The sequence below is a fragment of the Actinoplanes sp. NPDC049316 genome (assembly GCF_040677315.1).
Lineage (GTDB): Bacteria > Actinomycetota > Actinomycetes > Mycobacteriales > Micromonosporaceae > Actinoplanes.
The window spans coordinates 54,798-112,468 of record NZ_JBFAQM010000021.1 but is presented as its reverse complement, the minus strand read 5'-3'; the positions used below and the strand labels follow the sequence as shown (position 1 = coordinate 112,468).

The window sequence follows — 57,671 nt, the reverse complement described above, 5'->3', positions numbered from 1 at the left end:
CTTCGCCGACATACCGGGGATGCTGGCGCGCCGGACCGGGATGAGCGGGGAGCGGCTCGCCGTCACCGCGTACCCGTCGGTCGTGGTCGCGGAGCGCACCCGCGAGCTCGCCGCCGAGCTGTTGGCCCGCACGGACCTCTCGGCGATCCTGCGCCGGGTGGTCACGGACGGCGACGACGACCTCCGCCGGGCGCTGACCGCCCGCGGATAGACGATTTCGCCTCTTGCTCCCGGTTCGAGCGGATAGCCTCGATGGACGGGGGTGAGCGGTGGAGTGGTCCGAGGAGCTGTCCGGTGGTCTGCTGCAGGCCGCCCCGGATGCGATCGTCGTCATGGACGAGGGACGGATCGTCCTGCTCAACGACCGGGCCGAGGAGATCTTCGGATGGCCTCGCGGCGAGCTGCTGGGCAAGCACGCCCACGTGCTGCTCAGCGACGCCGCCCGCGAGGCCTTCCCGGAGCGGGCCAAGCGCTCCGGCCGGGGGATGGGCGCCGGGCCGGTGGGGATGGTGTCGCTGCACGTGCTCCGGCGCGACGGCACGGAATTCCCCGCCGAGGCGTCGCTCGCCGTCGTCTCCACCCCGCACGGCGAGGTCACCGTGGCGGTGGTCCGGGACGTCACCGAGCGGCGCCGGCTGGAGGCGGCGGCGCAGGGCAACCGCAGCCAGCGGCTGGAGGCGCTCGGGCAGCTGGCCGGCGGCATCGCGCACGACTTCAACAACCTCCTCGGCGTGATCGTGAACTACGCGCACTTCGTGATCGAGGAGGCGGAGTCGCCCACGCCGGACGTCGCCACCATCGCGGCCGACGCCCGGCAGGTGGTCAAGGCCGGTGAGCGAGGCACCGGCCTCACCCACCAGCTGCTCAAGTTCGCCCGCCGGGAGGTGATCCGGCCGCAGGTGCTGGACCTGAACGAGGTGCTCGGCGACGTCGAGGAGCTGCTGCGCCGCACGCTCGGCGAGCACATCGGGCTGGTCACGAATCCCGCCGCGGCGCTGCCCCCGGTGACCTGCGATCCGGGCCAGATCGAGCAGCTGCTGGTCAACCTCGCGGTGAACGCCCGGGACGCGATGCCCGGCGGTGGCAGCCTCGTCATCGACACGGCGGCCGCGCACCTGGCGCCCGGCGAGCACCCGGAGCTGGCCCCCGGCGACTACGTCCGGCTGCGCGTCTGTGACGCCGGCCGCGGCATGACGCCGGACGTCGTGGAGCGGGCGTTCGAGCCGTTCTTCACGACCAAGCCCAACCACGAGGCGGCCGGGCTGGGCCTGGCCACGGTCTACGGCATCGCCACCCAGGCCGGCGGCAGCGTCGCCATCGCCTCGGAGCCGGGTGTGGGCACCACCGTCACCGTGCTGCTCCCGGCCTCCCAGGAAGGAGCACCGCAGGAGGCTCCCGAGCCCGAGCCGGCCGCCACGCTCGGGCACGGTGAGACGCTGCTCGTGGTCGAGGACGAGGCGGCGCTGCGGGACGTGGCCGGACGCATCCTGTCCGGGGCCGGCTACCACGTGCTGTCGGCCGACGGAGGGGCGCGCGCGCTCGAGGTGGCGGCGCTGCACGAGGGGGCGATCGACCTGCTGGTCAGCGACGTCGTGATGCCCGGCATGCTCGGCAAGGAGCTGGCCGAACGGCTCACCGGCGTACGGCCCGAGACGCGGGTGCTCTACATGTCCGGGTACGCGCAGCCGGTCCTGGCGTCGCAGGGCACGCTCGACCCGGGCGTGGCGCTGCTGGAGAAGCCGTTCACCGCGGAGGACCTGCTGGCCGCCGTACGCAAGCGCCTCGACAGCTGATCGGGCGATTGATCTAGGATTCGCCGATGGACAGGCGTCGACGGATCGGGATCATGGGCGGGACGTTCGACCCGATCCACCACGGTCACCTGGTGGCGGCGAGCGAGGTGCAGAGCCGCTTCGACCTGGACGAGGTGGTGTTCGTGCCCACCGGCCAGCCCTGGCAGAAGGGCGCGGTCAGCCCGGCTGAGGACCGCTACCTGATGACGGTGATCGCGACGGCGTCGAATCCGCGCTTCCACGTGAGCCGCGCCGACGTGGACCGGGACGGGCTGACGTACACGATCGACACCCTGCGGGACCTGCGCGCGGTCTACGGGCCGGAGACCGAGCTGTACTTCATCACCGGGGCCGACGCGCTGGAGCGGATCCTGTCGTGGAAGGACGCGCTGGAGATGCTGTCGCTGGCGCACTTCATCGGCGTGACCCGGCCCGGCTTCGAGCTGTCCGCCGCGCACCTGCCGGAGAAGAGCGTGACTCTGGTGGAGGTCCCCGCGATGGCGATCTCGTCCAGCGACTGCCGCGCCCGGGTCGCCAAGGGGCAGCCCGTCTGGTACCTGGTACCCGATGGTGTGGTGCAGTACATCGCCAAGCGGCATCTTTATCGGGAGTAGCGACCGTTTTCGGGCTATCTGTCCGTCTCGAGTTGTCATACCGGTGTGAGAGGCTTGAACCCGACACGAAACCTAACGAGGGGAGACCGGTGCCCGTCACCGACCGCGCCCGCGAGCTCGCGCTGACGGCAGCGCAGGCCGCCGCCGACAAGAAGGCTCAGGACATCGTCATCATCGACGTGGCCGAGCAGCTCTACATCACCGACGCGTTCGTCATCGCGTCGGCCTCCAACGAGCGGCAGGTCATCGCGATCGTCGACGCCGTCGAGGAGGCCCTGATCAACCTCCCGGAGAAGGCGAAGCCGGTCCGCCGCGAGGGCGAGCGTCAGGGCCGCTGGGTCCTGCTCGACTACGTCGACATCGTCGTGCACATCCAGCACGCCGAGGAGCGGGAGTTCTACGCCCTCGACCGGCTGTGGAAGGACTGCCCGACGATTGAGTTCGTCGACCGGGACATGGTCGAGGCCGACTCCTCCGGCGTGGCATGACGACGACCCGCCTCATCGTCTGGCGGCACGGCAACACCGACTGGAACGCGGCCGGCCGCGTCCAGGGACAGTCCGACGTGCCGCTCAACGGGCTCGGCGAGCAGCAGGCCGTCGACGCGGCCGAGCTGCTCGTTCGCCTGCGCCCCGCCGCCGTCGTCTCCAGCGACCTGCGCCGCGCCGCCGACACGGCCGCCGCCCTGGCCGCGCTGACCGGGCACTCCGTGCGTCACGACGAGCGCCTCCGCGAGCGGTACTTCGGCGCCTGGCAGGGACTGACGATGGACGAGGTCGCCGCGACCCGGCCGCAGGAACACGCCCGCTGGAAGGCAGGCGAGGACGTCATCGGCGGCGACATCGAGACGCTCGACGCCATGGGCAAGCGGGTCGCCGACGCGTTCCTGGAGGCCGCCGGCTCCGTTGCCGCCGGCGGCACGGTCGTCGTGGCCACCCACGGCGCGGCGGCCCGCCAAGGGGTCGGTCATCTGCTCGGCTGGCCCCGCGAGCAGCTGCGGACGCTGCGTGCGCTGCAGAACTGCCACTGGGCGGAGCTCACCCACGACGACTCGCGCGGGTGGCAGCTCGCCGCGTACAACGTGGGACCGTTCACCGAGCGGCCGGTCCCGCCGCCGGTTTGACCGCCCGCTCCCGGAACGGATCGGCGGACCGGTAGCGTCCAAGGGCCATGATGATCCGACGCATGACTCTGCTCGCCGCCACCGCGCTGGCGCTGTCCGTCGCCGGCTGCGCCAACGGGGGCGCTGACGGGGGCGGCACCGCCGATCCGGCCGGAGCGCCGGCCTCTTCCGCCGTCCCCACGGAAGAAACCAGGACGCCCGTGGACACCAGCACCCGGACGATCTCCGGCACGATCACCGCGGGCGTCGAGCCCGGCTGCCTCCTGCTCGACGACAACCTGCTGATCATCCGGGACGAGAAGCTGCGCCCGGCCGCCAAGGACGGGGCCTCCGTGACCGTCACCGGGCGTTCTCAGCCGGGGATGATGACCACCTGCATGCAGGGCACGCCGTTCCTCGTGACCGCGATCCGCGCGAACTAGCCGCGCATCCGTTACCGTGCCCGCATGCCCGTCGCGGTCGTCACCGACTCCACCGCGTACTTTCCCCCCGAACTGAGCGGGACGTACGACCTGACCGTCGTACCGCTCACCGTCGTCGTCAACGGCGACGAAGGACTCGAGGGGGAGGAGATCTCGCCGGCCGAGGTGGCCCGCGCGCTCAGCGGCCGGCGGTTCGCCGTCAGCACCTCGCGCCCGGCGCCCGAGCAGTTCGTCGCCGCGTACCGGAAACTGCTCGACGACGGGGTGGACGGCATCGTCTCCGTGCACCTGTCCTCGCGGCTGTCCGGCACGTACGACGCGGCGGTGCTCGCCGCGAGCGAGATCGGACCGCAGGTCCAGGTCGTCGACAGCGGCACCACCGGCATGGGACTCGGCTTCGCGGCGCTCGCCGCGGCCACCACGGCGCGGCAGGGCGGCTCGCTGGAGGAGGTACGCCGGGCCGCGGCCGACAATGCCGCCAGGGTGAGCACGCTGTTCTACGTCGACACCCTCGAGCACCTGCGCCGGGGTGGCCGGATCGGCGCCGCCTCCGCCCTGCTCGGCACCGCGCTGTCGGTGAAACCCATCCTGCACGTGGTGGACGGCTCGATCGTGGTGCGGGACAAGGTCCGTACGGCCGGGCGCGCCCTCGCCCGGCTCGTCGACCTGGCCGTGGAAGCCGCCGGGACCGGCGAGGTCGACATCGCGGTTCACCACCTCGGCAGCGCCGACCGGGCCCGGTCGCTCGCCGACGCCGTCGCCATGCGGCTCGGGGACCGGCTACGCGACTGCTACATCACCGAGATCGGAGCCGTGGTCGCGGCGCACGTGGGACCCGGGGTGGCCGGTATCGTCGTGCACCGGCGCAGCTAGACGGGCCACTTGTCGGCGCGCCAGCGCTCCGGGTTGAGGCCCTGCGGGGTCAGATGCGGCTCGACCTCATCCCAGGGTTTGACCGTGTCGCCGTACTGGACCTCGTCCGCCCGGGGCAGCAGCGCCGGGCCGTCCGAGGCCCATACCGCCCGCGTACGCCCGTGGCCCGTGATGAGCAGCTCGGCCGCCAGCGGAAGGCTCTCCGCCTGGCGCTCGTACGCCCGGGCCGCGAGAACGGCCTCGGCCCGCCGCACGCAGACCTCCAACGGAGAGCCCGGCGGCGCCGGATACGGCACGGTCCGGCCGCGCTCGTCCGACACGTACGCCATCGGGGTGATGGCCCGCGGCGACGCCAGGAAGGCCGCCTCAGCCTGCTCGAACAGGCCCGGAAGCAGGTCACTGCCGTCCGCGGTGACCAGCAGCGTGCCCCGCTCCGGCGCGAACGCCACCGGCCGGCCGCCGACCTGACCGGCCAGCCCGGCGAGCCAGCCGTCGAGCAGCAGATGCGACGTCCAGTACGAGTCGCCGTCGTCGATGAACTGCACCACCACCGGCTCGTCGGCGGCGCCCACCAGCGTCGCCCCGGACAGGTTGGCCCGCGCGGCCGCGAACACCTCGTCGTCGGTCACGCCCCAGCCGTGCGCCGCGTTCACGTACGTCATCGTGTCCGGCTGATCCACCACCACGAACTCGGCCAGGAACGGGAACGCCGGCCGGCTCAGCGGCGTGCCGACGTCGGCCGGTGGGACGGCGCCGCGCAACACCGGGCGCAGCAGCGGCCGAGCCTCGGCCCACGTCGCCGGCAGGCCCGGCGCCCGGAGGAACCCGGCGACGAATTCTGCCACCCGGCCGCGGCGGACCTCGTCGAGGCGCAGCACGCTCGGCTCGCCGTCGCCCGGCCGGGTCGCGTGAACCGAGAAAGTGGACCGGTGATAGCGGGCATCCGGCACACCGGCCCGGCGCAGACGCCGGATCACCTGGCTCGCCAGGCGCGCCCGGGCCACACTGCGGAACAGCCCCACGGCGCTCGTGCCCTCCCCGCGTGTCGGTCGGCCGCCGACCTTATCCCCTCGGGGATGCGCCTGTCACGACCGTTGCATCGAGGTCGTCATCGGAGTGGACCGCCGGCCGCAGCCCCGCCGCCCGCACGGCATCGACGGCCGCCGGTATCTGTGCCTCGGTGACCTCGGAGAGCAGGAGACCGCCCGGGGCCAGCCAGGCGGGGGCCTCGGCGACCACGGCACGGAAGAGGTCGAGACCGTCCTCGCCGCCGTCCAGGGCCGTACGGGGCTCGTGCAGGCGGGCCTCGGCGGGAAGGAAGGGGAGGTGGCGGGTCGCCACGTACGGGACGTTCGCGAGAAGGACGTCGACGGTCCCGCGCAGGTGGCCGGGGAGGCCGGCGAAGAGATCGCTGAGATGGACGCCGTCGCCCAGGTTGTCGCGGGCACAGGCCACCGCGGCGGGGTCGGCGTCCGCGGCGTGCAGGGCGATGGACGGTACCTGGTGACGCACGGCCAGGCCGAGGGCGCCGGAGCCGCAGCACAGGTCCAGGACGGTGCTCCGGGGTTCCGCATGGGCGGCAGCCGCAGCGGGGCTCCGGGGTTCCGCATGGGCGGCGGCCAGAGTCACCAGGAGTCCGCTGCGGAGGCGGGGCACGAAGACGCCGGGGTGTAGCCGGACCCGGACGCCGCAGAAGTCCGCGTAGCCGACGACCTGCTCCAACGGCTCGCCCTCGACCCGGCGCCGGACGAGTTCCCACAGCGTGGGGCCGTCGCCGGCGGCCTCGGTGAGGACCGCCGCCTCGTCCTCGGCGAACACGCAGCCGGCGGCACGCAGCCGCTCGACGATCTCGGGCTGTACCACAGATTCCATCGGTCTCCCGGTTGTCCACAATGCGTCGCCGTCCACAGGCGCGGCGGCGGATCCCGTCGCCTGCCGCCGCCGAAACCCTACGGTCGCGGCGTGGGTGAGGCGAACAATTCCGAAGAGGGCGTCAGCGCCAGGCTCAGCACGGTGCTGGCCCGGCCGGGGGTCACGGGTTTCCGATCCGGGTCGCCGTGGGCTTCCCCGCCGTCCGCGCCCGCCCAGGAGTGGCCGACGCCGGGTGGGCCACGGTTGAACTGGGCCGATGTCGTTCCGGGATGGTCGGATGCGATCCCCGGATGGCCGGACGATGCGCCCGGGTGGCCCGATGATGTGACGCTGCCCGGCTCGCCTGGTGTGCCGCCGCCTCCTCCTCATGCTCCCGCGGCGTCGCTGCCCCTTGCCGCGGACGAGCCTGCTGATCTGGCTTGTCGTCCGGCCTGGTCCGCTTCGGACACACCGCTGCGGCTTCCCGGCGATCTCGGCGGTGGTGGTGCGACGTCGCGGTTGGGGGCGTTCGATCCCGGACGGCGGGGCGTCAAGGCGCTCGCCGCCGTCGCAGCCGTGGTGGTGCTGATCGCCGCTCTGATCGCGTGGCGGTCGCGGCCGCGGGTGGAGCCCGTGCCGACGCCGTCGCTCGAGGCCGGCGCCACCGTCACCGCCGCCCCGGTCGCCTCGGCGTCGGCGGCGGAGGTCGTGGTGGCGGTGGGTGGCAAGGTGCGCAAGCCCGGGCTCGTGCAGCTGGCGCCCGGGGCGCGGGTGGCCGATGCCCTCCAGGCCGCTGGTGGCGCGGCGCCCGGCGTCGACGTCGCGCCGCTCAACCTGGCGCGCAAGGTCGTCGACGGCGAGCTCATCATGGTCGGCGTCACGCCACCGCCGGGGGCTGCGACGACCGCACCGGCCGGCACCGGGTCCGCGGCGGCCGGTGGGCTCGTCAATCTCAACAGCGCGACGCTCGCGGACCTGGACACGCTGCCGGGCGTGGGGCCGGTGCTCGCCCAGCGGATCCTCGACGCCCGCGACGCCCAGGGCGGGTTCAAGGCCGTCACGGACCTGCGCAAGGTCGACGGCATCGGCGACGCGCGCTTCGAGCAGCTCAAGGATCTGGTGACGGTATGACGGCGGACCTGCGGCTCGCCGGGTTCGCCGTCGGGTGCTGGCTGGCGGCACTGTCCGCGCTGCATCTGTCGTTCCGGACGGGGATGGTGGTGGCCGGCATCGCCCTGGTTCTCACCACGGCCGCGTTCGCGCCGGCTTCGGCGGGCGGGCGGCTCGGGCGGTTGTGGCGGGACGGCGGGCGGTGGGTGGCCGCGGCCGTGCTGCTCGGCGCCGGGTGCGGGGCCGTCGCGACCGCCGCGCGGGTCAGTGTGCGGGAGGCCGGTCCGCTGGCCGCTCTGGTCGCCGCGGGGGCCACCGTACGGGTGGAGCTGGTCGTGCGGGACGATCCGCGGGCGCTCGACGGGTCGCCGGGACTGCCGCCCACGTACCTGGTCTCCGTGGAGCTGACCGAGCTGCAGCCGGAGGACACCCCCGGGATGCGGCTCTCGGCGCGGGCGATCGTGCTCGGGAAGGACCCGGCGTGGCGGCCGCTGCTGCCGGGACAGCGGCTGTCGACGACCGGCAAGCTCATGCCCCCACGGGGTGGCGACCTGCGCGCCGCCGTGCTGTCCGTCAAGGACGCTCCGGAGCTGCACGGGCGGCCGTCGTGGGCGCAGCGCGCTGCGGGATCGCTGCGGGCCGGGCTCCAGCGCGCCTGCGAGCCGTTGCCCGACGACGTGGGTGGACTGCTGCCCGGGCTGGTGGTGGGGGACACGAGCCGGCTGCAGCCGACGCTCGAGGAGGACTTCCGCGCCACCGGTATGACCCATCTCAACGCGGTCAGCGGGGCGAACGTCGCGATCATCCTGGGCGTGGTGCTGTTCGCCGTACGGCGGACGCGGGCCGGCCCGGTCGTCACCGCGGTGATCTGTGCCGGGGCGCTGGCCGGCTTCGTGATCCTGGCGCGGCCGTCGCCCAGCGTCGTACGGGCCGCGGCGATGGGGGCGATCGGGCTGGTGGGGCTGGCCACCGGGCGGCCACGGGCGGCCGTGCCCGCTCTGGCGGCCGGGGTGGGCGTGCTGATCGTCGTCGACCCCGAGCTGGCCGGTGATCCCGGGTTCGCGCTGTCCGTGCTCGCCACCGCCGGCTTGCTGCTCGTGGCACCGGGGTGGCGCGACGCTTTGCTGCGGCGGGGCTGGCCGTCGGGGGCGGCGGAGGCGCTGGCCGTGCCCGCCGCGGCTCAGGTCGCCTGCGGGCCCGTCGTTGCGGGGCTGTCCGGCAGCGTGAGCCTGGTGGCCGTACCGGCGAACCTGCTCGTCGTGCCGGCCATCGCGCCCGCGACGTTGCTCGGGGTGTCGGCCGCCGTGCTGTCGCCGGTGTGGCCGGCCGGGGCGGAGTTCACGGCCTGGGTGGGGCAGTGGCCGGCGCGCTGGCTCGTGGTGGTGGCGACGTACGGGGCGCGGGTGCCCGCGGGCGCTGTGCCGTGGCCCGCCGGGGTGAGCGGAGCGGTGCTGCTGGGGGCGCTCACCGTGGCGTTGCTGGTCGCCGCGCGCAGGCCCCTCGTACGGCGGCTCGTCGCGGTGGTGGCGGCCGGGGCGATGCTGGGGGCTCTGCCCGTACGGCTGCTCGCCTCGGGATGGCCGCCGCCGCGCTGGATCGTCGTGACCTGCGCGGTGGGCCAGGGCGACGCCGTCGTGCTGCCGGTTGGCCGGGGACAGGCGATCGTGGTGGACGCCGGGCCCGAACCGGAGGCGGTGGACCACTGCCTGCGGCGGCTGGGCGTACGGCAGGTCGTGCTCTTCGTCGTCAGCCACTTCCACGTCGACCACGTCGGCGGCGTCGCGGGGGTGTTCCGCGGGCGTACGGTCGGCGCGGTCGTGACACCCGACTGGCCGGAGCCACCCGGTGGGCGGGCCGCCGTCGCCGCCGAGGCCAGGACCGCGCGTGTGCCGATGGCGGCCGTCGGGCCGGGCTGGCGATACGCGGCCGGGGGCCTGGACCTGACCGTCATCGGGCCGTTCGAACCGCTGCACGCCACGAACTCCGATCCGAACAACAACTCGCTCGTCCTGCTCGCCCGGGTGGACGGCCGGACGGTACTGCTGCCGGGCGACGCGGAGACCGAGGAACAGGACGAGTTGCTCAGGCACCTCGGCGCCGGCGCGGTACGCGCGGACGTGCTGAAGGTCGCGCATCACGGCAGCGCGTACCAGTCGCCCGAGTTCGTGGATGCGGTGGATCCGGCCGTGGCACTGGTGTCCGTGGGCGTGGACAACGACTACGGGCATCCGAATGCGGCGTTGCTGGCGCGGCTCGGACGGGGCGGGGCCGCGGTGCTGCGTACCGATGTGGGAGGTGATCTGGCGGCGGTGCGTACCGCTGGGGGTGGCTTGGCCGTGGTCGCTCGCGGCGATCCGCCGCAGTGAGGTGTCACATTCCCGGCCGCCGGGTCGTCCATGGTCCGAGGGGTCCGAGAAGGGAGCGAACGATGAAGGTTGCAGTCGCGGGCGGTACCGGTCTCACCGGGCGGCACGTGGTGGAGCTGCTGACCCGGGCGGGGCACGAGCCGGTTCCGTTGTCGCGGGCGGCCGGCGTCGATCTGGTCACCGGCTCGGGGCTCGACGCCGCGCTGGCCGGCGCCGAGGCGACGATCGACGTCAGCAACGTCACCACGATGAAGCGCGAGGTCGCCGTCGACTTCTTCGACAGGGCCGGACGCAACCTGCTGGCGGCGGCAGCGCGAGCCGGGGTGCGGCATCACGTCGCTCTCTCGATCGTGGGTATCGACCGCGTGAAGACCGGCTACTACCAGGGCAAGCTGCGCCAGGAGGAGGTCGTCCGCGGTGGCGGGGTGCCGTGGAGCGTGCTGCGGGCCACCCAGTTCCACGAGTTCGCTGGGCAGATCCTCACCCGGCTGCCGGGGCCGGTGGCGTTGGTCCCCGCGATGAAGGTGCAGCCCGTCGCGGTGCGGGAAGTCGCGCAGGCGCTGGTGGAGCTGGCCGCCGGAGAGCCGGAGGGGATGGCGGGCGATCTGGCCGGGCCGCGGGTCGAGTCCCTGGTCGACATGGCGCGGCGGCTGATCCGGGCCGGCGGCGCCCGGCGTCGGCCGGTGGTGCCGCTGTGGCTGCCCGGTCCCATGCGGACGGGTGGTCTGCTGCCGACCGGGCCGGGGCCGCGCGGGGTGCAGACGTTCGACGAGTGGCTGGCCGCGTTCGCCGAGGGTTCACCCCGGGGATGATCGGTAAGCGTATCGGTGATCATCGACGTCACCGTAGGGTCTGGTCCATGTCGAAGTCGCGTGTGCGTTCCTTGCTGGCCGGGGTCGTGGGGACGGTGCTGGTCGTGACGGTGGCTCCGGCCGTACGGGCCGAGGCCGCGCCGGCGTCCGTGCCGCTCGTGGCAGACCCGGCCGCGTACGTGGACCCCTTCATCGGCAGCTCGCGAGGCGGCAACACGTGGCCCGGGGCGACCCGGCCGTTCGGCATGATCGCCTGGAGCCCGACCAGCACCACCGGCGACCAGACCAGCACCGGCGCCGCCAACGGGTACGAGTACAACGTCACCAAGGTGCGCGGGTTCAGCCTCACCCACGTCAACGGGGCCGGGTGCAATCCGGGCGCCGCGGGTGATGTGCCGATCATGCCGTACGTGGGCGACGTGGACACCTCGCCGACCGCGGACACCCGCGACGCCAAGTACGCGGCCACGTTCTCGCACGCCAACGAGTCGGCCAGTCCCGGGCGCTACACGGTCACGCTGGACTCCGGCGCGCGTACGGACCTGGCGGTGAGCACCCGCGCGGGCATCGGCGACTTCTCGTTTCCCGCGGGCGCGGCCGCGAACCTGCTGTTCCGCACGTCGAACTCGCTGAACGGCAGCGAGGACGCCGAGATCAGCATCGACGCCGCCGCCCGTACGGTGAACGGCTCGGTCCTGACCGGCGGTTTCTGCGGGCGGCGCGGCAACGGTGGTGGCGCCTCCAACCCGAACCGGCGCTCGTACTACAGGCTGTACTTCAGCGCCGTGTTCGACCGCGACTTCGCCCGGACGGGAACGTGGAAGGACTCGTCGATCACACCGGGCGGCACCACGGCCACCGGCGGCGAAGGCTATCTGACCGGCGCCGACCGGGCTGGTCGCGGCTCCGGCGGGTGGGTCGGCTTCGACACCGGTACGGACACCGGCGTGCGGATGCGCGTCGGGATCTCGTACGTGAGCCTCGCCGGTGCGGCGGCCAACCGGGACGCGGAGGTGACCGCCGGGTCGACCGTCGAGTCGGTCGCGGCCGCGACGCGCGCCGCCTGGACCACCGAGCTGAAGCGGATCCGCGTGGGCGGCGGCACCGAGGCGCGCACCACCGCCTTCTACACCGCCGTCTACCACTCCCTCATGCAGCCGCAGACCATGAACGACCTCGACGGCCGCTACCTCGGCGCCGACCTGCAGATCCACACCCTTCGCCCCGGGCGGAAAGCGGTGTACGGCACGTTCTCCGGCTGGGACCAATATCGTGCGCAGATCCAGCTGCTGGCGATCCTGCGCCCGGACGTCGCCGGTGACATGGCGCAGTCGATGATGGACTTCGCCGCGCAGAACAGGGGCATCTGGGACCGGTGGCTGCACCTCGGCGCCCCGACCCATGTGATGACCGGCGACCCGGCCGCGCCGACGCTCGCCACGTACTACGCGATGGGCGTCCGCAACTTCGACGTCAACGGGGCCCTCGACTCGCTGGTCGGGCAGGCCACCGTGCAGAATCCCGACGCGCTGTCCGACGCCGGCTGCCCCGGCCAGTGCCTGGGACAGCGGCCGACGCTGAACACGTACCTGGCTTTGAAGTACGCCGCGAACGACATCTGCCACTGCTGGGGCGGCGCCGCGGAAACGCTGGAGAACTCGCTCGCCGACTTCTCCCTGGCCATGTGGGCGCAGCGGGCCGGGCGTACCGGCCTCTACCGCGAGTTCCTCCCGCGCGGCGACTACTGGAAGAACACCTTCAACCCCGCGGTCGGCTATCAGGCGGCGCGCCGGGCGGATGGGAGCTGGCAGAGCGGCTTCACGCCGGCCACGGACGTCGGATTCGCCCAGGGGTCCAGCGCCACGTACACGTGGATGGTGCCGCAGGACGTGTCCGGCCTGGCGGCGCTCATGGGCGGCCGGTCGGCGGCGGTCACCCGGCTCGACGGCTTCTTCCACGACGAGAACGGCAACTGGGCGGTTCTCGGCGGCAACGCGCTGCGCTACGACCCGACGAACGAGCCGGGGATCCACGCGCCGTGGCTGTACAACGGGCTCGGGCAGCCGTGGAAGACGCAGGAGACCGTCCGGCAGATCGTGGACACCGCGTACGGGACGGGCCCGGCGGGCCTGCCCGGCAACGACGACCTGGGCACCATGAGCGCCTGGTACGTGTTCGCGGCCATCGGGCTGTTCCCGCAGGTGCCGGGAAGGGCGGAACTGCTGCTCGGCAGCCCGGTCTTCACCCGGGTCGAGGTCCAGCGGAGCAATGGGGTGCGGCTGGTGGTCAACGCCGACGGGGCAGGGATGTATGTGCAGGGCGTGCGGGTGAACGGGGCGGTGCTGAACAAGTCGTGGCTGCCCGAGTCGTTCGTGCAGCGGGGTGGAGTGGTGGCGTTCTCGCTGGGGAGCGAGCCGAATGTGAGGTGGGCTACGGCGGCCGGCGATCTGCCGAGGGATCACTGAGCATCCCGGCGGGCACCACGGGTGGCTTACTCGTAGCGCCGGGCTGCCGACTGGTGGGTGCGTTGCTCCTGCTCGTCCAGGTATCCCGACCACCGCGGCGTCGCTCGCGGGCCGTTGATCGGCGCGGGGCCGGTGGGCAGCTGCGGCGGGTCCATCGCCGGGAACATCCCCGGCTCTGCCGCGTTGGCGCCGCCGTGGGGCCCGTCCGCCAGCGGTGGCAGGTAGTCGTCGTCGCGGGTCGTCCACCGGTTGCGCTCGGCCAGCGGGTGGGGCCCCCCGGCGCCGCTCGGACCGATGCCCGGGACCGAGGTGTCGTAGCTGAGGGGAAGCGAGTAAGGCCCGGAGAACCCATCAGACGTCGGCGCGAAGCTTTCGGACGTCGGCGGAATGTCGGCAGGCATCGGGCCGGCAGCCGTTGGGGCGCCGGACACCTGGTCGGCCGCTGGGATGAAATGGTCCGGCGCAGGCGTCGTGAGGGCAGAATCGGGCGCGAGCAGGTCGGCCTCGAACGAGAATCGTCCCGGTCCCGACGGGTAGGGGCTTCGCGCGGGCGAGAACGGGTCGTCGGCACTCCGCTCCGTGACGGAACCGCGCTCCCACGCTGCCTTCGGCGCCGCCCGGCCGGGCTCGGGTTCGGCTTGGTCCGGTACCCGCGTCTCCGGCGGGCTGCCGGCAGCTCGCCGGCCGTACGGCGCCTGGTCGTGGCCGGCGTCCCGGGCGGCTTGGGCGATCACGGACGGTGGCAGCTTGACGGTCCGCGCGCCGGGCGACCAGCGCCTCGACGACCGTTGAGCCGGCGCCTCGGATGCGGCCGACGCGGCTTGGCGACTCGCTGCCTCGCCGACCCTGCTGCTGGTGTAAACGCCCGAGCCGCCGACGCCGATGCCGTCGTCACTGCTTCCCAGGACTGCGGCGTCGTCGCCCACGGCCGTGCCGCGCCCGGCGGACCGAGCCGGGACCGGCCCGCGAGTGCCGGCGCCGGCCCGGGAGGCCCGGGTCAACGCGCCCGCCACGACGTCGTTCAGCTTGACCATCGCCGCGACGGTGACCGGAAGCACCAGCACTCCCCACCAACTGACCAGTTCGGCCAGCGCCAGGAGGATGCCCAGGGCGATCGCGCCTTCGAGGAACACGAAGCACAGGAAGCCGCTGGGGGCCAGATACTGCAGGCCGAGCATGCGCGCGTACAGGGGTTGGCGGCGGGCCTCGTCGCGGGAGAGGCCGGCGCGGCGGGAGCGGGTCACCGGGCTCCTCCGGAGCGGCGGGCCTGGGCCACGGCGAACACGGCCTGCTCCAGGGCATACCCGCGGTCCTCGCCGCCGCCCTTGACCGCGGCGTTGCACTCGGCGGCCGCACGCATGGCGTCGACCAGGCCTTCCGGCGACCAGCCGCGGGCCCGTTCCTGAGCCTTCTGGATCTTCCACGCGGGCATGCCCAGCGAACTCGCCATCTGGTACGGGTTGCCGCGGCCCGCGGACGCCACCCGCGCGACCGTACGCACGCCGTCGGCGATCGCGTCGGCGATCGGGACCGGATCGACGCCGACGTGCAGGGCCCAGCGCAGCGCCTCGAGCGCCGCCGGCACGTCGCCGATCATCGCGGCGTCCGCCACGGCGAACCCGCTGACCTCGGCCCGGCCCTTGTAATACCGCGCGACCACCGCGGGACTGATCTTGCCGTCGGTGTCGGCGAGCAGCTGCGAACAGGCAGCGGCGATCTCCCGCAGATCGGTGCCGACCGCCTGAAGCAGCGCTGCCGCGGCCGGCTCGTCGCACCGCCCGCCGTTGCGCCGGAACTCGTCCCGCACGAAAGCGATCCGCTCGCGGTCACCCTTGAGCTTCGCGGCGGGAACGACGGTGGCCCCCGCAGACTTCAACCCGTCCGCCAGCGCCTTGCCCTTCGCGCCGCCGAGATGCGTGACGATCAACGTCACATCGGGGTCGGGACTCTTCGCATAAGCCAGCAGAGCGGTGACCAGATCCTTCCGCGCGTCCTGTCCACTGCGGATCACCAGCACCCGCCGCCCGCCGAACAGCGACGGGCTCAGCATCTCGGCCACCTCGCCGGCGGCCAGCTGACCGCCCTCGTACTCCCGGACGTCCGCGCCGGGATCGGCCGCACGAGCCGCCTCGACCGCCGCGACGACCGCCCGGGCGGCAAGCAGCTCCTCGTCGCCGACGACAAGGAGCAGGGAGGGAGGCGCGCTGTTCACGCCGAGAATCTTCGCACGCTGGTCCGACACTTCCTTACGGCTCACTCCTGTGCGCACCCCTCTGACCGGGAAACGCGAAACCAGACATATCGGCGAACCGCCATGCCCCCCGCGAGCGCTAGCTTCTCCGTCAGGCGGGATACCCCGCCCGCGAGGCCGACGTGATCCGACGCACATCCGAACCGATCGCCGAGGGTCGAATCGCACAGACGGCCTAACTCGGGCGTGTCTGCGGATGGGAGAGGTGGTTGTTTGGTAGGGCTTCGGCAAGATCTTTGACAAGTACGGCCACAGCGCAGTCCCGTGGCGCACGGCCGGGCGTGTGCCGTCCCGGCCTGATCGCGCCCGCATCCGGGCTTGCCCGCGACGGCGGTCGGGCAGCCGCGAACGGCGGCGGCCGAGCTGGGCTACGGGTGCAGGGAGACTGTGGCGTGCTTCGCGGGAGCGTGGTGAGTTCTGCCGTGTCGAGCCCGGGCGTGCTGCGTCGAGCCCGGGCGTGCTGCGTCGAGCCTGGCGTGCGGCGTCGAGCGGGGCTGCGGCTATGCCCGAGGCGGCGCTGCAGTGGCGGAGCTTCGCCCGGCCGTGCCTACCGCGCGGGTGCTGGAGTGCCCGAGCTCCGCGGCGCCGGCGTGGCGCGGCCCGTCCGGCTGTCGAGTCGTGTCTGCCGTGCGGGCGCGGGAGCCCGCCGAGCCGTGGCCGGGCAGGCGCGGGAGCCCGCCGAGCCGTGGCGGGCAGGCGCGGGAGTGCGCCGAGTGGTGGTGGGCAGGGCGGGAGTGCGCGGAGCCGTGGCGGGCAGGCGCGGGAGTGCGCCGAGGGGTGCCGGGCAGGGGCGGGAGTGCCCGAGTGATGGCGGGCAGGCGCTGGAGTGTCCCGAGCTGTGTCCGGTCCCGTCCGGTCCGGTCTGCGGCGTGCTGCGCGGGAAGACGCCCGGCTGAGCGGCCGAGCTGAGCCGCCGGAGTCGGCCAAGTGCCGCCTGCGACATGGCTGGCGGCGCGCCGAGGGCCGTCGGGGCCTGCCGGCAGCGGATGGGGATACGACTCAGGCACCGCTGGACCCGGGGTCCGGCGGTGCCTGGAGTGTGGTCCTCGACCCGGCCGCTCGCCCGGGTGGGCGGCGGCCGTTGTGCTGCTCCGCGGCGGGCGCGGGGCGGCGCAGGGTCAGGCGGACAGCGAGGCGATCCGCTTGGCGATGGCCGACTTGCGGTTCGCCGCCTGGTTCTTGTGGATGACGCCCTTGCTCGCGGCCTTGTCGAGCTGGCGCGAGGCGTCACGCAGCAGCGCGGTGGCCGTCGCGGTGTCTCCGGCCTCGCTCGCCTCGTTCAGCTTGCGGATCACGGTCTTCAGCGACGACTTGACCGACTTGTTGCGCAGCCGGGCCTTCTCGTTCTGCCGGTTGCGCTTGATCTGGGACTTGATGTTCGCCACGCGACAGCCTTGTCCTGACTAGTTCGGATGATGTACTCGGACGGTGGCGGGCGCAGCAGGCAGCAGCGCGTCACCACACGCGACGAACCAATGTATCAGGCCCTCTCCGGGCCCCCCAAATCCAGCCCGGGGGCACCGCAGCAGCTCAGCCCGTCGTTCGCCATCCCCGGCGTGATGCCAGCCACGCCAGGGCCTGGCTGCCGCTGAACCGCTGGTGTTGCCGGCTGTGCGGCGAGGCGCTGCTCGGACCGCCCGCCGCCCGGGTCAGCCAGTAGCCGCTCATCGCGGCCAGGGCGCCGTCCACGCCGGCCTCCGGCGCGCCCCACGGGTCCAGGAGGCGGTCGGTGTCCAGGCCGCTCGCGTACGCGGTGACGAGCAGTGTGACTGTGTCGAACCATGGTGCGCCCAGGCATGGCCACGTCCAGTCGCACAGCCAGCTCTTCCCGTACCCATCGATCATGATGTTGTCGATCCTGAGGTCGCCGTGGAGCATTCCGGGGCCCTCCAGCAGTTGTGGCAGCCCCTGTTCCAGGCGCGCGAGCTCCTCGAGGTGACTGCGGACCCACGCAGGGGACGGTGGGAGTGGTGCGCGTCCCGCTGCGACCTCGGACCACCACGACAGCTCCCCGCGGACGATGTCGCTCAGTCGCGGCAGGTCCGCGATCGGTGAGACAGCCAGCGCCGCCGACGCTTGTCGCCACGCCTGCAGCGCCGCTGCGAGGTCGTCCGGTTTCCAGGGCAGATCGGGTACGCGACCGCGGATCGCCTCCAGGCACAGGACGTAGTAACCGTCGGTGACCAGCGTCCAGAGGAGGCGGGCGGCGGGAACCTCCGGCGGCAGGGCCGATGTGATGGCCGCCTCACGGGCGTACGCGTCTGATGCGGGGTCTGCCAGCGGCGCGGCCTTGAGGAAGGCGCGTCCGCCGTCCGCCGTTTCGACGGTGGCCGCGAAGGCCCTGGTGAAGCCGCCGCCGGCGGTGCTTGCGGCAACGACCGGCGACCCCAGCCGGTCGTTGACGGCCGCCCGCACGGCGGGTGGCAGATCAGCCCATTCCGGGCGTACGGCCGTAGCACCGTAAGCGACCTCGGGCAGCGATACCGGACGCATGCCCCCATCCTGCCTCCCCGGTTTTGTCGTACCCGGCTGGCAGGCTGTCGGACATGAGAACGGACGACTTCTGGGCGGTCATCGACCGGGCGACCGCCGACCGGCCGGCCTCGCCGGACGAGGTGGCGAAACGGGCGGCCGCCGAGCTGGCCGGGCGCGACCCCGCCGAGATCGTGGCCTGGGCCCGGCACCTCGACAAGGTGATGAGCGCCTCCGGCAAGGAAGACCTGTGGGCGGCGGCCTACCTGATCAACGGCGGCTGCTCCGACGACGGATTCGACCACTTCCGCGGCTGGCTCATCGCCAACGGCCGCGACGTGCTGGCCCGCGCGGTGCGCGACCCCGACTCGCTGGCCGACCTCCCCGCCGTCCGCTCCGCCGCCACCAGCGGCGCGGTGTTCGAGGCCGAGGAGGTGCTCACCATCGCGCAGATGGCCCACCAACAGGCGACCGGCGAGGATTTGCCGCCCAGCGACGCACCACCGGGCCGCCCGGATGCCGCGATGCTCTGGGACTTCGACGACGAGGAGGAGATGCAGCGGCGGTTGCCTCGGCTGTCGTCGCTGTTCCTGGAACCGCCCGATTAGGCCTCCTCGGCGGCGCCTCCTCGGCGGCGCCTCCTCAGCGGCGCCTCCGCTCCGGCTGCCCGCTTCCGGCTTTGCGGGCCGGCTTCCGGCTTCACGGCCGGCTTCCGGGTCCTGCGGGCTGACAGCGGCACCGTCGGGCTGGCAGCGGCACCGGGCTTGAGCGGCTTTCGCGGTTCGGAGAGACAGCGGGCGGTAGCGCGGCCGGTGGGCGGCCGGTGGGTGGGAATCGGGTCGAGAAAGGACGGCGGCGGTGGGCAGGGTGCGGGCATGAGTGTTGAGCAGCAGGTCCTTGCCGGGCGGTCGGTGCGAGGCGGAGTCGTCGCGGTGAGTTGTAACGGCGCGTACTCGTTCAGCAAGCCCAACCGGGCAGAGATCGTTCTGGTGCCCGGGCTGGGCGTCGAGGGCGATGTCCATGCCGGCGTCACGGTCCGGCACCGCAGCCGGGTGGCCGCGGACCCGGTTCAGCCGAACCTTCGGCAGGTGCACCTCATCCCGGCCGAGCTGCACGACGAGGTGCGCGCCGAGGGGTTCGACGTACCGGCGGGCGGGATGGGGGAGAACGTGACCACCACAGGGATCGACCTGCTGGGATTGCCCTGCGGGACGGTCCTGCGGTTCGGTTCGACGGGTGAGGTAGTCACCGAGCGGGGGCCGACGGGTGAGGTAACCGCTGCGTGGGATGGCCGCGGGCCTGCCGATGTGGTTGCGGCTGCCGGGCGGGCGGTGCTGGACCAGGCCACCGCTGCGGCCGTCGATGTCCTCACCGCCGTTGTGGCCGCTGAGACTGCGCGGGGTGACGCCGGTGACGCTCGGCCCGCGGTGGTGGTCACCGGGCTGCGGAACCCGTGCCAGCAGATCAACCGGTTCCGGCCCGGGCTGCTCAAGCGGGTGCTCGGCAAGGACGAGGCGGGGAACCCGGTACGCCGTGCCGGGGTGATGGCCGTCGTGCTGCGCGGTGGTGTGATCAGGCCGGGCGATGCGGTCTTCGCGGAGCTGCCGGCCGGACCGCATCGGGCCCTCGATCGCGTCTGACCGGACGTCGCTCGCACTCTTCCCGGGTGGGATTCGGCCTTCTCGGTGGGATTCGGCGCTTGCTCGGGCCTTGCTGCCGGCCGCGGCGATACGCCACGGCGGCCGCTGTTCCGGTTGCCGTACGGGCGGGCTGGACCGGTGTTGGCAGGGCAGGTTCGGGGGACGTCCGGGTCTCGCCCAGGGAGCCGGGTGCGGGTGCCGGCTCGGGTCTCGTCCGGGGTGGGTTCGCGGCGTGGGACGATAGATGGGCCGGTGTTCGTGCCGGTTGCCAGTTCGGCAGGGTGGACCTGCCGGTTCGGCAGGCCCGATCCTGATTGAGAAGAACGGACGAACGTGCCTGGACCGCTCGACCCCGGCGTGAACATCATCGGAGCGACCGATCCGCGTCGTATCCGCAATTTCTGCATCATCGCGCACATCGACCACGGCAAGTCGACGCTGGCCGACCGCATGTTGCAGATCACCGGCGTGGTCGATCCGCGGCAGATGCGGGCGCAGTATCTCGACCGGATGGACATCGAGCGCGAGCGTGGCATCACCATCAAGAGCCAGGCCGTGCGGATGCCGTGGGTGGTGCGTGAGGGCGACCTGACGGGTGAGTCGGCCGTCCTCAACATGATCGACACCCCGGGGCACGTCGACTTCACGTACGAGGTGTCGCGAAGCCTTGCCGCCTGTGAGGGTGCGGTCCTGCTCGTCGACGCCGCTCAGGGCATCGAGGCGCAGACCCTGGCCAACCTGTATCTGGCCATGGAGAACGATCTCCACATCATTCCCGTACTGAACAAGATCGACCTGCCGGCCGCCCAGCCGGAGAAGTACGCCGAGGAGCTCGCCAAGCTGATCGGGTGCGAGCCCACCGACGTGCTGAAGGTGTCCGGCAAGACCGGTGTGGGTGTGGAGCACCTGCTGGACGAGATCGTCCGGCAGTTCCAGCCGCCGGTCGGCGACGCCGACGCGCCCGCGCGGGCGATGATCTTCGACTCCGTGTACGACGTGTACCGGGGCGTGGTCACGTACGTCCGGGTCATCGACGGGCGGATCGAGGCGCGGGACCGGATCAAGATGATGTCGACCGGGGCCGTGCACGAGCTGCTCGAGATCGGGGTCGTCTCTCCCGAGATGGAGAAGGCCGGCGCGCTCGGGGTCGGCGAGGTCGGCTACCTGATCACCGGTGTGAAGGACGTACGGCAGTCCCGCGTCGGTGACACCGTGACCGGGAACGCGCGTCCCGCCAGCGAGCCCCTCGGCGGGTACAAGGACCCGAAGCCGATGGTCTACTCCGGGCTGTACCCGATCGACGGCTCCGACTACCCGGCGCTGCGGGACGCACTGGACAAGCTGAAGCTCAACGACGCCGCGCTCACGTACGAGCCGGAGACGTCGGCCGCGCTGGGATTCGGGTTCCGGTGCGGCTTCCTCGGCCTGCTGCACCTGGAGATCATCGGGGAGCGGCTGGAGCGGGAGTTCAACCTCGACCTGATCTCCACCGCGCCGAACGTGGTCTACCAGGTGATCACCGAGGACATGCAGGAGCACGTCGTCACGAACCCCAGCGAGTTCCCGACCGGCAAGATCGCGGAGATCCGCGAGCCGGTCGTGCGCGCGACGGTCCTGGTGCCCAACGAGTACGTGGGTGCGGTCATGGAGCTGTGCCAGAGTCGCCGCGGCAATCTGCTCGGCATGGAGTACCTGTCGGCCGAGCGCGTGGAGCTGCGGTACACGCTGCCGCTCGCCGAGATCATCTTCGACTTCTTCGATCAGCTGAAGAGCAAGACCAAGGGGTACGCGTCCCTCGACTACGAGCCCTCCGGCGAACAGGTCGCCGACCTCGTCAAGGTCGACATCCTGCTGCACGGCGAACCGGTCGACGCCTTCAGCGCGATCGTGCACAAGGACAAGGCGTACAACTACGGCGTCACGATCGCCGCCAAGCTGCAGAAACTCATCCCGCGGCAGCAGTTCGAGGTGCCGATCCAGGCCGCGATCGGCAGCCGGATCATCGCCCGGGAGACCATTCGCGCCATCCGCAAGGACGTGCTCGCCAAGTGCTACGGCGGTGACATCAGCCGTAAGCGCAAGCTGCTCGAGAAGCAGAAGGAAGGCAAGAAGCGGATGAAGATGGTCGGCCGCGTGGAGGTGCCGCAGGAGGCCTTCATCGCCGCGCTGTCGACGTCGGACGGGCCGGACACCAAGGGCGCCAAGAAGTAGAAATCCGGGCGGCCGGCCTGACCGTCCGGCTGGGCGTGTCGGCGCAGCGACGGGGTCCGTTCGGGTGGGTCGGCTGGTGTGGGCTGTCCGGCTGGGCGTGTCGGCGCAGCGACGGGGTCCGTTCGGGTGGGTCGGCTTGTGTCGGTTGTCCGGCTGGGCGGGCTGGCCGGCCGGTGTCGCGGGTCGGCCGGCGCACGGTGTCCTTCTGCGCCGGTGCGCGGTTCGTTGCCGCGGACACAGTCTCGCCGCACCGCCCAGGCCGTCGGCCGCAGGCGATATGGGTGAGTTGCTCGGGGGTCTTGAGGGGCCGGCGGGGCCTGTGGGGGGATCCGGCGGGCGGCCGCGGATCAATCTCGGCGGGTGACGGCTGGGGGTTCGAGGCGGCTCGGACGTCGGTGACCTGGGGTTATGTGGGTGAGTGGACGCCGCGGGGCGGTTGGCTGAGAGGTTCCTGCGAAATTGGCGGTTTGATTTTCGGGGCGGTCGGGAAATCTGCCGTTCGACGGACGCAACGAATGCTCCACCCCCGAGGAGGAACACCCATGACTGTCACCGGCATCATCACCGCGCTCATCGTCGGTCTGATCATCGGCGCGCTGGGCCGCCTGGTCGTACCGGGCAAGCAGAACATCCCGATCTGGCTGACCATGGTCATCGGTGTCGTCGCCGCGCTGCTGGGCACCGTGATCGCCCGCGCCGTCGGCCTGGCCGACACGAGCGGCTTCGACTGGACCGAGCTGCTGTTCCAGGTTGTTCTCGCCGCCATCGGTGTGGCGCTGGTTGCCGGCATCGGCGGTCGCCGCAGCTACACCCGCTGACCTTCGGGCCCTCGCGGCCCGCAGGAATCGCACTGCCACAGAACGCCGGGTCTCCCACGGGAGCCCGGCGTTCTGCATGTCCGCGGAAAGGTCCGAGGAAACAGTTCGGAGAGGGCGGGGTAACGGGCGGAGAAGGGGTCGGGGAATGGCCGGCGAACGGGTCGGGAATGGGGATGCCGCGCTTGCGCAATGGTGAGACGACCATGCGGAGGGCGGCCCGGTCGGCGACGGCACGGCGAAGGATGGCGGGCGACCGGACGTGGTCGACCCGGCCGCAAGCGGATGACCCCACCCGGTAGGCGCGGCGGGTGGGCGCGGCGGCGGGTGGCCCCGTGCGGTGGACGGCCTGTGGCGCGGCGGCGGGTGGTCGCGTGCGGATGGCCGCGTGCGGGTGGGCGCGGCGGAGGGTGGCCCCGTGCGGCGGACGGCCTGTGGCGCGGCGGCGGGTGGTCGCGTGCGGATGGCCGTGTGCGGGTGGGCGCGGCGGTGGGGTGACCACATGCGGTGGGTGGCCGGGCCCAGGGTGCGGGGACGGGTCAGAGGAATGGGCAGCTGCGATCGCGACCCGGGGTGGTGGGTCGGCCGCGGCCCTGGACGTCAGCCCGGCGGGCCCGTTACGGCCTGGACCGGCCGGGTGGCCGGGTGTGTGCCACGGGGCTTCGCGGTGCCCGTACGTGTGAAGTGTGTTCGAAGTTCAGTAGCGGAATTTGTGCTGGGCGCTGCGGCGGTTCACCCAGGCGGGGAGTTCGTCCACGTGCTCGAGGTGGGGGATGCGTTCGAGGGGGTCGTGGGCCTTCGTGACGTCGCGCAGGGTGACGACGAAGCCTTGGACGAGGCGGTCTTCGCGCAGGTCGCGGTAGGTGGCCTCGACCAGGATCTGGGTCTCGTCCGGGCGGCGCAGGGCGCAGTGGAGGACGCCGTCTCCCTGTTCGCGCAGGGCTCGGCGGACCTGGCTGCTGTCGTCCGGGTGGACCAGGTCCTGCAGGGTGGTGAACGGGGGCAGGTCGTCCGTGCCGAGGAGTTTCTTCAGGGCCGGGCTGGCGTAGCGGATGACCTGGTCCTCGTCGATGACCAGCATGAGGTCGGCGGTGTTGCGGATGACCGCTCGCAGGTAGAGGTCGCTGTCGCGGCGGCCGACCGCTTCGACCAGGGCGATGCGGTCCAGGGCGAGGGCCGCCTGGCCGGCGAGGACCTCGAGGACGTCGCGTCCCGCTTCGAGGACGTCGCGGCGGCCCGACAGGATCAGGGCGCCGCCGTTGGGGCGGGCCACCGCCAGGGGTTCCAGCCAGAGCGGGCAGACCAGGGTGGCGTCCTGCGGGATCGGCTGCCTGCGGGTGGCGGCGTGCGGGGCCGCCTGGGCTGGGGTCGGCTCGGTGGCGTGCTGTGGGGGCGGCTGCACCCGAGCGTCGTCGGCTGTGCCGGGGGTGGTGTTCCGGGCGGGACCGGACGCCGGGGTGTCGGCGGGGAGCCACCAGCTGCGCTGGCCGGCGCCGGCCGGGGTGGCCGGCAGCGCTGCCGCGGTGAGCTGGCGGTCGTCTGGGGCGAAGACGATGCGGCGGATCGTGCCCGGCGGCAGCAGCTGGGCCGCGGCCGCGCGGACCGCCGCGCCGACGGCGGTCTCGTCGGCGGCCGCGACCAGGGCCTCGCTCGCCTCGCGAAGGGCCCGTTCGCGGGTCAGCGAGTGGCTGTTCTGGGCCACCGAGTCGGCGAGGCGGGTGATGGTCAGGACCAGGGTGATGAGACCGGTGACGGCGATGACGACGCCGTCGGTGACCGTGCCGGAGACCGCCTCGGTCAGCAGGACCAGCGGGGGCGTCGCCACGGACAGGCCGAGCAGGGCCGCCCAGCGGCCGTCCCACGGGATCGGGCGGGTCGACACCGGCTCGGTGAGGCGGGTCATCGACGGGTGCAGGGCCGCCGCCCCCCAGCTCAGGTACAGGACCATGTAGCCGGCCTCGGCGAACGGGCCCGCGGTGAGCGGGTAGACGATGTCGCTCATCAGCATCGCCAGGGCGCCGGTGCACAGCAGCAGGGCCGACCAGTTGAGCCACATCGCCACTGCCAGCCGGGCGGCGACCACGACGAGCAGCAGGCCGCCGATCACATCGGACGCGGAGACCACCGCGAACTGCTCGTTGGGGCCGATGCCGAAGACCCACACCACCAGCAGCGCCGAGCAGCCGCAGGCCAGCAGGTCGATGAGCCGGGCGCGGCTCATCAGGGCCGCGCCGCCGCGGGTGAACTGCAGCAGCGCCAGCACCACGAACACGAACATGCTGAGGTAGCTGACGTCGGCCGCGGTGAACTCGTCGAAGGCGTAGAACACGTCACCGACGGCGAGGCACGCGACCGAGGCGGCGAGCAGGATCCAGGGGCCGATGCGCGCGGGCCGGTGCCGGCTCACCCCGGTGACGATGCCGCCGACGCTCACGGCTCCGAAGAGGATCCATTCGAGGGCTTGGAGCACGCATAACTAGTACCAGTGCGGTCGCTGTCTGTCCATGTCGATGTATACGCAGCGCTATGACCAGGGCGGCCGCACGCGACCACGCCGAGCGACGTGAACGAACGTGAATACGAGAGCGAGTCGGGAAAGCGCGCAGCTCAGCGGAACACCTCGGCCACCACCGTGTCGTTGCCGACCCGGCGGTCCCCGGTTACGGGCTGCCACTTTCCGTCCGGCGCGGTCCACTCCAGATCCGCGAAACGTACCCGTTCGAGTCCGGTGGTCTTGGCGTGCGACACCAGCCAGTGCGCGTACCGCCAGCCGGAGCTCGGATTCTTGACCGAGACCGTGAGGCCGGCCTCCTGCGTCGCGGGGATGCCCCAGTCCAGCTCGAAGCCCTCGGCCAGCGCGGCGGTCGCCGCGGCCCCGCGCAGGGCGGGCTCCCCGGTGACCGTGCAGGCGACGGCGCCGGTGGCCCGCCCGGTCAGCGCCCGGGCCAGCACCGCCGACTCGTCGGCCCACTTCTCGTACGCGTTCGGGTACGCCGAGCGCTGCACCTTCTGCGCCGCATCGGTGACCCGCATGTGCTTCCAGCCCTTGACCTTCTTCAGGGCCGAGTAGAACTTCTCCGCCGCGTACCTCGGGTCCTGGATCTCCGCCGGCGAACCCCAGCCCTGGCTGGGACGCTGCTGGAAGAGGCCCACGGAGTCGCGGTCGCCGTCCTCGCGGTTCTCCAGCTTGGATTCCTGCAGCGCGGTCGCGAGGGCCACCACCACGGCGCGTTCGGGCATCTTGCGCCGGATGCCGACGGCGGAGATCGTCGCGGCGTTCGCCATCTGCACGGCGTCGAGGGTGACCTCGCCGTCGGCCCGCACCGTGCACTCCGGGCCCAGGCGGGGCAGCTTGAGGCTGCCGCCGAAGGACGAGCCGACGATCAGGCCGAGGGCGCCGAGCAGCACGACCACCGCGATGATCGCGATCGGCTTCTTCACCCCGCACCCTCCTCGTCGTCGCCGACAAGCCTAGACAACGATCACTCGCGAACGACGTCGAGCGGCACCCACGTCGCCGGACGCTTCTCGCGGAACGCCGCCACGCCCTCGCGTCCCTCGGCCGATTTGAAGTAGCCGGCGGAGCGTGCCGACAGGTCGGCCAGGTCGGCACGGATGGACTCGGCGGACGGACGGCGCAGCAGCTGCTTGGTGCCGGCGAGCGCGAGCGGGCCGCCGCGGACCAGCGAATCGCAGTACGCCCGCACGGCGGCGTCGAGCTCGCCGGCGGCCACGGCCGCGCTGACCAGCCCGATCTGCGCCGCGCGGGCGCCGTCGAACACGTCACCGGTCAGGTACAGCTCGGCGGCGGCCCGGGGTGCGAGCCGGGGCAGCACGGTCGCGCTGATCACCGCGGGGATCACGCCGAGGCGCACCTCGGAGAAGGCGAACGTGGCCTCGCGAACGCAGACGGCGATGTCGGCGGCGGCGATCAGGCCGAGCCCGCCCGCCCGGGCCGGCCCGGCGACCCGCGCCACGACCGGCTTCGGGAACTCCCAGATCGCGGCCAGCACGTCGGCGAGCATCTCGGCGGGCACCCGGCCGTTCTCCCGGGCCTCGGCGGTCTCCTTGAGGTCGGCGCCGGAGCAGAAGACCGGGCCGGTGTGCGAGATCACCACAGCCCGTACGGCGGGGTCGGTCAGGGCGGCGGTGAGGCCGTCGAGCAGCTCGCGCATGAGCGGGGTGGACAGCGCGTTGCGGTTGGCGGGACTGTCCAGCGTGAGGGTGGTCACGCCGGCGGCGGTGACGGTACGGACCAGAGCCATGCGCCAGACCTTAACGGCACCCGGGCACACTTGACGGATGCCTGGTCCCATGCCCGAGGGTGAGCCCGTGCCGAGCGACGGCTCGCTGCCCGCGTCCGCGCTGCACGACGTGGGCCGTAACGGCTTCGGGGTGTACGTGCACGTGCCGTTCTGCGCGAGCCGCTGCGGCTACTGCGACTTCAACACGTACACGGCCGCTGAGCTGGGCGGCGGGGCGAGCCGCGACGAGTACGCGGACACCGTGCTGCGCGAGCTGGCGCTGGCGGGGGGCGTCGTGCAGGCCCCGGTCGACACCGTCTTCGTCGGTGGGGGCACCCCGACGCTGCTCGATCCCGGCGACCTCGGCCGCATCCTCGAGGGCATCGACCGTACGTGGGGGCTCGCGGCGGACGCGGAGATCACCACCGAGGCCAACCCGGAGTCGGTGACGCCGGCGTCCCTGCAGGCGCTGCGCAAGGCCGGCTACACGCGGATCTCGCTCGGCATGCAGTCGGCGTCACCCGGCGTGCTCGCCATCCTCGACCGCCGGCACACCGCCGGGCGCGCGCCCCGGGCCGCGCAGGAGGCGCGCGAGGCCGGCTTCGACCACGTCAACCTCGACCTGATCTACGGGACGCCGGGGGAGACCGCCGAGGACTTCGCCGCCTCGCTGGACGCGGTGATCCGGGCCGGGGTCGATCACGTGAGCGCGTACTCGCTGATCGTGGAGGACGGCACGCGCATCGCGGCCCGGATGCGGCGCGGCGAGCTCGCGTACCCGGATGACGACGTCGCCGCGGATCGCTATCTGGCCGCGGACGCCGCGCTCAGCGCCGCCGGCTTCTCCTGGTACGAGGTCTCCAACTGGGCGACCTCCGCCGCGGCGCGATGCCGGCACAACCGCCTGTACTGGACCGGCGGCGACTGGTGGGGGCTCGGGCCGGGCGCGCACAGCCACGTCGGCGGGGTGCGCTGGTGGAACGTCAAACACCCTTCGGCGTACGCGAAGAGGCTGGCCGAAGGCATGTCACCGGGGCTGGGCCGCGAGGTGCTGGCGGACGAGGACCGCCACGTCGAGAACGTCATGCTGCGGCTGCGTCTGTCCGAGGGGCTGCCGCTCGAACTGGCCGATCCCGCGGGGGCCCGGCAGGCGCTGGCAGACGGTCTCCTGGAGCCCGTCGCGTACGCCGAGGGTCGAGCCGTTCTCACTCTGCGTGGTCGACTGCTTACGGATGTGGTGGTTCGCACGCTGCTTTAGCTTTGCGCCGCTGAAAGTCTGCCGATTGACCGTTGGCGCCGGAGGCTCCGGGCGCCGGGGGAGGAATCGGGATGCGAGCGGGCACTCGGCGGTGGCTGACGGCGGCAGTGGCGGGCGGCGTGGTCGTGCTGGGCGCGGCGAGCCCGGCGTACGCCGCCGACGGTGAGACCGCGGACACCTACGCCACCGTGGTCGACGGCAGCGGACGGCCGACGTACGTCGAGGTCGAGGCGCCCACCGTGGCGCAGGAGATCCGCAAGGCCGAGAGCTTGCCGGGCTCCGTCGGCGCGGCCGTCGAGACACCGGTCAGGATCGCCGGCACTGCCGCCGACGACCCGCTGCGCTTCCTGCAGTGGGACAACGACGCGCTGCGCCTCGACGACATCACCCCGCGACCGGCCGTGGCCGGGCAACTCGTCGCCGTGATCGACACCGGGGTGAGCCCGGCCGAGGAGGACTGGGCGGCCGGTCAGGTGCGCTGCGACCTCGGGACGGACGTCGTCGGGGACGCGTACGCGGCGGCGAGCGGCGGCACCGGCTGCGTCGACCCGCACGGCCACGGCACCCACGTCGCCGGGACCATCGGTGCGGTCGCCGGCAACGGCATCGGGATGGCCGGGGTCGCGGGCGGCGTGCAGATCATGCCCGTACGGGCCCTGGACGCCACCGGCTCCGGCGGCGACGTGGACATCGCCCGGGGCATCGTGTGGGCCGTCGACCACGGCGCCACGGTGATCAACATGTCGATCGGCGGGCCGCGGTCGGGCGCGTACGACGCCGCCGTCGCGTACGCGGTCGATCATCGGGTGCCGGTGGTCGTGGCGAACGGCAACAACCGGCTGGACGGCGACGCCCCGCAGTGGCCGGCGTCGGTGCCCGGCGTCTTCGCGGTCGCGGCCACCGAGTCCGGCGGCGGGTCGGCGTCCTACAGCAACAGCAGCGGCACCGCGCTGATCGCGGCGCCCGGCAGCCGGATCCTCAGCATGGACGTCAAGCACACGACCCCGGGTACGCCGTACGTCTACATGAGCGGTACCTCGATGGCGAGCCCGCACGTGGCGGCGGTCGCGGCGTTGTGGCTGGCCGCGCACCCGGGCGGCACGGTCGAGCAGCTGCGCGGCGCCCTGATCGCCACGGCGACCGATCTGGGGGCGGCCGGCTTCGACAACCTGTACGGGTACGGCCTGGTGAACCCTTACGAGCTCTTGACGCCGGCTCCGGCTCCCGTTGTCGCAGAGCCTGCTCCCGTTGTCTCTGAGCCTGCCCCCGTTGTCTCTGAGCCGGCACCCGTTGTCGAAGAGCCGGCGCCTGCGCCTTCTCTGGTGGCGCCCGCCGCTCCCGGATCGGTAAGGGTGCTCGCGCAGACCGAGGCGCTGCGGGTGAGCTGGGACGCCGTTGCCGCGACGAGCACCGCGCCGGTCGAGGGGTACCGGCTCTACCGCAACGGGGTGCTGCGGGCCACGCTGGCCGGGACGAGCTTCACCGACCGGGTGGACGGTGGGGTCGCGTACACGTATGCCGTGGAGGCGTACGGCGCCGGGGGTACGTCGGGGCAGGTCAGTGCGGTGGGGACGGCGCGCTGGGCTCCTGCCCGGCTGTCGGTGAACCGTACGGCGGTGCTCAAAAAGGGCCGGATCGTGGTGCGGGGCACGTCGCTGCGGCCGGGGAGCACGGTGGTGGTGCGGGAGACGTACGCGTACCGGAAGGCGACGCGGACAGTCGTGCTGGCCGTGGTCCGGGTCAGCGGGGGTGACGACGTGTCGTTCACCGTGCTGCCGGCGCAGGGCGCCCGGACCGGGACGCTGAGCCTGCAGGCCGTCGATCACGGCGGCCGCGTGATCCGGGTGAGCCGCGCGATCCGGGTGGGGTGACCCCGCCGGGCCGGTCGGGCCCGCGAAAGCCGGGCCGGCGCGGCCCGCCGAAAGGCCGCGCGGCCTGCGGAGAAGCCGCGCGGGGACCGGTGGGCGGCGCCGTCGAGAGCCCGGCGCCGCCGTGCGGTCACTTGATCATCGAGACCGTCATCGGGTAGTTGTACGGCTCGTTGTTGTTGGCCTTCACGCCGGCGATGACGCCGACGATCGTGGCGATCAGCCACGCGGCGATGCCGATGAAGATGCCGACGACGATGCAGCTGAGGATCCAGCCGACGACCGCGATGATCGACCAGAGGATCTGGAAGTTCAGCGCCTTGACCGCCTCCGCGCGCACCACCGGCGACTGGTTGCCGCGGGCGAGCAGCGCGATCAGCGGCGCGATCCAGCCGGAGCAGCCGCCGCCGAGGAAGGCGCCGGCCGCGCCGCCGAAGTGGGCGACGAGGATCCAGGTCTTGTCGTCGCCGCCGCCCTGGCCGTAGCCCTGCGGCGGGTAGCCGGGCTGGCCGTACGCGCCGGGCGGCGGGTTGCCGTACCCGGGCGGGGGCGGGGTGCCGTAGCCGGGCGGCGGCGGGGTGGCGCCGTATCCGCCCGCGCCGGACGAGGGCGGCGGGTAGGCGCCGGCACCGGAGGACGGCGGCGGGGCGTACCCGCCGGCGCCGGACGTGGGCGGCGGCGTGCCGTAGCCGGGTGGCTGGGGAGAGCCGTACGCCGGAGGCGGCGGCGGGGTCGGGTCGTTGCCCGGATATGGGTTGATCGGCGCGGTGGGGTCCGAGGGATTTCCCTCACCGGGCGGACGCGGCGGTTCAGTCATGCGCAACACGGTAGGACCGCCGGTCGAACGTGGCGAGGGCAACACCCGGGTGAGGTCGGAGAATAGACACTCGGCTAAGTACACCCGGACCAGCGGCCGATCATCGCGCGCGGGCGCACGGCGACGTAGACTGGCACTCGACTTACGGGAGTGCCAAAGGACAGGGGGAGGGGTCATGCCGCTCGATGACCGCAAGCTCGAGGTGCTCCGGGCGATCGTCGAGGACTACGTCGCCACGCAGGAGCCGGTGGGCAGCAAGGCCCTGGTGGAGCGGCACCAGCTGGGCGTCTCGCCGGCGACCGTCCGCAACGACATGGCCGTCCTCGAGGAGGAGGGCTACATCCGGCAGCCGCACACCAGCGCCGGCCGGGTGCCCACCGACGCCGGTTACCGGCTCTTCGTCGACCGGCTGTCCCGGATCAAGGCGCTCAGCCCGGCCGAGCGCCGCGCGATCGAGCGGTTCCTCGCCGGCGCGGTCGACCTGGACGACGTCGTGCACCGCACGGTGCGGCTGCTCGCCCAGCTCACCCGCCAGGTCGCCGTCGTGCAGTATCCGAGCCTCTCCCGCTCCTCGGTGCGCCATCTGGAACTCGTGCCCATCTCCACGACCCGGCTCATGCTCGTGATGATCGCCGACACCGGCCGGGTCGAGCAGCGCCTGGTCGAGCTTCCCGGCCCCGCCGACACCGACGACGTGCTCGACATGCGCCGCCAGGTCAACGCCAAGCTCGCCGGGGAGCGGCTCGCCGACGCGCCGCCGCTGGTGCAGGCGCTGGTCGACGAGTGCTCGCCGGAGAAGCGCAACACGATGGCCTGCCTCGCGTCGGTGCTGCTGGAGACGCTGGTCGAGCGCAGTGACGAGCGCCTCGCGCTGGCGGGGACGGCCAACCTGACCCGCGGCGGCGTGCTGGACTTCCAGGGTTCGCTGCGACCGGTGCTCGAGGCCCTCGAGGAGGAGGTCATCCTGCTCAAGCTCATCGGCGAGGTGGAGCCCAGCACCACCCGGGTCCGCATCGGCGACGAGAACGAGATCGACAATCTGCGGGCGGCATCGGTGGTGAGCACCGGTTACGGACCGGGTACGACAATCGTTGGTGGGCTCGGCGTGCTGGGCCCGACCCGGATGGACTACCCCGGCACCATCGCGACCGTGCGTGCCGTGGCACGCTACGTTGGCGATCTGCTGGCACAGAACTGACGCACAAGCGACGGACGACGGTCTCCAGCGCACAGCGCGGGGCAGACATGAGGACTCGAAACCCTGTGGCCAAGGACTACTACGGAATTCTCGGCGTCAGCCGGGAAGCCACCGACGACGAGATCAAGCGCGCCTACCGCAAGCTGGCCCGTCAGTACCACCCGGACGTGAACCCGGACCCCGACGCGCACGAGAAGTTCAAGGACATCAACGCCGCGTACGAGGTGCTCTCCGACGATCAGAAGCGGCAGATCGTCGACCTCGGCGGCGACCCCCTGGCGCCCGGCGGCGGTGGGGCGGGCGGCCCCGGTGGCCCCGGCGGCGCGGGCCCGTTCGTCGGCTTCCAGGACATCATGGACGCCTTCTTCGGCACGACCGCCGGCGGTGGCGCCCGGGGTCCGCGCCCGCGCACCCGGCCCGGCGCCGACGCGATCCTGCGCCTGGAGCTCGACCTGGTGGAGACGGCGTTCGGGGTCGAGGCGCCGATCACCGTCGACACCGCGGTGCTGTGCACCCAGTGCTCCGGCGCCGGCACCGCGCCCGGCACGCACCTGGCCACCTGTGAGACCTGCGGCGGCCGGGGCGAGGTGCAGTCGGTGCAGCGTACGTTCCTGGGCCAGGTCGTCTCGTCGCGCCCGTGCCAGACCTGCCAGGGGCACGGCACGGTCATCCCGCACCCTTGCCCGACCTGCGCCGGCGACGGGCGCATCCGGACCCGCCGCTCGCTGACGGTGAAGATCCCGGCCGGCGTCGAGGACGGCATGCGCATCCGCCTGGCCCAGCAGGGTGAGGTGGGCCCGGGCGGTGGCACGGCCGGCGACCTGTACGTCGAGATCCACGAGCGCCCGCACGACGTCTACTCGCGCAAGGGCGACGACCTGCACTGCCGGGTCACCCTGCCGATGACCGCCGCGGCGCTGGGCACCCGGCTGACCATCAAGACGCTGGACTCCGAGGAGAACATCGAGGTCAAGCCCGGCACCCAGCCGGCGTCGACGCTGCGCGTCCGGGGCAAGGGCGTGCCGCACCTGCGCGGTCAGGGCCGCGGCGACCTCTTCGTGCACCTCGACGTGAAGACGCCGACGAAGCTGACCCCCGACCAGGAGCGGATGCTGCGCGACTTCGCCAAGACCCGCGGCGAGGACGTGGCGGAGCTCAGCAAGCAGGGTGGTTTCTTCTCGCGCATGCGTGACGCGTTCAACGGCCACTGACCGTGTCGGCTCCACTGTTCCTCGTGGAGGACCTGCCGGCCGGGTCGCGCCACACGCTCGCCGGCAAGGAGGGCCATCACGCCGCGGACGTGCAGCGCGTCCGGCCCGGCGAGGAGATCGTGCTGGCCGACGGGCGGGGCGGGTCGGTCCGGGCCGAGGTCACCGCGGTCGGCCGGGGCAGCGTGGACGTCGTCGTGGGCGAGCGCTCGTACGCCGCCGCGCCGGATCCGCGCCTGGTCGTGGTGCAGGGAATCGCCAAGGGTGACCGGGGCGAGCTGGCCGTGCAGGCGATGACCGAGACGGGCGTGGACGAGATCGTGCCGTGGGCGGCGTCGCGCTCGGTGGCGCAGTGGCGCGGCGACCGCGGGGTGCGCGCCCGCGAGAAGTGGGTCGCCACCGCGCGGGAGGCGGCCAAGCAGGCCCGCCGGCCGTGGCTGCCGGTGGTCGCGGGCGATCCGGACGTCTCCACCAAGCAGGTCGCCGCCCGGCTGGGTCAGGCGGCGGTCGCGTTCGTGCTGCACGAGGAGGCCACCGACCGGCTCAGCGCGGCGAAGCTGCCCGAGTCGGGGGAGGTCGTGCTGGTCGTGGGGCCGGAGGGCGGGATCACCGACCAGGAGCTGGGTGCGTTCGTGGCCGCGGGAGCGCATCCGGTGAAGCTGGGCGACTCGGTGCTGCGGACCTCGACGGCGGGCGTCGCGGCCCTTGCCGTGCTCTCCGTCAGGTTGGACCGATGGTGACCGGTAGGGAAGGGTAGCCTAAGCTCACCCGCATGGTCGCGACGCGTACGCCGGTGCCCGCGCGACCGCGGACCCGGGCGCGGTTGGGCACGGGACTGCTGATCTGCCTCGGCGTGCTCGCGGTCGTGGGCCTGCTGAGCATCGCTCTGGGCACCCGGACCGTCTCGCCGCAGACCGTGTGGGACGCGTTCTTCCACTACGCCGACACCGACGACCAGTCGATCGTGCGCGACCTGCGGGTGCCGCGGACGATCCTGGGGCTGCTGGCCGGCGTCGCGTTCGGACTGTCCGGGGCGGTGATCCAGGCCGTCACCCGCAACCCGCTCGCCGACACCCAGATCCTCGGCGTCAACTCCGGCGCCGGACTCTTCGTCGTCTTCGCCGTCGGCGTGCTCGGCCTGACCAGCCTCTCGCAGTACCTGTGGTTCGGCTTCGCCGGCGTCGCGTTCGCGCTGACCCTGGTGTACCTGCTGGGCTCCGCGGGACGGGCCGGTGCCACGCCCGTACGGCTGACGCTGGCCGGGGTGGCGCTCGGCGCGGTGATGGACGGCATCTCCGGCGGCATCCGGCTGGTGCGGCCGCGCGCGTTCGACTACCTGCGGTTCTGGGACATCGGCTCGCTGGCCGGGCGGCCCGCCGACGTGGCCCTCACGATCCTGCCGTTCGTGGCCGCCGGGACGGTGCTGGCGCTGCTCGTGGCCCGGTCGCTCAACGCGGTGGCGCTAGGGGACGACCTGGCGCGGACGCTGGGCGCGGGCGTGGGCCGTACCCGGGTCCTGGCGACCGCGTCGGTGATGCTGCTGGCCGGCGCGGCCACCGCGGCGGTGGGCCCGATCGGGTTCGTCGGGTTGATGGTGCCGCACCTCGTGCGCTGGATCGTGGGGCCGGACCAGCGCTGGATCTTCGGCTACACCGTCGTGCTCGGGCCGGTGCTGCTGCTCGTGGCCGACATCGTGGGCCGGCTCGTGGTGCGCCCGGGGGAGCTGCGCGTCGGCGTGGTGACCGCGTTCGTCGGCGCGCCGGTGCTGATCTGGTGGGTGCGCCGGCGGGCGGTGAGCGCGCTGTGAGCGTCGATTTCGGACGCCGGGTCCTGACGGTGCGCGCCGGCGGGCACGTGAGCGGCCGGATGGCGGTCAGGCCCGCGATCGTCTGCGTCGTCCTGGCGGCTGCGGCGCTCGCGGCGGCGGTCCTGGCATTGGGTACGGGCGAGTTCACGCTGCCGCCTCGCCAGGTGCTCGAGGCGCTGGCCGGCGAGGGCACCCGCGCGGCGCGGCTCGTGGTCGTCGAATGGCGGCTCCCTCGCGTGCTGCTCGCCCTCATGATCGGCGCGGCGCTGGGGCTGGCCGGTGCGATCTTCCAGGCGCTGACCCGCAACCCGCTGGGCAGCCCGGACGTCATCGGGTTCAACACCGGCGCGTACACGGGTGTGCTCGTCGTGACGGTGTTCGTGGGCAACGGCTACCACCTGACCGCGGCCGGCGCGCTGGTCGGCGGGTTGGCCACCGCCGCGGTCGTGTACGTGCTGGCCTTCAAGCGCGGCGTGCAGGGCTTCCGCCTGATCATGGTGGGCATCGCGATCAGCGCCATGCTCGGCTCGGCCAACCAGTGGTTCGTCACGAAGGCCGACCTGCAGGCCGCGTTCGCCGCCGCGCTGTGGGGACAGGGCAGCCTGAACGGGCTCGGCTGGGCGCAGGTCACCCCCGTCGCGGTCGCGTTGGGGGTGCTCTGCCTGGTGCTGATCGCGTACGGGCCGCGCCTGGCGCTGTTGGAGATGGGCGAGGACGCGGCGGCGGGGCTGGGCGTCCAGGTCGCGCGGGTGCGGCTCGCGTACCTGGTCGTCGGGGTTGCCCTGACCGCCGTGGCGACGGCCGCCGCCGGGCCGGTCTCGTTCGTCGCGCTGGCCGCCCCGCAGCTGGCGCAGCGGCTGACCCGTACGCCCGGGATCGCGCTCGTCCCGTCCGCCGTGATGGGAGCTTTCCTGCTCATGGTCAGCGACTGGCTCGCGCAGCGGGCGTTCGCGCCGACCCAGCTCCCGGTCGGCGTGGTCACCGTGTCGGTGGGTGGCATCTACTTCGTCTGGCTGCTCGTGCGCCAGGCCCGTCGGTGAGAGGGCAACCGTGAGCCTGGCAGCGCGCGACATCACGATCGGCTACGACCGCAGGACGATCAGCGAGCACCTCGACCTCGACCTGCCGGAGGGCCGGTTCACGGCGATCATCGGCCCGAACGCCTGCGGGAAGTCGACGCTGCTGCGCGCGCTGTCCCGGCTGCTCAAGCCCTCGGCGGGCGCCGTGCTGCTGGACGGCCGCGACATCCACGCCCGTCCCGCCAAGGAGGTCGCGCGGCGGCTGGGTCTGTTGCCGCAGTCGTCGATCGCCCCGGACGGCATCTCGGTGGCGGACCTGGTGGCGCGGGGCCGGTTCCCGCATCAGAAGCTGATCCGGCAGTGGTCGCCCGAGGACGAGGCCGCGGTGGTCGCCGCGATGGCCGCCACCGGGGTCGGCGAGCTCTCCGGCGAGCTGGTCGACACGCTCTCCGGCGGGCAGCGCCAGCGCGTCTGGGTGGCCATGGTGCTCGCCCAGCAGACCCCGATCGTGCTGCTCGACGAGCCCACGACGTTCCTCGACATCGCTCATCAGATCGAGCTGCTGGAGTTGTGCGTACGCCTCAACCGTGAGCAGGGCACCACGATGGTGGCGGTGCTGCACGACCTGAACCAGGCGGCCCGGTACGCCGACCACCTCGTCGTGATGAAGGCCGGCGCCGTGGTGGCCCAGGGCGACCCCCGCGAGGTGCTCACCGCGGCCCTGGTGGAGCGGGTGTTCGGGCTGGGCTGCCGGATCATCGACGACCCGGAGACGCACACCCCGATGACGATGGTCGCCGGCGGGGCCTTCGTGCCGGTCGACCCGGCCTGGCCGGACCGGCGGCGCGAGCAGGTCCTCGCCGAGGCCCGCGCGAGAGTGGTCCTCACGGCCGCCGACGTCCCGGCCGGAGCCGCCGAGGCTCCCGCGCTTGACGTCGTCCCCGGGCAGCTCGCGTACGTCATCTTCACCTCGGGCTCCACCGGCCGGCCCAAGGGCGCCATGATCCGGCACGAGGCCATCCACGAGCGGCTGCGCTGGCAGCGCGAGGAGATCCTCCACTTCGGACCGGGCGACGCGGCGCTGTTCAAGGCGCCGCTGTCGTTCGACATCAGCGTCAACGAGATCCTGCTGCCGCTGGTGTCCGGCGGGTACGTCGTCGTGGCCGAGCCCGGCGGGGAACGGGACCCGCAATACCTGCTCGACGTCATCGCCACCGAGGGCGTGACCTTCGTCTACCTGGTCAGTTCCATGCTCGACGTGCTGCTCCAGCTCTCCCGCGGCACGCACCTGCTGGACGGGCTGCGGCACGTGTGGTGCGGCGGCGAGGTGCTCACGCCCGAGCTCTTCGATCGTTTCCGCGCGCAGCTCACCATGACGCTCTACCACGGGTACGGCCCGGCCGAGGCCACGATCGGCGTCTCCCACGTGATCTACAAGGACTCCGCGGAGCGCATCGCCACGTCGATCGGGCGGCCCAATCCGTACACGCAGCTGCATGTCCTGGACGAGGGCCTGAACCCGGTCGGGCCGGGCGTGACCGGCGAGCTGTACGCGGCCGGCTTCCTGCTCGGCCGCGGGTACGTCAACGCGCCCGCGCTCACCGGCTCCAGGTTCGTCGCCAACCCGTTCGGCGTCCCCGGCGAGCGCATGTACCGCACCGGCGACCTGGCCCGCTGGACCGGCGACGGCAGCCTCGAATTCGTCGGCCGCGCCGACCACCAGGTGAAGATCCGTGGCATGCGGCTCGAGCTCGAGGAGGTCGAGGCCGCCGTCGCGACCCACCCCGCGGTGCGCCAGGCCGTCGTCACCCTCCACGAGCGGCACCTGATCGGGTACGCGACCCTGTCGGCGCCCGTCTCCGGGGACGACCTGCGCGCCTGGTGCGCGGACCGGCTCCCGGACTACATGGTCCCGTCGGCGTTCGTGGTCCTCGACGCGTTCCCGCTGACGGCGAACGGCAAGGTGGATCGCCGTGCCCTGCCCGCGCCGGCGATGGGCGGCCCGGCGCGGTCCCGGCAGCCGGAGAACGAGACCGAGGCGCGGCTCTGTGCGGTGTTCGGGTCCGTGCTGGGCCTCGACGCCGTGGGGGCGGAGGACGACTTCTTCGCGCTCGGCGGCGACAGCATCGTGGCGATCGGCGCCGTCCGTGCCGCGCGCCGGGCCGGCCTCTCGCTGCGCGTCCGGGACCTGTTCGCCCACCCGACGCCGGCCGGGCTGGCTCCGGTGGTGACCGAGGACGAGCCGGAGATCGCCGCGGTCGACGCGGTCGGCGAGGTGCCGCCGACGCCGATTCTGACCTGGCTCGACGAGGTCGGCAACGGGCTCGACGGTTTCTTCCAGGCCGTCACGCTGCCCGCCCCCGGGGGCGACGTCGCCGCGGTGATCGACGGCCTCCTCGAAGCACACGACGTGTTGCGCGCGAGCATCGACGGCGCCGTGCTGACGGTCCGCCCGGCCGGTGAGCTGACGTCAGCGGACGTGCTGCGTACCGGTGAGGACCTCGAGGCGACGGTTGCCCGGCTGAGCACCGGACGGCTGGCGGCCTTCTCGCACCTGCCGGAGAGCGGCGAGCTGATCGTCGCGCTGCACCACGTGATCGTGGACGGCGTCTCGCTGCGGGTGCTCGCCGAGGACCTGCGCGGCGGACTGCCGATCGCCCCGGCGCCCACCTCGTTCCGGCAGTGGGCCACGGCCCTGCGCGAGGCCGACTTCAGCGCGGATCTGCCGTTCTGGACTCGTGCCGTGCAGACGCCGGTGGCCCCGCCGACGGCGACCGGCACCGTGGCCACCGAGGAGACGCTGACGGTCACGCTGCCCGTCGAGGTGACCGAGCGGCTGCTGAGTGGCGTACCCGCGGCGATCCACGGGGGTGTCGACGACGCGCTCGTCGCCGCGCTGGTGCTGGCGGTTTCTCCGGACGAGCCGCTGCTGCTGGAGCTGGAAGGCCACGGCCGGGAGGAGGACGTGGCCGACCTCGACCTGTCCCGGACGGTCGGCTGGTTCACCACGCTGTTCCCGGTGCCGCTCGACGTCACCGGCCTCGCTCCGGCCGATGCCGTCAAGGCCGTCAAGGAGCAGCTACGGGCTGTTCCCCGCAACGGAATCTCGTACGGCGTCCTGCGCCATCTCGCCGGTCACCGCGAGCTGGCGGTCCAGCCACAGGTGCTGTTCAACTACCTCGGCCGCTTCGACGACGGCGAGGTCGTGGTCGAGCGGCGGGACCCGCGTATGCCGCTGCCCCGGGCGCTGGAGGTCAACGCGGTGGCCGTGGGTGGCGCGCTGCGCGCGGTGTTCAGCTGGCCGGGCCGGGCGCTCTCGCGCGAGGTGGTTCAGGCGTACGCGGACCGCTGGGCGCAGCTGCTCACCGGCATCGCCGCCGATCCCGCGGTTGCCGGGCACACCCCGTCGGACTTTCCGCTCGTACGCCTCAGCCGATCCGATGTGGACGCCTTCGGTGCCGACCTGCGCGACGTGCTGCCGCTGACCCCGCTGCAGGCCGGGCTCTACTTCCACGCCACGTACGCGCCGGGCGCCGACCCGTACGTGGTGCAGCAGCTGATCCACCTCGACGGCGCGCTCGACCCCGGCCGCCTGCACCGGGCCGCCGCCGGCCTGTTCGACCGCCACCCCAACCTGGCCGCGGCGTTCCGGGCGACCGGCGACGGCGAGATCGTGGCGGTTCTCGGCGGCCCGATCGAGACGCCGTGGCGGTACGTCACGACCGGCGACGTGAACGCGGTCGCGGCCGAGGAGCGCGCCCGCCCCTTCGACCTGGCCCGCCCACCGGCCATGCGGTACGCGCTGGTCCGCCTCGCCGCCGACCGCCACGTCCTCGTGCAGACCGTGCACCACATCGTCGCCGACGGCTGGTCCGTGCCGCTCATGCTCACCGACCTCCTCGCCCGGTACGCCGGCAAGGCTCTGCCGCCCGCGCCTTCGTACCGCGACTTCTTGGCCCGGCGCGGCGAGGGCGACCCGGACGCGTACGCCCGCCTGCTCGACGGCGTGACGGAGCCGACGCTGCTGGCCCCCGGCGCGGACGGTCCGGCCGCGAGCGTGACCGTCACCGTGGACGGTTCGGCCGTGCAAGCGCTGGCCCAGCGGCACGGCGTGACCGTGAGCAACGTGATCGCCGCCGCGTGGGGCGTGCTCGTCGGCCGGGTCACCGGTGGCACCGACGTCGTGTTCGGCTCGACGGTCTCCGGGCGCTCCGGCGACGTGCCCGGCGTCGAGGCCATCGCGGGTCTGCTCATCAACACCGTGCCCGCCCGGGTGCGCTGGAGCGGCTCCGAGACGGTCGCGGACGTGCTGTCCCGGTTCGCGGCCGACCAGCGGTCGGTGGTCGAGCACGAGCAGACCTCGCTCGCCGAGATCCAGCGCCGGACCGGCCTGCCGGAGCTGTTCGACACCCTCGTGGTCGTCGAGAACTACCCGCCCACCACCGCTGCGGACCACGGCGGCCCGCGGATCACGCGGCTCGACGTGATCGAGGCGCCGCACTATCCGGTGACGCTGATGGTCAAGCCGGGCGACACGGTCACGGTCACGCTCACCCACCGGCTCGACCCGGTCGCCGCCGCTCGCCTGCTCGACCAGTACGTGCGTGTCCTGACCGCGGATGCCGACACCCCGGTCGCCGCGATCGACCTGCTCTCCGACGTTTCACGCGCTGAAGTGCTCGCGCTCGGAAGAGGCGGACCGGCCCGCGCCGAGACGTTGGTGCCCGACCTGATCGGGGCGGTCGAGCCCAGCCGGATCGCCGTGCGCGGCGGCACGACGGTACTGACTTACGCCGAGCTGTGGGCCCGCTCCGGCAGCGTCGCGGCGGCTCTGCGCGCGGCCGGGGTCCGGCGCGGGGACGTGGTCGCGGTCGCCACCCGCCGCACGGCCGATCTGCCCGTCGCGCTGCTCGGCGTGCTGCGCGCGGGGGCCGCGTACCTGCCGGTGGATCCGGCGTACCCGGCGGCGCGGATCGAGTTCATGCTCGACGATGCGCGGCCGGTGTGCGTGCTCACCGACGACGCCGCCGGGCGGGCGCTGCCCCCGCACGACCTGCCGGCCGTGCGGCTGCGGACCGCCCGCGGGGAGGCGCCGGCCGTCGAGATCGGACCGCTGGACGCGGCGTCCGTCGTCTACACCTCCGGGTCGACCGGGCGCCCGAAGGCGGTCGTCGGCACCCACGCCGGCCTGGCGAACCGCCTGGCGTGGGCACGCGAGCGGTGGGACGGCGACGTACGGGTCGCGAAGAGCTCGATGAGCTTCGTCGACGGCACCACCGAGCTGCTCGGCGGCCTGGTCGCGGGCGCCACCGTGGTGATCGCCGACGAGACCGCCGCGGCCGACGGAACCGTGCTGGCCCGGCTGGTCGCGGAGTCCGGCGCGACGCAGCTGCTGGCCGTGCCGAGCCTGGCTTCCGCCCTCGCCGAGACGGCTCCCGGGCAGGTCAGCGGGGTGCGCCGGTGGATCACCAGCGGCGAGGCGCTGGACGCCGGCACGGTCGCCGCGCTGGCTGCCGCGTCGCCGCACGCCGAGATCGTCAACTCGTACGGTGCCTCCGAGAACACCGGGGACGTGCTGGCCGGAACCGTCACGCCGGGCGAGACCATCACGCTGGGCCGGGCGGTTCCCGGGGTGCGCATCGTGCTGCTGGACGCGGCGCTGGAGCCGGTGGCGCCCGGCGCGGTGGGGGAGATCTACGTCGGCGGCGTGCAACTGGCCCGCGGCTACCGGGGACAGGGCGGCGCGACCGCGGCCCGGTTCGTCGCCGACCCGTTGACGCCGGGCGAGCGCCTGTACCGCACCGGCGACCTGGGCCGCTGGGCCGGAGACCGGGTCGAGTTCCTCGGCCGCAACGACGACCAGGTGAAGGTCAACGGCCACCGCGTCGAGCTCGCCGAGGTCGAGGCCGCGCTGCTGCGGCGGCTCGGTGTCCGCGAGGCCGTCGCGGTCGCGCGCCGCAACACCCTGCACGGGTACGTCGTGCCCGAGCCGGGGGAGCGGCTGGACCCGCAGGCCCTGCTCACCACGCTGCGCGCCGAGCTGCCGGGGTACCTGGTGCCGGCGAGCGTCACCGTGCTGGACGCCGTACCGCTGCTGCCGAACGGCAAGCGTGACCGGCGCGCCCTGCCGGACCCGGTCGCCGCCGTCGCGGAACCGCCGCGGACGCCCCGGGAGGCGCAGGTCGTCGCGCGCTTCGCCGAGGTGCTGGGCGCGGAGACGGTCGGGGTGCACGACGACTTCTTCGCGCGCGGCGGCGACAGCATCACCGCCATCCGCCTCGTGACCCTGCTCGCCCGCGACGGGATCGACGTGTCCACCCAGGACGTCTTCCGGGACCGTACGGCCGCCGCGATCGCCGCCGGAGGCGCCGACGAGGTGTGGGGCCTGTCCCCGTTGCAGCAGGGCGTGTACTACCAGGCCACCTTCACCGAGGGCGCGAACACGTACATCGCGCAGAACGTGTTCGACCTGGACCGCCGGATCGACGTACCCGCGCTGGAGCTGGCCTTCGCCGCCCTGCTCGACCGGCACCCGACCCTGCGCGCGGCATTCGTCGGGGACCCGCGTCCGCAGCAACGCATTCCCGCGCGCGTGCCCGCGGTCGTCACCGTCGTCGAGGGCGACCCGGAGGCCGTCGCCGCCGCCGACCGAAAGCCGTTCGACCTGACCGAGCCGCCGCTGATCCGGCTGACCGTGGTCCGCAACCCGGACGGCACCGACCGGCTGCTGCTCACCTGTCACTTCCTGCTGTGGGACGGCTGGTCCCGCGAGCTCGTGCTGCGCGAGCTGTTCGCGCTCTACGACTCGCGTGGTACGCAAGGAGCGCTGCCCACCGGCGGTGCGTCCTTCACCGACTATCTGGCCTGGATCGACGCGCAGGACCGGGACGCGTCCGCCGCGGCGTGGAAGGCGGCGCTGGGCGAGCCGACGATCGTCGTGCCGGAGGCGGCCGGGCGCGCGCCGATCCTCTCCGAGCGGATCCTGACCACCCTCCCGACCGCGGTCACGACCCGCCTCACCGAGCAGGCCCGCCGCGCCGGAGTCACCCTCAACGCGGTGCTCACCGTGGCGCTGGGGCTGGTCCTCGGGCACCGCACCGGCCGCGGCGACGTCACCTTCGGCACCACCGTGGCGGGCCGCCCCACCGACCTGCCCGGCATCGAGAACGTCATCGGCCTGTTCCTCAACACCGTGCCGGCGCGGGTCGCCGCGACGCCGTCGGCCACCGTGGTGGAGCTGGCCCGCCGCGCCCAGCAGGACCGCCTGGACCTGGCCCCGCACGAGTACCTCGGCCTGGGCGACATCCAGCGCGCGGCCGGGCACGAGCAGCTCTTCGACACCCTGTACGTGCTGCAGAACTTCCTCGCCGACAGCACGTTCGACGACCTCGAGGCCGCGCAGGGCATCGTGGACGTCGAGTACACCGACACCACGCACTACCCGCTGACGTGGGTGCTGACCCCGGGCGCGAACCTGCGCGTCAAGCTGGAATACCGCCCCGACGTGATCACCGTCGCTGCCGCGCGGTCGCTGGTCGACGACCTCGTCTTCGTGTTGCGGCTGCTCGCCGACGGTCTGGACGTGCCGGCGGGGTCCGTGGGATTGCGTGCTCATCGTCCGTTGGCGGGTGCGCGGGCGGAGATTCCGGACGACACCATCGCGGATCTGCTCGCCGCCCAGGCGCGTCGGACGCCGGAGCTGACCGCGCTGGTCTTCGGGGAGCAGCGGCTGACCTATGCCGAGTTGGACGCGCGGATCGACGCGGTGGCGCGGGGGTTGATCGCGCGTGGGGCGGGGCCGGAGCGGATCGTCGGGCTGGCGTTGCCGCGGGGGATCGACATGGTGGTGGCGTTGTTCGCGGTGCTGCGGGCCGGGGCGGCGTATCTGCCGTTGGATCGTGATCTGCCGGTGGAGCGGCGGCAGGCGATGATCGACGACGCGCGGCCGCTGTTGGTGCTCTCCTCGTTGGACGGGCTCGCGCTTGACGGCGAACCGGTGACAACGTCGGTACATCCCGATGATCCTGCGTACGTCATCTACACCTCCGGGTCGACCGGAAAGCCCAAGGGTGTGGTCACGCCGTACCGGGGGCTGACGAACATGCAGCTCAACCATCGGGCGGAGATCTTCGGGCCGACGGTCGCGCGGGCCCGGGCGGCCGGCGTCGAGCGGCTGCGGATCGCGCACACGGTCAGCTTCTCCTTCGACATGTCGTGGGAGGAGCTGCTCTGGCTGGTCGAGGGTCACGAGGTGCACGTCTGCGACGAGGAACTGCGGCGCGACGCCACGGCGCTGGTGGCGTACTGCCGCGGGAACGGCATCGACGTGGTCAACGTGACGCCGACGTACGCGCAGCACCTGATCGACGAGGGCCTGCTGGACGGGCACCGGATGTGGCTCGTGCTGCTCGGCGGGGAGGCCGTCAGCGAGGCGGTGTGGTCGCGGCTCGGCGGGATCGGCTACAACCTGTACGGGCCTACGGAATACACGATCAACACGCTGGGTGCGGGTACGGCGGACAGTGTCACGCCGACGGTCGGTAAGCCCGTTTTCAACACCGTCGGGTACGTGTTGGACGGCTGGTTGCGTCCGGTTCCGCCGGGGGTGATCGGGGAGTTGTACGTCGGCGGTGCGGGCTTGGCGCGGGGGTATCTGGGCAGCCCGGGGCTGACCGCGTCGCGGTTTGTCGCTGGGCCGGAGGGCGCGCGTCTGTATCGCACCGGTGATCTGGTGCGGGAGCGGGCGGACGGGAACTTGGACTTCCTGGGTCGCAGTGACGATCAGGTGAAGATCCGCGGTTACCGCATCGAGCTGGGCGAGGTCGAGTCGGCGGTCGCGGCGGTGTCCGGGGTGCGGCAGGCCGCGGTGCTGGCCCGCGACGGCAAGTTGCACGCCTATCTGGTCGGCGATGCCGGTCCGGCTGAGGTGCGGGCGGCTGTGGCCGAGCGGTTGCCGTCCTACATGGTCCCCTCGTTGTATGCCCGGGTCGATGCGTTGCCGTTGACCGTCAACGGCAAGCTCGACACCGCCGCGCTGCCGGAGGCGACGCCGATCCTGTCGGCCGCCCGGGGGCCGAGCAACGACCGGGAACGCGTGCTCGCCGGCATCTACGCCGACGTGCTCGGCATTCCCGGGGTCGGTGTCGACGACGACTTCTTCGCCATCGGCGGGGACAGCATCTCGTCCATCGCGGTCGCCGGCCGGGCGCGCAAGGCCGGGCTGCCCGTGACGCCCCGGGACGTGTTCCGCCGGCGTACGGTCCAGGCCCTGGCCGCCGCCCTGCCCGCCGCGGCCGTGGAGACCGTGGCGGACGACGGCGTCGGCGATGTCGCGCTGACGCCGATGCTGGCGGAGACGGTGAAGTCCGGGACGCCGCTGGGCCACTTCTACCAGTCGACGGCGTGGCGCACCCCGGCGGCGCTCACCCGCGTACGCCTCGAGGAGATCCTGCAGGCGCTGCTCGACCGGCACGACCTGCTGCGCGCCACCTTCGACGGCACCCTGCACGTCCCCGCCCCCGGCCTGCGCGCCGCCGGTCTGATCAGCGAGGGTCCGATCGACGAGGACGCCGAGGTGGCCCGCCTGGACCCGGCGAACGGCGTCATGCTTCGCGCCGCCCGGGACGGTCGCACGCTGCTGTTGGTCATCCACCACCTCGTGGTCGACGGCGTCTCGTGGCGCATCCTCGCCGAGGACCTGCGCCGCGCCTGGCGGGGCGAGGAGCTGCCCCCGGTCGGCGCCTCCTTCCGGACCTTCGCGGCTTCCCAGCGGCCGTACGCCGGCCAGGAGCCCTTCTGGCGCGCGACGCTGGCCGAGCCGCGCCCCCTGCTCGGCGACCGGCCCGCCGACCCGGCGGCCGACACCGCGGCGACCGTCCGGTCGATCACCGTGACGCTGCCCGCCGACGTGACCGTGCCGCTGCTGACCACGGTTCCCGCGGCGATGTACGGCGGCGCCGACGACGTGCTGCTCACCGCCCTCGCGGTCGCCGTGAACCGCTGGCGGGGTAGGGACGCGCCGGTGCTGGTCAGCCGGGAGGGGCACGGCCGCACCGGCGATCTCGACCTGTCCCGCACGATCGGCTGGTTCACCGCGATCCACCCCGTACGGCTGGAGCCCGGCACCACCACCGACCTGGCCGCGGCCGCCCGGGCGGTCAAGGAGCAGCTGCGCGCGGTCCCGGGCGGCGGGCTCGGGTACGGCTCCCTGCGCTGGCTGCACGACCACGACTTCGGGCCGGCGCCGGAGATCCTGTTCAACTACCTCGGCCGCTTCGGCGCTGACGACGGCGGTGACTGGAGCCCGGCCGCGCCGCTGCGCGAGGGCGTCGATCCGGCGAACCCGGCCATGCCGCTGGAGATCAACGCGCACATGACCGGCGACGTCCTCGAGGCGACGCTGTCGTGGCCGGCCGCGCTCTTCCCGCAGGAGCGCATCGTCGCGCTCGCCGAGCACTGGACGACCGTGCTGCGCGAGCTGGCCCTGACCGACGTGAGCGGGCACACGCCGTCGGACTTCCCGCTCGTGGCCCTGGCCCAGCAGGACGTGGACGCGTTCGCGGACGCCACCGACGTGCTGCCGCTGCTGCCGCTGCAGGAGGGCATGTACTTCCACGCGCTGACGTCCGATGTGGACACGTACGCGGTGCAGCAGATCGCCGAACTCACGGGTGAGGTGGATCCGGCCCGGCTGCGCGCGGCGGTGGAGGCCGTCGTACGCCGCCACGCCGCCCTGCGCGCCTCGTTCCGTGAGCTGCGCGACGGCCGCATCGTGCAGGTCATCGCGGCCGGCGTGCAGGTGCCGTGGCGCGAGGTGGACCTCACCGGCGCCCCGGACCGGCTGGCCGGGGTCGCGGTGGAGGAGCTGGCGGAGCCGTTCGACCTCGCCCGGCCGCCTCTGCTGCGCTACGCCCTCGTGTCGCTGAGCGCCACCGAGCACCGGCTGGTCGAGACGATGCACCACATCCTCGCCGACGGGTGGTCGTACCCGCTGGTGTTCTCCGACGTCGTGGCCGCGTACCACGGGCGGGAGCTGCCGGAGCCGGTGAGCACGTTCCGCGACCACGTGGAGTCGGTCGTCACCCGGGACCGCGAGGCCGCCCGGGCCGCCTGGCGGGTCGCCCTCGACGGGGTCGAGCCGGCTCTGCTGTACCCGGACGTCACCCGGGTCTCGCACCACCACAGCGTCTTCGCGTCCGTGGACCGCGCCGGCGACCTGGCCGCGGTGGCGCGGACGCACGGCATCACCGTCAGCACACTCCTCCACGGCGCGTGGGGTCTGCTGCTGGGCCGGCTGCTGGGCGGCGACCGGGTGGTGTTCGGCTCGACCGTGTCCGGCCGCGGCGGCGACCTGCCCGGCGCCGAGTCCATCGTCGGCCTGCTCATCAACACCGTGCCGGTCCCGATGGCGTGGCGCCCGGACGAGCCCGCCCGCGACGTGCTGCGCCGCCTGCAGGAGCAGCAGACCGACGTGCTCGACGTGCAGCAGGTCGGCCTCGCGGAGTTGAACCGCCTCGCCGGGGTCCGCGAGCTGTTCGACTCGATGGTCGTGGTGGAGAACTTCCCGGCGGTCGCCGCCGGTGACGCGCCGGGCCTCGGCGTGCGCGGCTTCACCGGTACGGACTCGCCGCACTACCCGGTCTCGCTGGTCGCGTTCCCGGGCGACCGCCTCACCCTCGAGATCAAGTACGACGCGGCCGTCGGCGCGGCGGCCGCGGACCGGCTCGTCACCCTGGTGGCGTCCCTGGTGAACCAGCTCGTCGACGACCTGGACCGGCCCGTCTCATCGCTGTCCCTCGGCGGCGTCAGTGGCATCTCGCACGAGCTGAAGACGGATGACATTCTGGATATTTCCACCGAGCGTCCCGAGGCGGTCGCCGTCGGCAACCTCACCTACGCGGAGCTGGAAGCCCGGGCCAACCGGCTCGCGCACGAGCTGATCGCCCGCGGCGTGTGGCCGGAATCCCGGGTGGCGGTCAGCCTGCCGCGGTCCGAGGACCTGGTCGTCGCGCTGCTCGCGGTGGTCAAGGCGGGCGGCTGCTACGTGCCTGTCGACGCCGCGGCGCCGGCGGCCCGGCAGCGGTACATCCTCGACGACGCGCGACCGGTCTGCGTGATCGGCGAGGGCGGCATCGGCGTGGAGGCCCCCGGCCGTCCGGAGACCCGGCCCGACGTGGGGCTGAGCCCGGACAACGCCGCGTACGTCATCTACACCTCCGGCTCCACCGGCGAGCCGAAGGGTGTCGTGGTCACCCACCGCGACGTACGGGCCCTGTTCGCCGCCGCCGAGCCACTCTTCGAGTTCGGGCCGGACGACGTGTGGACGATGTTCCACTCGTACGCGTTCGACTTCTCCGTCTGGGAGCTGTGGGGCCCGCTGCTGCACGGCGGCCGCCTGGTCCTCGTCCCGCACGACGTCGCCCGCGACCCGCAGCGGTTCCGGGCGCTGCTGCGCGACGAGAAGGTGACCGTGCTCAACCAGACGCCGTCCGCGTTCCACCCGCTCGTCGAGGCGGACGCGGCCGAGCCGGACCGGTTGCCGCTGCGCTACGTCGTCTTCGGCGGCGAGGCCCTCGACCTCTCCCGCCTCGCCGCCTGGTACGAACGCAACGAGAACCCCTCGCTGGTCAACATGTACGGCATCACCGAGACCACCGTGCACGTGTCGTTCCGCGCGCTGACGCCGGCCGACGTGACCCGGCCCAGCGTCATCGGCGGCGCGCTGCCCGGGCTGACCGTGCACGTGCTGGACGCGTACCTGCAGCCGGTGCCGGAGGGCGTGACCGGCGAGATGTACGTGGCCGGCGCCCAGCTCGCCCGCGGCTACCTGGACCGCCCGGCGCTGACCGCGTCCCGCTTCGTCGCGAACCCGTACGGCCCGGGACGCCTGTACCGCTCCGGCGACCTGGCTCGCTGGGAGAACGGTGAGCTGGTCTACCTGGGCCGCTCGGACGAGCAGCTGAAGGTCCGCGGCTACCGCGTCGAGCCCGGCGAGATCGAGGCGGCGCTGCTCGCCCTGCCCGGGATCGCCAACGCGGCCGTGGTCGTCCGCGACGGTCGGCTGGTCGCGTATCTCGTGGCGCGCGCCGGTAGCCGCCCGGACGCAGACGCGATCCGCGCCCACGTGGCGTCGGTGCTGCCGGACTACATGGTTCCGTCGGCGTTCGTGACTCTCGACGCGCTGCCACTGACCGTCAACGGCAAGCTCGACCGCGACGCGCTCCCGGCGCCGGCCCGGACCGTCGCCGAGCCGGTCGAGGCGGTGGGGGAGAGCCCGGCGGTCACCGCGGTGCGCGGGTTGTTCGCCGAGGTGCTCGGCGTGGACAGCGTCCCGGCCGACGGCGACTTCTTCGCCCTCGGCGGCGACAGCATCGTCGCGATCCAGCTGGTGAACCGGGCCAAGCGCAGCGGCATCAGGTTCTCGCCGCGGGACGTGTTCGTGAAGCGCACACCCGCGGCGCTGGCTTGCGTCCCGGACAAGCCGAGCGCACCGCCGGTGACGGGCGACGGGGTCGGCGAGGTGGCCTTGCTGCCGATCGTGCACCGGCTCGCCGAGCTGGGCGGCGGCATCAACCGGCTGCATCAGGCCGACCTGCTGCGTACTCCGCCGGGTGCGACGGCTGCCCGGTTGCAGGCCGCGCTCGACAGGCTCGTCGAGCATCACGACGCGCTGCGACTGACGCTGAGCCGGCCGGCGCCGATGCTGTGGTCGCAGGAGGTCCGCGCGAGCAGCTCGGTCACGCTCACCACAGTGGACGGTATGGATCGGGAGCTGGTCCGGCGGGAGGCCGAGGCCGCGGTCAGCCGGCTCGATCCCGAGGCCGGTCGCGTCCTGGAGGCCGTGTTCTTCGCCGACCAGGACCGGCTGTTGCTCGTCGCGCACCACCTGGTGGTCGACGGCGTCTCGTGGCGCATCCTCGCCGAGGACCTGTGGCAGGCGTACGAGGGCCGCGCGCTGGACCCGGTGGGGACGTCGCTGCGGTCGTTCGCCCGTACGCTCACCGAGGAGGCCGGCAGCGCCGCGCGCCTGGCCGAGTTCCCGCACTGGCAGCGGACCCTCGCGCCGGGCGGCGAGCTGAAGCCGGACGCCGTGACGTTCGGGCTGACCGTGGGGCAGACCCGCGATCACGAGCTGCGCATCCCGGTCGACCCGTCGGTGCTCACCGGCGACGTCACCGCCACTCTGCTGACCGCCCTGCACGCGGCCGTGAACCGGTGGCGCGGCACCGAGGCCGACCTGGTCGTGGACCTGGAACGGCACGGCCGCGAGCCGATCGGGGACGCGGACCTGTCCCGTACGGTCGGCTGGTTCACCTCGATCGCCCCGGTGCGGTTGCCGGAGCTGCCCGCGGGCGACGGGCTCGGCTACGGCCTGCTGCGCTATGTGAACCCGCGCAGCGCCGCGGCCCTGGCCCGGCTCGGGACCCCGCAGGTGCTCTTCAACTATCTCGGCAAGTTCGCCGAGGACGAGGCGGCGGACCTCCGCGTGCGCCCGGATGACGATCTCGGTACGCCGTACCTGCTGGAGATCAACGTGGCGGCGGTCGGCGGCGAGCTGCGGGCGGTGCTCACGTACGCCGACGAGGGCCTGGGGCCGGACGCGACCCGGGCGATCGCGGACGGCTGGGCCGCCGAGCTGGCCCCGGCGGCCGAGCGGGAGTGGCCGCTGTCGCCGCTGCAGGAAGGGCTGTTCTTCCAGGCGAGGCTCGCCGGCGACGCGGACGTCTACATCGCGCAGAACGCGTTCGACGTGGATCACCGCCTCGACGTGCCGGCCCTGGAACGCGCCTTCGCCGCCGTCCTGGACGCCAACCCGGCCGCGCGCCTCGCGTTCACCGACGCCGGCCGCGACAAACCGGTGGCCCTGCTGCGCGGTTCGGTGCCGGCCACCGTCGAGGTGATCGAGGATCCGGCCGACCTGGACGCCGTGATGGCGGCCGACCGGACCCGCCCGTTCGACCTGACGGAACCGCCGCTGGCCCGGCTCACCGTCGTGCGGCTGCCCGGCGGGCGCGACCGGCTGCTGTTCACGTACCACCTGCTGCTGTGGGACGGGTGGTCGCGGGAGCTGGTGCTGCGGGACCTGTTCGGCGCGTACGCCGGCCGGCCCGTACCGGAGAAGAGCGCCGGCTTCGCCGACTACCTCGCGTGGATCGACCGGCAGGACACCGCGGTCTCCCTCGGGGCGTGGGCCGAATCGCTGGCCGGGGTCGAGCCGACCATCCTCTACCCGGCGGCCACGGGCACCCGGCCGGTGCTGGCCCGCAGCCTCGCGGTCCGGTTCACCGAGGAGCAGACCGCAAGCCTCACCGAGCAGGCCCGCGCCGCCGGGGTCACGCTCAACGCGGTCCTCAGCACCGCGCTCGGCATCGTGCTGAGCCACGCGTCCGGCCGCTCCGAGGCCGTCTTCGGCACCACGGTGGCCGGACGCCCGACCGAGCTCGACGGCATCGAGGAGGTCGTCGGCGTCTTCCTCAACACGGTGCCGCAGCGCGTCACCCTCGGCGCGGCCGAGCCGGTGCGCGACGTCCTGCGGCGGGTCCAGGCCGAGCGGCTCGACCTCATGGCCCACGAGTACGCCGGCCTGGGCGAGATCCAGCGCGCGGTGGGCCGCGGCCCGCTCTTCGACAGCCTGTACGTGCTGCAGAACTTCCTCACCGACGACACGTTCGACGACCTCGAGGCCGAGCACGGCATCGTGGGCGTCGCGGCGGCCGACGCCACGCACTACCCGCTGACCTGGGTCGCCACCCCGGGCCGCGCGCTGCGCATCCGGCTCGAGTACCGGCCCGACGTGGTCGCGGCCGAGCAGGCGCAGGCGCTGCTGGACCGGCTGCACGCGGTGCTGGCCGGCTTCGACGCCGACGCGAGCGTCGCATCGGTCGCGCTGCCCACGCCTGGACCGCGGATCGGCGTGGCCGCCGACATCCCAGAGGTCACGATCGCGGACCTGCTCACCGAGCAGGCCGCCCGGACTCCGGCCGCCGCCGCGCTCACCCACGACGGCACCACGCTCTCGTACGCCGAGCTGGACGCGCGGATCGACGCGGTGGCGCGGGGGTTGATCGCGCGTGGGGCGGGGCCGGAGCGGATCGTCGGGCTGGCGTTGCCGCGGGGGATCGACATGGTGGTGGCGTTGTTCGCGGTGCTGCGGGCCGGGGCGGCGTACTTGCCGTTGGATCTGGACCTGCCGGCCGAGCGGCGGCAGGCGATGATCGACGACGCCCAGCCCTTTTTGGTGCTGGATTCGTTGGAGGGTCTCGCCGTCGAGGGCGGACCGGTGCGGGTGGTGGTGCATCCGGATCATCCGGCGTACGTCATTTACACGTCGGGTTCGACCGGTAAGCCGAAGGGTGTGGTCACGCCGTACCGAGGGCTGACGAACATGCAGCTCAACCACCGGGCCGAGATCTTCGGACCGACCATCGCCGCGGCCGGCGGGCGGATCCTCACGATCGCGCACACGGTCAGCTTCTCGTTCGACATGTCGTGGGAGGAGCTGTTGTGGCTGGTCGAGGGTCACCACGTGCACATCGCCGACGAGGAGTTGCGGCGCGACGCCACCGCGCTGGTCGCGTACTGCGCGCGGCACCGAGTCGACGTCGTCAACCTCACCCCGACGTACGCGCAGGCGCTGCTCGACGAGGGGCTGCTCGGCGGCGACCACCGGCCGTGCCTCGTGCTGCTCGGCGGGGAGGCCGTCAGCGAGGCGGTGTGGTCGCGGCTCGGCGGGATCGGCTACAACCTGTACGGGCCTACGGAATACACGATCAACACGCTGGGTGCGGGTACGGCGGACAGTGTCACGCCGACGGTCGGTAAGCCCGTTTTCAACACCGTCGGGTACGTGTTGGACGGCTGGTTGCGTCCGGTTCCGCCGGGGGTGATCGGGGAGTTGTACGTCGGCGGTGCGGGCTTGGCGCGGGGGTATCTGGGCAGGCCGGGGTTGACCGCGTCGCGGTTTGTCGCTGGGCCGGAGGGCGCGCGTCTGTATCGCACCGGTGATCTGGTGCGGGAGCGGGCGGACGGGAACTTGGACTTCTTGGGTCGTAGTGACGATCAGGTGAAGATCCGCGGTTACCGCATCGAGTTGGGCGAGGTCGAGTCGGCGGTCGCGGCGGTGTCCGGGGTGCGGCAGGCCGCGGTGCTGGCCCGGGAGGGCAAGTTGCACGCCTACCTGGTCGGTGACGCGAGCCCCGCCGAGGTGCGGGACGCTGTGGCCGAGCGGTTGCCGTCCTACATGGTCCCCTCGTTGTATGCCCGGGTCGATGCGTTGCCGTTGACCGTCAACGGCAAGCTCGACACCGCCGCGCTGCCCGTTCCCGTCCCGGTGACGACCGCGTCCCGGCCGCCCGCCGACGAGCGGGAGCGCCGCCTCTGCGAGCTCTTCGCCGACGTGCTGGGCGTGGCCTCGTTCGGGGTGGAGGACGACTTCTTCGACGCCGGCGGGCACTCGCTGACCGCCCTGCGGCTGATCGGCCGGGTGCGTGCCGAGCTGGGCGGGGACCTGTCGCTGCGGGCGCTGTTCGATGCGCGTACGCCCGAACGGCTGGCCCGGGTCGCCACCGGCCCGGCGCGTGCCGCCCTGACCACCGGGCAGCGGCCCGAGGTTCTGCCGCTCTCCCCGGCGCAGCAGCGGCTGTGGCTGCTCGACCAGCTCGACCCGGGCTCCAGCGCGTACGCCTACCCGCTGCTCGTCCGCCTCGGCGGGCATCCCGACGGCACCGCGCTGAGCCGCGCGCTCGCCGACGTGGTGGCCCGGCACGAGGTGCTGCGGACGGTGATCCGCTCGTCGGCGCAGCACATCCTGCCCGCGCCGGCGGCGATCCCGGTGGAGACCGGCACCTCGGTCGCCGACCTGGTCGCGCGGCCGTTCGACCTCGGCACCGATCTGCCGATCCGGGCCGCGGTCGTCGACGAGGGGGACTCCAGCGTGCTGGCGCTGGTGCTGCACCACATCGCCATGGACGAGTGGTCGGACCGGCCGCTGCTGCGTGACCTGGACGTCGCGTACGCGGCCCGCGTCGCCGGTCACGCCCCGGACTGGGAACCACTGCCCGTGCAGTACGCCGACTACGTCCTGTCGCTGCCGGAGCCGTCCGGCGAGTTCTGGCGCGACGCGCTGCGCGGCCTGCCCGACGAGATCGCCCTGCCCGCCGACGGGCCGCGTACGGCCACCCGCCACCCGGCCGGGGTCGTCACGGCGACGCTGCCGGCCACCCTCGCCGACCGGCTGCGCGACATCGCCCGGGCGGAATCGGCGAGCCTGTTCATGGCCCTGCACGCCGCCGTCGCCACCCTGCTGTCCCGGCACGGCGCGGGCACCGACATCCCGATCGGCAGCCCCACCTCCGGCCGCGGCGACGCCGCCCTCGACGACCTCGTCGGGTTCTTCGTCAACACGATCGTGCTGCGCACGGACCTGTCCGGCGCGCCGAGCTTCGCCGAGCTGCTGCGCCGTGTGCGTGCCGCCGACCTGGCCGCGTTCGAGCACTCCGGTGTGCCGTTCCAGCAGGTGGTGGAGCTGGTGAACCCGCCGCGGGTGCCCGGGCGCAACCCGCTCTTCCAGGTGATGATCGGCTACTTCCACCGGCCGGCCGGCGGGGGGCCGCTGCTGGGCCTGCCCGTGCTCGACGCACCCGGGCACGCCGCGGACGCCAAGGTGGACCTCACCGTCACCTTCGTCGACGGCGGCCCGGACGGCATCGACGTCACTCTCGAGTACGACACCGGCCGGTTCACCGGCGCCACCGCGGCCCGCCTGCTGGATCGCCTCGGCGTGCTGCTCACGGCCGTGGCCGACGACCCCGGCGGCACCGTCACCCGGGTGCCGGTGCTCGCCCCCGAGGACGTGACCGAGCTTTCGCAACCGTCGGACGTGGAACCCGCACCCCGCGCCGCCGTGGTCCGCCCCGGCGATGTCGCCCTGATCGCCGACGGTGTCCGCCACACGTACGCGGACCTCGACCGGGCCTCGGACGCGGTGGCCGCCGCGCTGGCCGCCCGCGGGGTGGGGCCGGAGAGCATCGTCGGCATCGAGCTGCCCCGCTCGGCGGACCTCGTCGTCGCCGTGCTGGGCGTGGGCAAGGCGGGGGCCGCGTACCTGCCGCTCGACCCGGCGTTCCCGCAGGCCCGCCGGCGGTTCATGGTCGACGACGTGCAACCGGCCGTGATCATCGACGCGGCGTTCCTGGCCGGCGTCTCACCGGCCCCGGCCCCGCAGGTGACCCCGGCGCCGGACAACGCGGCGTACGTCATCCACACCTCGGGCTCGACCGGCCGCCCCAAGGGCGTCGTGGTCACCCACCGCGACCGGGAGGCGTTCCTGGCCGCGCTGCCGCTGGAACCCGGCGAGCGCCTGCTGGCGGTGACGACGCTGTCCTTCGACATCTCGGTGCTCGAACTGCTCGGCACGCTGCGCGCCGGGGGCACGATCGTGCTCGCCTCGCCCGGGCAGGTGCGCGACCCGGTGCTGCTGGCCCGGCTGGTGGAGACCGAGCGGATCACCGCGATGCAGGCCACGCCGTCGCTCTGGGCGGCCCTGCTGGAGGCGTCCGACGTGGACCTGTCCGGCGTACGGGCGCTCGTCGGCGGGGAGGCGCTGCCCGTGCCGCTCGCCCGGGACCTGCACGAGCGCGCCGCCGCCGTCGTCAACCTGTACGGCCCCACCGAGGTCACCGTGTGGGCCACCGCCGAGGAGGTCGACGCCGCCTGGGACGGCTCGATCGGCCGTCCACTGCCCGGCACCACCGCGTACGTGCTCGACGAGTGGCTGCAGCCGGTGCCGCCCGGGGTGGCGGGGGAGCTGTACCTCGGCGGGGTCCAGGTCACCCGGGGCTACCTCGGCCGGCCGGGGCTCACCGCGTCCCGGTTCGTCGCCGACCCGTACGGCCCCGGCCGGCTGTACCGCACCGGGGACCTCGCCCGGTGGCGCGCCGGGCGCCTGGAGTACCTGGGCCGCACCGATCACCAGGTGAAGGTCCGCGGGTTCCGGATCGAGCCGGGGGAGGTCGAGGCCGTCGCGCTGGCGCATCCCGGCGTGACCCGGGCGGTCGTGGTGGCGCGCGGTGATCGGCTGGTCGCGTACGTGACCGTCACGCCGGAGTTCTCCCGGGCGTCGCTCGCCGCGCTGTTCGAAGCGGCGCTGCCCGGCCACATGATCCCGGCGGTCTGCCACGTCCTCGACGAGCTGCCGCTCACCCCGAACGGCAAGGTCGACCGCGCCGCGCTGCCCGAGGTGGACGCCGCGACGACCACCCGGACCCGGCCACGGTCGCGCACGGAACGGACGGTGGCCCGGATCATGGCCGACGTCCTCGGGGTCGCGGAGGTGGGCGTCGAGGACGACTTCTTCGCGCTGGGCGGGCACTCGCTGCTGCTCGTCCGGCTGGCCACGGCCCTGCGGCGCGAGCTGGGCGCACAGCTCCCGGTCGCCCGGCTGTTCACCGCGCCGACGGCCGCCGCGGTGACCCGGCTGCTCAGCGGGGACGCGCCGGCCGGGGACGCCCTGGCTCCCGTCCTGCAGCTCGCCGCGGGCGACGGCCCGCCCCTGTTCTGCCTGGCCCCGGCGAGCGGGCTGAGCTGGCAGTTCGCCGGACTCCGGCGGCATCTGGGCGTACCCCTGATCGGTCTGCAGTCGCCGCTGCTCTCCGGCGGTGCGCGGCCGGCGACCCTGACCGCGCTGGCCGCGGAGCACGCCGACCGGGTGGAGGCCGCGTGGCCGGCCGGGCCGGTCCGGCTGCTCGGCTGGTCCTTCGGCGGGGCCGTGGCGCTCGCGGTGGCGGCGGATCTGCACGCCCGCGGCCGCGAGGTGACGTTCGTGGGCATGCTGGACGCCCGCCGCGACGGCGCCCCGGCGGCGGCCACGGTGGCGGCCCTGCTGACGGAGATGGGCTACCCGGTTCCGGACGCGGACCTGACCCTGGAGCAGGCGGTGGCGTTCGTGCGGGACGCCGGCGGTGCCGTCGCCGCCCTGACCGGCGGGCAGATCGCACGGGTGCTGGAGAGTCACCTGGCCGCCGACGCCCTGATGGCGGACGCCGTGCTGCCGGCGTACCCGGGGAAGGTCTGGTTCGTCGAGGCCACCGTGCCGGAGCAGGGCTTCGCCGGGCCGGCCGCACCGGCGTGGCACCCGCTCGTGGCCGGCATCGAGGTCCATGAGCTACCGGTGGCGCACTCGGAACTGCTGGACCCGGCGGCGCTGCAGAGGCTCGGCCCGCTGCTGGCCGCCGCCCTGGGGACGTGACCACAACGCAAGGGGCGGCCCGCGAGGACCGCCCCTTGCGTTCGTGCCCGCCGGTCAGCAGCCGCCGGGACCGCCGTACCGGAAGTTGCGCTGCCCCTCGGCCTCGGCCTTGGCGGAGGTGTAGTACGCGCCGTTCGTGTCTTCGAACAGCTCCGCCTTCACCGGCCCCTGGCCGTTGGTCAGCGAGATC

Annotated in this window: 33 protein-coding genes and 1 pseudogene (2 of these 34 cut by a window edge); 23 read left to right on the top strand and 11 right to left on the bottom strand. The window is 73.3% G+C overall.

All coding sequences use genetic code 11. The annotated features are described in order from the left end of the window. The 7 genes from pepN to AB0K03_RS27685 all read left to right on the top strand — a co-directional run. A protein-coding gene (pepN, locus tag AB0K03_RS27715; protein ID WP_364690258.1) for an aminopeptidase N crosses the window boundary here: on the top strand, positions 1-211 show its 3' end. The gene continues 2,297 nt to the left of window position 1, outside the view; only the last 211 of its 2,508 coding nucleotides appear in the window; its start codon lies beyond the left edge, outside the window; the stop codon is at positions 209-211. Between the two features lie 58 nt (positions 212-269). Next, positions 270-1,793, top strand: coding sequence for an ATP-binding protein (locus tag AB0K03_RS27710; RefSeq protein WP_364690255.1), 1,524 nt, complete (start codon positions 270-272; stop codon positions 1,791-1,793). A gap of 26 nt (positions 1,794-1,819) precedes the next feature. After that, positions 1,820-2,407, top strand: a complete 588-nt coding sequence (gene nadD / locus AB0K03_RS27705) for a nicotinate-nucleotide adenylyltransferase (protein WP_364690252.1) — start codon at positions 1,820-1,822, stop codon at positions 2,405-2,407. Between the two features lie 89 nt (positions 2,408-2,496). After that, positions 2,497-2,895 (top strand): ribosome silencing factor, encoded by a 399-nt coding sequence (gene rsfS / locus AB0K03_RS27700; RefSeq protein WP_364690249.1) that lies wholly within the window; start codon positions 2,497-2,499, stop codon positions 2,893-2,895. Continuing rightward, a complete protein-coding gene (locus AB0K03_RS27695; protein WP_364690246.1) occupies positions 2,892-3,530 on the top strand; it encodes a histidine phosphatase family protein in 639 nt (212 codons plus the stop codon). The genes rsfS and AB0K03_RS27695 overlap by 4 nt, the downstream gene beginning before the upstream one ends. Before the next feature lie 62 nt (positions 3,531-3,592). After that, complete coding sequence (locus AB0K03_RS27690; RefSeq protein ID WP_364690243.1) at positions 3,593-3,952, top strand: hypothetical protein; 360 nt, start codon at positions 3,593-3,595, stop codon at positions 3,950-3,952. A gap of 24 nt (positions 3,953-3,976) precedes the next feature. After that, positions 3,977-4,825: a DegV family protein gene (locus tag AB0K03_RS27685; RefSeq protein WP_364690240.1), complete on the top strand. Its 849-nt coding sequence runs from the start codon at positions 3,977-3,979 to the stop codon at positions 4,823-4,825. Here AB0K03_RS27685 and AB0K03_RS27680 read toward each other — a convergent pair. Together AB0K03_RS27680 and AB0K03_RS27675 are read right to left on the bottom strand one after the other, a co-directional pair. Continuing rightward, positions 4,822-5,847 carry a hypothetical protein gene (locus AB0K03_RS27680; protein ID WP_364690237.1) on the bottom strand — a complete coding sequence of 342 codons (1,026 nt, stop codon included), beginning with the start codon at positions 5,845-5,847 and terminating at the stop codon, positions 4,822-4,824. The two genes, AB0K03_RS27685 and AB0K03_RS27680, sit on opposite strands and share 4 nt — an antisense overlap. A gap of 40 nt (positions 5,848-5,887) precedes the next feature. Beyond that, positions 5,888-6,697 carry a putative protein N(5)-glutamine methyltransferase gene (locus AB0K03_RS27675; RefSeq protein WP_364690234.1) on the bottom strand — a complete coding sequence of 270 codons (810 nt, stop codon included), beginning with the start codon at positions 6,695-6,697 and terminating at the stop codon, positions 5,888-5,890. A gap of 453 nt (positions 6,698-7,150) precedes the next feature. On the opposite strand from AB0K03_RS27675, the gene AB0K03_RS27670 reads away from it, so the two are divergent. From AB0K03_RS27670 to AB0K03_RS27655, 4 genes are all read left to right on the top strand, one after another. Continuing rightward, positions 7,151-7,807 carry a ComEA family DNA-binding protein gene (locus AB0K03_RS27670; protein ID WP_364690357.1) on the top strand — a complete coding sequence of 219 codons (657 nt, stop codon included), beginning with the start codon at positions 7,151-7,153 and terminating at the stop codon, positions 7,805-7,807. After that, positions 7,804-10,152, top strand: a complete 2,349-nt coding sequence (locus AB0K03_RS27665; protein WP_364690231.1) for a ComEC/Rec2 family competence protein — start codon at positions 7,804-7,806, stop codon at positions 10,150-10,152. The genes AB0K03_RS27670 and AB0K03_RS27665 overlap by 4 nt, the downstream gene beginning before the upstream one ends. 62 nt (positions 10,153-10,214) lie before the next feature. Then, positions 10,215-10,964 (top strand): NAD(P)H-binding protein, encoded by a 750-nt coding sequence (locus tag AB0K03_RS27660; protein ID WP_364690228.1) that lies wholly within the window; start codon positions 10,215-10,217, stop codon positions 10,962-10,964. Positions 10,965-11,011: 47 nt separating this feature from the next. Next, positions 11,012-13,429 carry a GH92 family glycosyl hydrolase gene (locus AB0K03_RS27655; RefSeq protein WP_364690225.1) on the top strand — a complete coding sequence of 806 codons (2,418 nt, stop codon included), beginning with the start codon at positions 11,012-11,014 and terminating at the stop codon, positions 13,427-13,429. Between the two features lie 986 nt (positions 13,430-14,415). Here the strand turns inward: AB0K03_RS27655 and AB0K03_RS27650 are convergent. The 4 genes and pseudogenes from AB0K03_RS27650 to AB0K03_RS27635 all read right to left on the bottom strand — a co-directional run. Next, positions 14,416-14,607 (bottom strand): annotated as a pseudogene (locus tag AB0K03_RS27650) (hypothetical protein); the annotation flags it as partial. Between the two features lie 62 nt (positions 14,608-14,669). Further along, entirely contained in the window at positions 14,670-15,650 is a 981-nt protein-coding gene (gene holA / locus AB0K03_RS27645) for a DNA polymerase III subunit delta (protein ID WP_364690354.1), read from the bottom strand. Between the two features lie 1,148 nt (positions 15,651-16,798). Continuing rightward, the gene (gene rpsT, locus AB0K03_RS27640) at positions 16,799-17,065 is read right to left on the bottom strand and encodes a 30S ribosomal protein S20 (RefSeq protein ID WP_364690223.1); all 267 of its coding nucleotides are present in this window, start codon (positions 17,063-17,065) and stop codon (positions 16,799-16,801) included. Positions 17,066-17,210: 145 nt separating this feature from the next. Next, entirely contained in the window at positions 17,211-18,173 is a 963-nt protein-coding gene (locus AB0K03_RS27635) for a phosphotransferase (protein WP_364690220.1), read from the bottom strand. Between the two features lie 53 nt (positions 18,174-18,226). Between AB0K03_RS27635 and AB0K03_RS27630 the strand changes: the two genes are divergently transcribed. The 4 genes from AB0K03_RS27630 to AB0K03_RS27615 all read left to right on the top strand — a co-directional run bounded on the left by AB0K03_RS27630 (position 18,227) and on the right by AB0K03_RS27615 (position 22,821). Then, positions 18,227-18,760 (top strand): DUF4240 domain-containing protein, encoded by a 534-nt coding sequence (locus AB0K03_RS27630; protein WP_364690217.1) that lies wholly within the window; start codon positions 18,227-18,229, stop codon positions 18,758-18,760. A gap of 267 nt (positions 18,761-19,027) precedes the next feature. Further along, positions 19,028-19,792, top strand: a complete 765-nt coding sequence (locus AB0K03_RS27625) for an MOSC domain-containing protein (RefSeq protein ID WP_364690214.1) — start codon at positions 19,028-19,030, stop codon at positions 19,790-19,792. A 333-nt stretch (positions 19,793-20,125) separates the two neighbouring features. After that, entirely contained in the window at positions 20,126-22,003 is a 1,878-nt protein-coding gene (gene lepA / locus AB0K03_RS27620; protein WP_364690211.1) for a translation elongation factor 4, read from the top strand. 542 nt (positions 22,004-22,545) lie between these two features. Next, the gene (locus AB0K03_RS27615) at positions 22,546-22,821 is read left to right on the top strand and encodes a GlsB/YeaQ/YmgE family stress response membrane protein (protein WP_364690209.1); all 276 of its coding nucleotides are present in this window, start codon (positions 22,546-22,548) and stop codon (positions 22,819-22,821) included. Positions 22,822-23,515: 694 nt separating this feature from the next. Here AB0K03_RS27615 and AB0K03_RS27610 read toward each other — a convergent pair. From AB0K03_RS27610 to AB0K03_RS27600, 3 genes are all read right to left on the bottom strand, one after another. Further along, positions 23,516-25,288: a PAS domain S-box protein gene (locus AB0K03_RS27610; protein ID WP_364690206.1), complete on the bottom strand. Its 1,773-nt coding sequence runs from the start codon at positions 25,286-25,288 to the stop codon at positions 23,516-23,518. Positions 25,289-25,425: 137 nt separating this feature from the next. After that, positions 25,426-26,259, bottom strand: a complete 834-nt coding sequence (locus AB0K03_RS27605; RefSeq protein WP_364690203.1) for a hypothetical protein — start codon at positions 26,257-26,259, stop codon at positions 25,426-25,428. A gap of 41 nt (positions 26,260-26,300) precedes the next feature. Next, the gene (locus AB0K03_RS27600) at positions 26,301-27,083 is read right to left on the bottom strand and encodes an enoyl-CoA hydratase-related protein (protein WP_364690201.1); all 783 of its coding nucleotides are present in this window, start codon (positions 27,081-27,083) and stop codon (positions 26,301-26,303) included. A gap of 37 nt (positions 27,084-27,120) precedes the next feature. On the opposite strand from AB0K03_RS27600, the gene hemW reads away from it, so the two are divergent. Together hemW and AB0K03_RS27590 are read left to right on the top strand one after the other, a co-directional pair. Beyond that, the gene (gene hemW / locus AB0K03_RS27595) at positions 27,121-28,320 is read left to right on the top strand and encodes a radical SAM family heme chaperone HemW (RefSeq protein ID WP_364690198.1); all 1,200 of its coding nucleotides are present in this window, start codon (positions 27,121-27,123) and stop codon (positions 28,318-28,320) included. A gap of 71 nt (positions 28,321-28,391) precedes the next feature. Next, positions 28,392-30,191, top strand: a complete 1,800-nt coding sequence (locus tag AB0K03_RS27590; RefSeq protein WP_364690195.1) for a S8 family serine peptidase — start codon at positions 28,392-28,394, stop codon at positions 30,189-30,191. A 127-nt stretch (positions 30,192-30,318) separates the two neighbouring features. On the opposite strand, the gene AB0K03_RS27585 is transcribed toward AB0K03_RS27590, so the two are convergent. After that, positions 30,319-31,005: a DUF4870 domain-containing protein gene (locus AB0K03_RS27585; protein WP_364690192.1), complete on the bottom strand. Its 687-nt coding sequence runs from the start codon at positions 31,003-31,005 to the stop codon at positions 30,319-30,321. A 175-nt stretch (positions 31,006-31,180) separates the two neighbouring features. Here AB0K03_RS27585 and hrcA point away from each other — a divergent pair, with 175 nt between their 5' ends. The 6 genes from hrcA (at position 31,181) to AB0K03_RS27555 (ending at position 57,481) form a co-directional block, all read left to right on the top strand. Continuing rightward, positions 31,181-32,203: a heat-inducible transcriptional repressor HrcA gene (hrcA, locus tag AB0K03_RS27580; RefSeq protein WP_364690189.1), complete on the top strand. Its 1,023-nt coding sequence runs from the start codon at positions 31,181-31,183 to the stop codon at positions 32,201-32,203. A gap of 65 nt (positions 32,204-32,268) precedes the next feature. Next, the gene (dnaJ, locus tag AB0K03_RS27575) at positions 32,269-33,414 is read left to right on the top strand and encodes a molecular chaperone DnaJ (RefSeq protein WP_364690351.1); all 1,146 of its coding nucleotides are present in this window, start codon (positions 32,269-32,271) and stop codon (positions 33,412-33,414) included. 2 nt (positions 33,415-33,416) lie between these two features. Further along, positions 33,417-34,151 carry a 16S rRNA (uracil(1498)-N(3))-methyltransferase gene (locus tag AB0K03_RS27570; RefSeq protein WP_364690186.1) on the top strand — a complete coding sequence of 245 codons (735 nt, stop codon included), beginning with the start codon at positions 33,417-33,419 and terminating at the stop codon, positions 34,149-34,151. A 32-nt stretch (positions 34,152-34,183) separates the two neighbouring features. Beyond that, on the top strand, positions 34,184-35,218 hold the full coding sequence (locus AB0K03_RS27565; protein WP_364690183.1) for an iron chelate uptake ABC transporter family permease subunit: 1,035 nt from the start codon (positions 34,184-34,186) through the stop codon (positions 35,216-35,218). Further along, positions 35,215-36,258 (top strand): iron chelate uptake ABC transporter family permease subunit, encoded by a 1,044-nt coding sequence (locus AB0K03_RS27560; protein ID WP_364690181.1) that lies wholly within the window; start codon positions 35,215-35,217, stop codon positions 36,256-36,258. The genes AB0K03_RS27565 and AB0K03_RS27560 overlap by 4 nt, the downstream gene beginning before the upstream one ends. 10 nt (positions 36,259-36,268) lie before the next feature. Continuing rightward, positions 36,269-57,481 (top strand): amino acid adenylation domain-containing protein, encoded by a 21,213-nt coding sequence (locus AB0K03_RS27555; RefSeq protein WP_364690178.1) that lies wholly within the window; start codon positions 36,269-36,271, stop codon positions 57,479-57,481. A 54-nt stretch (positions 57,482-57,535) separates the two neighbouring features. Here the strand turns inward: AB0K03_RS27555 and AB0K03_RS27550 are convergent, their stop codons facing one another. Then, positions 57,536-57,671, bottom strand: the final stretch of a protein-coding gene (locus AB0K03_RS27550) for a neprosin family prolyl endopeptidase (RefSeq protein WP_364690175.1). The gene runs 1,001 nt beyond the window's last position; the window shows 136 of its 1,137 coding nt (coding positions 1,002-1,137); the start codon falls outside the window, past its right edge; its stop codon occupies positions 57,536-57,538.

Bases quoted from the DNA above. Each gene is read 5' to 3' on its own strand.
- AB0K03_RS27685 (WP_364690240.1), top strand. From the start codon at position 3,977: ATGCCCGTCGCGGTCGTCACCGACTCCACCGCGTACTTTCCCCCCGAA.
- AB0K03_RS27655 (WP_364690225.1), top strand. From the start codon at position 11,012: ATGTCGAAGTCGCGTGTGCGTTCCTTGCTGGCCGGGGTCGTGGGGACG.
- AB0K03_RS27600 (WP_364690201.1), bottom strand. From the start codon at position 27,083: ATGGCTCTGGTCCGTACCGTCACCGCCGCCGGCGTGACCACCCTCACG.
- AB0K03_RS27675 (WP_364690234.1), bottom strand. From the start codon at position 6,697: ATGGAATCTGTGGTACAGCCCGAGATCGTCGAGCGGCTGCGTGCCGCC.
- hemW (WP_364690198.1), top strand. From the start codon at position 27,121: ATGCCTGGTCCCATGCCCGAGGGTGAGCCCGTGCCGAGCGACGGCTCG.
- hrcA (WP_364690189.1), top strand. From the start codon at position 31,181: ATGCCGCTCGATGACCGCAAGCTCGAGGTGCTCCGGGCGATCGTCGAG.
- AB0K03_RS27695 (WP_364690246.1), top strand. From the start codon at position 2,892: ATGACGACGACCCGCCTCATCGTCTGGCGGCACGGCAACACCGACTGG.
- nadD (WP_364690252.1), top strand. From the start codon at position 1,820: ATGGACAGGCGTCGACGGATCGGGATCATGGGCGGGACGTTCGACCCG.
- AB0K03_RS27625 (WP_364690214.1), top strand. From the start codon at position 19,028: ATGAGTGTTGAGCAGCAGGTCCTTGCCGGGCGGTCGGTGCGAGGCGGA.
- AB0K03_RS27630 (WP_364690217.1), top strand. From the start codon at position 18,227: ATGAGAACGGACGACTTCTGGGCGGTCATCGACCGGGCGACCGCCGAC.
- AB0K03_RS27615 (WP_364690209.1), top strand. From the start codon at position 22,546: ATGACTGTCACCGGCATCATCACCGCGCTCATCGTCGGTCTGATCATC.
- AB0K03_RS27635 (WP_364690220.1), bottom strand. From the start codon at position 18,173: ATGCGTCCGGTATCGCTGCCCGAGGTCGCTTACGGTGCTACGGCCGTA.
- AB0K03_RS27660 (WP_364690228.1), top strand. From the start codon at position 10,215: ATGAAGGTTGCAGTCGCGGGCGGTACCGGTCTCACCGGGCGGCACGTG.
- AB0K03_RS27665 (WP_364690231.1), top strand. From the start codon at position 7,804: ATGACGGCGGACCTGCGGCTCGCCGGGTTCGCCGTCGGGTGCTGGCTG.
- AB0K03_RS27565 (WP_364690183.1), top strand. From the start codon at position 34,184: ATGGTCGCGACGCGTACGCCGGTGCCCGCGCGACCGCGGACCCGGGCG.
- AB0K03_RS27690 (WP_364690243.1), top strand. From the start codon at position 3,593: ATGACTCTGCTCGCCGCCACCGCGCTGGCGCTGTCCGTCGCCGGCTGC.
- AB0K03_RS27590 (WP_364690195.1), top strand. From the start codon at position 28,392: ATGCGAGCGGGCACTCGGCGGTGGCTGACGGCGGCAGTGGCGGGCGGC.
- AB0K03_RS27585 (WP_364690192.1), bottom strand. From the start codon at position 31,005: ATGACTGAACCGCCGCGTCCGCCCGGTGAGGGAAATCCCTCGGACCCC.